56 protein-coding genes and 1 tRNA gene (2 of these 57 only partly in view) are annotated in these 57,671 nt (G+C 31.6%); 28 read left to right on the forward strand and 29 right to left on the reverse strand.

Annotated features, from left to right (window positions below; genetic code table 11):
- Nucleotides 1-450 carry the 5' end (the start) of a ribosome biogenesis GTPase Der gene (gene der, locus N534_RS0109940; RefSeq protein WP_038005898.1) on the reverse strand. It extends 858 nt beyond the left edge of the window, so the window shows 450 of its 1,308 coding nt (coding positions 1-450); it begins with the start codon at nt 448-450; its stop codon lies beyond the left edge, outside the window.
- A 106-nt stretch (nt 451-556) separates the two neighbouring features.
- Here der and N534_RS0109945 point away from each other — a divergent pair, with 106 nt between their 5' ends.
- Nucleotides 557-1,069: an ABC transporter ATP-binding protein gene (locus N534_RS0109945; RefSeq protein ID WP_028892346.1), complete on the forward strand. Its 513-nt coding sequence runs from the start codon at nt 557-559 to the stop codon at nt 1,067-1,069.
- Here the strand turns inward: N534_RS0109945 and era are convergent.
- A complete protein-coding gene (gene era / locus N534_RS0109950; protein WP_028892347.1) occupies nt 1,066-1,947 on the reverse strand; it encodes a GTPase Era in 882 nt (293 codons plus the stop codon). The two genes, N534_RS0109945 and era, sit on opposite strands and share 4 nt — an antisense overlap.
- A 140-nt stretch (nt 1,948-2,087) precedes the next feature.
- On the opposite strand from era, the gene N534_RS0109955 reads away from it, so the two are divergent.
- From N534_RS0109955 to N534_RS0110005, 11 genes are all read left to right on the forward strand, one after another.
- A tRNA-Met gene (locus N534_RS0109955) sits at nt 2,088-2,160 on the forward strand.
- A 127-nt stretch (nt 2,161-2,287) separates the two neighbouring features.
- Complete coding sequence (locus N534_RS0109960; protein ID WP_038005900.1) at nt 2,288-2,935, forward strand: hypothetical protein; 648 nt, start codon at nt 2,288-2,290, stop codon at nt 2,933-2,935.
- A 191-nt stretch (nt 2,936-3,126) separates the two neighbouring features.
- Complete coding sequence (locus N534_RS0109965) at nt 3,127-3,573, forward strand: protein-disulfide reductase DsbD domain-containing protein (RefSeq protein WP_028892349.1); 447 nt, start codon at nt 3,127-3,129, stop codon at nt 3,571-3,573.
- 21 nt (nt 3,574-3,594) lie between these two features.
- On the forward strand, nt 3,595-5,586 hold the full coding sequence (locus N534_RS0109970; protein ID WP_028892350.1) for a protein-disulfide reductase DsbD: 1,992 nt from the start codon (nt 3,595-3,597) through the stop codon (nt 5,584-5,586).
- Nucleotides 5,587-6,069: 483 nt separating this feature from the next.
- Nucleotides 6,070-6,507 carry a GNAT family N-acetyltransferase gene (locus N534_RS0109975; RefSeq protein WP_081728309.1) on the forward strand — a complete coding sequence of 146 codons (438 nt, stop codon included), beginning with the start codon at nt 6,070-6,072 and terminating at the stop codon, nt 6,505-6,507.
- A 1-nt stretch (nt 6,508) separates the two neighbouring features.
- Nucleotides 6,509-7,372: an RNA polymerase sigma factor RpoD/SigA gene (locus N534_RS0109980; RefSeq protein ID WP_028892352.1), complete on the forward strand. Its 864-nt coding sequence runs from the start codon at nt 6,509-6,511 to the stop codon at nt 7,370-7,372.
- A 33-nt stretch (nt 7,373-7,405) separates the two neighbouring features.
- The gene (rpsU, locus tag N534_RS0109985) at nt 7,406-7,600 is read left to right on the forward strand and encodes a 30S ribosomal protein S21 (protein WP_028892353.1); all 195 of its coding nucleotides are present in this window, start codon (nt 7,406-7,408) and stop codon (nt 7,598-7,600) included.
- A 3-nt stretch (nt 7,601-7,603) separates the two neighbouring features.
- On the forward strand, nt 7,604-9,025 hold the full coding sequence (locus N534_RS0109990; protein WP_028892354.1) for a sodium:solute symporter: 1,422 nt from the start codon (nt 7,604-7,606) through the stop codon (nt 9,023-9,025).
- Complete coding sequence (locus N534_RS0109995) at nt 9,025-10,164, forward strand: amidohydrolase (RefSeq protein WP_028892355.1); 1,140 nt, start codon at nt 9,025-9,027, stop codon at nt 10,162-10,164. Before N534_RS0109990 ends, N534_RS0109995 begins: the two co-directional genes overlap by 1 nt.
- The gene (gene alr, locus N534_RS0110000) at nt 10,161-11,315 is read left to right on the forward strand and encodes an alanine racemase (protein ID WP_028892356.1); all 1,155 of its coding nucleotides are present in this window, start codon (nt 10,161-10,163) and stop codon (nt 11,313-11,315) included. The genes N534_RS0109995 and alr overlap by 4 nt, the downstream gene beginning before the upstream one ends.
- A gap of 1 nt (nt 11,316) precedes the next feature.
- A complete protein-coding gene (locus N534_RS0110005; protein ID WP_028892357.1) occupies nt 11,317-12,423 on the forward strand; it encodes an alanine racemase in 1,107 nt (368 codons plus the stop codon).
- A 56-nt stretch (nt 12,424-12,479) separates the two neighbouring features.
- Here the strand turns inward: N534_RS0110005 and N534_RS0110010 are convergent, their stop codons facing one another.
- The 4 genes from N534_RS0110010 to N534_RS0110025 form a co-directional block, all read right to left on the reverse strand.
- Nucleotides 12,480-13,727: an FAD-binding oxidoreductase gene (locus N534_RS0110010; RefSeq protein WP_028892358.1), complete on the reverse strand. Its 1,248-nt coding sequence runs from the start codon at nt 13,725-13,727 to the stop codon at nt 12,480-12,482.
- Between the two features lie 50 nt (nt 13,728-13,777).
- Entirely contained in the window at nt 13,778-14,785 is a 1,008-nt protein-coding gene (locus N534_RS0110015; RefSeq protein WP_028892359.1) for a 4-hydroxyproline epimerase, read from the reverse strand.
- 158 nt (nt 14,786-14,943) lie between these two features.
- Nucleotides 14,944-16,530, reverse strand: coding sequence for an aldehyde dehydrogenase (NADP(+)) (locus tag N534_RS0110020; RefSeq protein ID WP_028892360.1), 1,587 nt, complete (start codon nt 16,528-16,530; stop codon nt 14,944-14,946).
- A gap of 23 nt (nt 16,531-16,553) precedes the next feature.
- Nucleotides 16,554-17,477: a dihydrodipicolinate synthase family protein gene (locus N534_RS0110025; RefSeq protein WP_028892361.1), complete on the reverse strand. Its 924-nt coding sequence runs from the start codon at nt 17,475-17,477 to the stop codon at nt 16,554-16,556.
- A 156-nt stretch (nt 17,478-17,633) separates the two neighbouring features.
- Here N534_RS0110025 and N534_RS0110030 point away from each other — a divergent pair, with 156 nt between their 5' ends.
- Nucleotides 17,634-18,476, forward strand: coding sequence for an AraC family transcriptional regulator (locus tag N534_RS0110030; protein WP_028892362.1), 843 nt, complete (start codon nt 17,634-17,636; stop codon nt 18,474-18,476).
- A 100-nt stretch (nt 18,477-18,576) separates the two neighbouring features.
- Nucleotides 18,577-19,563 (forward strand): type IX secretion system membrane protein PorP/SprF, encoded by a 987-nt coding sequence (locus N534_RS0110035; protein WP_028892363.1) that lies wholly within the window; start codon nt 18,577-18,579, stop codon nt 19,561-19,563.
- Here the strand turns inward: N534_RS0110035 and murI are convergent.
- The 8 genes from murI to N534_RS0110075 all read right to left on the reverse strand — a co-directional run bounded on the left by murI (nt 19,560) and on the right by N534_RS0110075 (nt 27,487).
- Nucleotides 19,560-20,351: a glutamate racemase gene (murI, locus tag N534_RS0110040; protein ID WP_028892364.1), complete on the reverse strand. Its 792-nt coding sequence runs from the start codon at nt 20,349-20,351 to the stop codon at nt 19,560-19,562. The genes N534_RS0110035 and murI overlap by 4 nt on opposite strands.
- 67 nt (nt 20,352-20,418) lie before the next feature.
- Entirely contained in the window at nt 20,419-20,928 is a 510-nt protein-coding gene (locus N534_RS0110045) for an OmpH family outer membrane protein (RefSeq protein WP_028892365.1), read from the reverse strand.
- Between the two features lie 37 nt (nt 20,929-20,965).
- Nucleotides 20,966-21,769 carry an OmpH family outer membrane protein gene (locus N534_RS0110050; RefSeq protein ID WP_028892366.1) on the reverse strand — a complete coding sequence of 268 codons (804 nt, stop codon included), beginning with the start codon at nt 21,767-21,769 and terminating at the stop codon, nt 20,966-20,968.
- 61 nt (nt 21,770-21,830) lie between these two features.
- Nucleotides 21,831-24,374, reverse strand: a complete 2,544-nt coding sequence (gene bamA / locus N534_RS0110055) for an outer membrane protein assembly factor BamA (RefSeq protein ID WP_028892367.1) — start codon at nt 24,372-24,374, stop codon at nt 21,831-21,833.
- Nucleotides 24,367-25,119: an isoprenyl transferase gene (locus N534_RS0110060; protein ID WP_028892368.1), complete on the reverse strand. Its 753-nt coding sequence runs from the start codon at nt 25,117-25,119 to the stop codon at nt 24,367-24,369. The genes bamA and N534_RS0110060 overlap by 8 nt, the downstream gene beginning before the upstream one ends.
- 4 nt (nt 25,120-25,123) lie before the next feature.
- Nucleotides 25,124-25,804 carry a DUF6089 family protein gene (locus tag N534_RS0110065; protein ID WP_051435898.1) on the reverse strand — a complete coding sequence of 227 codons (681 nt, stop codon included), beginning with the start codon at nt 25,802-25,804 and terminating at the stop codon, nt 25,124-25,126.
- Between the two features lie 104 nt (nt 25,805-25,908).
- Nucleotides 25,909-26,805 (reverse strand): NAD kinase, encoded by an 897-nt coding sequence (locus N534_RS0110070; protein ID WP_028892370.1) that lies wholly within the window; start codon nt 26,803-26,805, stop codon nt 25,909-25,911.
- Nucleotides 26,806-26,827: 22 nt separating this feature from the next.
- A complete protein-coding gene (locus N534_RS0110075; RefSeq protein ID WP_028892371.1) occupies nt 26,828-27,487 on the reverse strand; it encodes a CBS domain-containing protein in 660 nt (219 codons plus the stop codon).
- 59 nt (nt 27,488-27,546) lie between these two features.
- On the opposite strand from N534_RS0110075, the gene N534_RS0110080 reads away from it, so the two are divergent.
- Together N534_RS0110080 and N534_RS0110085 are read left to right on the forward strand one after the other, a co-directional pair.
- Nucleotides 27,547-28,260, forward strand: a complete 714-nt coding sequence (locus N534_RS0110080) for a pyridoxine 5'-phosphate synthase (protein ID WP_028892372.1) — start codon at nt 27,547-27,549, stop codon at nt 28,258-28,260.
- 2 nt (nt 28,261-28,262) lie between these two features.
- On the forward strand, nt 28,263-29,033 hold the full coding sequence (locus N534_RS0110085; protein WP_028892373.1) for an alpha/beta fold hydrolase: 771 nt from the start codon (nt 28,263-28,265) through the stop codon (nt 29,031-29,033).
- On the opposite strand, the gene N534_RS0110090 is transcribed toward N534_RS0110085, so the two are convergent.
- From N534_RS0110090 to N534_RS0110105, 4 genes are all read right to left on the reverse strand, one after another.
- Nucleotides 29,034-29,477 carry a redoxin domain-containing protein gene (locus N534_RS0110090; RefSeq protein ID WP_038005906.1) on the reverse strand — a complete coding sequence of 148 codons (444 nt, stop codon included), beginning with the start codon at nt 29,475-29,477 and terminating at the stop codon, nt 29,034-29,036.
- A gap of 82 nt (nt 29,478-29,559) precedes the next feature.
- Nucleotides 29,560-30,138 carry an NAD(P)H-dependent oxidoreductase gene (locus tag N534_RS0110095; RefSeq protein ID WP_028892375.1) on the reverse strand — a complete coding sequence of 193 codons (579 nt, stop codon included), beginning with the start codon at nt 30,136-30,138 and terminating at the stop codon, nt 29,560-29,562.
- A gap of 62 nt (nt 30,139-30,200) precedes the next feature.
- Nucleotides 30,201-30,785 (reverse strand): Crp/Fnr family transcriptional regulator, encoded by a 585-nt coding sequence (locus tag N534_RS0110100; protein WP_028892376.1) that lies wholly within the window; start codon nt 30,783-30,785, stop codon nt 30,201-30,203.
- Nucleotides 30,782-31,282: a hypothetical protein gene (locus tag N534_RS0110105; RefSeq protein ID WP_028892377.1), complete on the reverse strand. Its 501-nt coding sequence runs from the start codon at nt 31,280-31,282 to the stop codon at nt 30,782-30,784. Before N534_RS0110105 ends, N534_RS0110100 begins: the two co-directional genes overlap by 4 nt.
- A gap of 219 nt (nt 31,283-31,501) precedes the next feature.
- Here N534_RS0110105 and N534_RS0110110 point away from each other — a divergent pair, with 219 nt between their 5' ends.
- From N534_RS0110110 to clpX, 4 genes are all read left to right on the forward strand, one after another.
- On the forward strand, nt 31,502-31,849 hold the full coding sequence (locus N534_RS0110110) for a phage holin family protein (protein WP_028892378.1): 348 nt from the start codon (nt 31,502-31,504) through the stop codon (nt 31,847-31,849).
- A 131-nt stretch (nt 31,850-31,980) separates the two neighbouring features.
- Complete coding sequence (gene tig / locus N534_RS0110115) at nt 31,981-33,303, forward strand: trigger factor (RefSeq protein WP_028892379.1); 1,323 nt, start codon at nt 31,981-31,983, stop codon at nt 33,301-33,303.
- Nucleotides 33,304-33,429: 126 nt separating this feature from the next.
- Nucleotides 33,430-34,089 (forward strand): ATP-dependent Clp endopeptidase proteolytic subunit ClpP, encoded by a 660-nt coding sequence (gene clpP, locus N534_RS0110120; RefSeq protein ID WP_028892380.1) that lies wholly within the window; start codon nt 33,430-33,432, stop codon nt 34,087-34,089.
- 43 nt (nt 34,090-34,132) lie between these two features.
- Nucleotides 34,133-35,371, forward strand: coding sequence for an ATP-dependent Clp protease ATP-binding subunit ClpX (gene clpX, locus N534_RS0110125; RefSeq protein ID WP_028892381.1), 1,239 nt, complete (start codon nt 34,133-34,135; stop codon nt 35,369-35,371).
- A gap of 70 nt (nt 35,372-35,441) precedes the next feature.
- Here clpX and N534_RS0110130 read toward each other — a convergent pair whose 3' ends face one another.
- Entirely contained in the window at nt 35,442-36,344 is a 903-nt protein-coding gene (locus tag N534_RS0110130) for a leucine-rich repeat domain-containing protein (RefSeq protein WP_028892382.1), read from the reverse strand.
- 108 nt (nt 36,345-36,452) lie between these two features.
- Between N534_RS0110130 and dnaG the strand changes: the two genes are divergently transcribed.
- Nucleotides 36,453-38,462 carry a DNA primase gene (gene dnaG, locus N534_RS0110135; protein WP_028892383.1) on the forward strand — a complete coding sequence of 670 codons (2,010 nt, stop codon included), beginning with the start codon at nt 36,453-36,455 and terminating at the stop codon, nt 38,460-38,462.
- 212 nt (nt 38,463-38,674) lie between these two features.
- Here the strand turns inward: dnaG and nadE are convergent, their stop codons facing one another.
- The gene (gene nadE, locus N534_RS0110145; protein WP_028892384.1) at nt 38,675-39,463 is read right to left on the reverse strand and encodes an NAD(+) synthase; all 789 of its coding nucleotides are present in this window, start codon (nt 39,461-39,463) and stop codon (nt 38,675-38,677) included.
- A gap of 92 nt (nt 39,464-39,555) precedes the next feature.
- On the opposite strand from nadE, the gene gldB reads away from it, so the two are divergent.
- Entirely contained in the window at nt 39,556-40,518 is a 963-nt protein-coding gene (gene gldB, locus N534_RS0110150) for a gliding motility lipoprotein GldB (RefSeq protein ID WP_028892385.1), read from the forward strand.
- On the forward strand, nt 40,518-40,856 hold the full coding sequence (gldC, locus tag N534_RS0110155) for a gliding motility protein GldC (protein ID WP_028892386.1): 339 nt from the start codon (nt 40,518-40,520) through the stop codon (nt 40,854-40,856). The genes gldB and gldC overlap by 1 nt, the downstream gene beginning before the upstream one ends.
- A gap of 26 nt (nt 40,857-40,882) precedes the next feature.
- Here the strand turns inward: gldC and folK are convergent, their stop codons facing one another.
- From folK to N534_RS0110185, 6 genes are all read right to left on the reverse strand, one after another.
- Entirely contained in the window at nt 40,883-42,013 is a 1,131-nt protein-coding gene (gene folK, locus N534_RS0110160; protein WP_028892387.1) for a 2-amino-4-hydroxy-6-hydroxymethyldihydropteridine diphosphokinase, read from the reverse strand.
- A gap of 292 nt (nt 42,014-42,305) precedes the next feature.
- Nucleotides 42,306-44,546 carry a polyribonucleotide nucleotidyltransferase gene (locus N534_RS0110165; protein ID WP_028892388.1) on the reverse strand — a complete coding sequence of 747 codons (2,241 nt, stop codon included), beginning with the start codon at nt 44,544-44,546 and terminating at the stop codon, nt 42,306-42,308.
- Nucleotides 44,547-44,733: 187 nt separating this feature from the next.
- Entirely contained in the window at nt 44,734-45,003 is a 270-nt protein-coding gene (gene rpsO, locus N534_RS0110170; protein ID WP_028892389.1) for a 30S ribosomal protein S15, read from the reverse strand.
- Nucleotides 45,004-45,145: 142 nt separating this feature from the next.
- The gene (accD, locus tag N534_RS0110175; RefSeq protein ID WP_028892390.1) at nt 45,146-46,003 is read right to left on the reverse strand and encodes an acetyl-CoA carboxylase, carboxyltransferase subunit beta; all 858 of its coding nucleotides are present in this window, start codon (nt 46,001-46,003) and stop codon (nt 45,146-45,148) included.
- Between the two features lie 51 nt (nt 46,004-46,054).
- Nucleotides 46,055-47,113, reverse strand: coding sequence for a class II fructose-bisphosphate aldolase (fbaA, locus tag N534_RS0110180; protein ID WP_028892391.1), 1,059 nt, complete (start codon nt 47,111-47,113; stop codon nt 46,055-46,057).
- Between the two features lie 94 nt (nt 47,114-47,207).
- Entirely contained in the window at nt 47,208-49,661 is a 2,454-nt protein-coding gene (locus N534_RS0110185) for a BamA/TamA family outer membrane protein (RefSeq protein ID WP_028892392.1), read from the reverse strand.
- 71 nt (nt 49,662-49,732) lie between these two features.
- Here N534_RS0110185 and N534_RS0110190 point away from each other — a divergent pair, with 71 nt between their 5' ends.
- Entirely contained in the window at nt 49,733-50,467 is a 735-nt protein-coding gene (locus N534_RS0110190) for an RNA methyltransferase (RefSeq protein ID WP_028892393.1), read from the forward strand.
- Here the strand turns inward: N534_RS0110190 and N534_RS0110195 are convergent.
- The 3 genes from N534_RS0110195 to N534_RS0110205 form a co-directional block, all read right to left on the reverse strand.
- Nucleotides 50,459-51,073 (reverse strand): deoxynucleoside kinase, encoded by a 615-nt coding sequence (locus tag N534_RS0110195; RefSeq protein ID WP_028892394.1) that lies wholly within the window; start codon nt 51,071-51,073, stop codon nt 50,459-50,461. The two genes, N534_RS0110190 and N534_RS0110195, sit on opposite strands and share 9 nt — an antisense overlap.
- 91 nt (nt 51,074-51,164) lie before the next feature.
- The gene (locus N534_RS0110200) at nt 51,165-51,845 is read right to left on the reverse strand and encodes a response regulator transcription factor (protein ID WP_028892395.1); all 681 of its coding nucleotides are present in this window, start codon (nt 51,843-51,845) and stop codon (nt 51,165-51,167) included.
- Nucleotides 51,838-53,436, reverse strand: a complete 1,599-nt coding sequence (locus N534_RS0110205) for a sensor histidine kinase KdpD (RefSeq protein WP_028892396.1) — start codon at nt 53,434-53,436, stop codon at nt 51,838-51,840. Before N534_RS0110205 ends, N534_RS0110200 begins: the two co-directional genes overlap by 8 nt.
- Before the next feature lie 122 nt (nt 53,437-53,558).
- Here N534_RS0110205 and N534_RS0110210 point away from each other — a divergent pair, with 122 nt between their 5' ends.
- The 4 genes from N534_RS0110210 to N534_RS0110225 form a co-directional block, all read left to right on the forward strand.
- Complete coding sequence (locus tag N534_RS0110210) at nt 53,559-53,903, forward strand: hypothetical protein (RefSeq protein ID WP_028892397.1); 345 nt, start codon at nt 53,559-53,561, stop codon at nt 53,901-53,903.
- 12 nt (nt 53,904-53,915) lie between these two features.
- Nucleotides 53,916-54,752, forward strand: coding sequence for a GLPGLI family protein (locus N534_RS0110215; protein WP_028892398.1), 837 nt, complete (start codon nt 53,916-53,918; stop codon nt 54,750-54,752).
- Between the two features lie 80 nt (nt 54,753-54,832).
- On the forward strand, nt 54,833-55,693 hold the full coding sequence (locus tag N534_RS0110220) for a GLPGLI family protein (protein ID WP_028892399.1): 861 nt from the start codon (nt 54,833-54,835) through the stop codon (nt 55,691-55,693).
- Nucleotides 55,694-55,723: 30 nt separating this feature from the next.
- Nucleotides 55,724-57,671, forward strand: the 5' portion of a protein-coding gene (locus N534_RS0110225) for a TonB-dependent receptor (protein WP_028892400.1). Its footprint extends 839 nt past the window's final position; only the first 1,948 of its 2,787 coding nucleotides appear in the window; its start codon is at nt 55,724-55,726; its stop codon lies beyond the right edge, outside the window.

Below are 57,671 nucleotides of genomic sequence, written 5' to 3' on the forward strand. Positions count from 1 at the left end.
TCCACTTCCGTTAATAGAAGAAATCGTATAGTATTCACCTAATCCAAGATTGTAAAATTCTACAGCATCTGCATCACGCATCGCATTATCAACCTTGTTTACTGCCATGAATAGAGGTTTTTCAACCTGACGTAAAATTTTAGCAACTTCAGCATCCATAGGTGTAATTCCTTGTTCAACATCAACTACAAAAACAATAATATCAGCTTCGTCAATAGCTAACTGAACTTGTTTACGTATTTCTCCTTCAAAAATATCATCAGAACCAATTACATACCCACCAGTATCAATTACAGAAAATTCTTTTCCGTTCCATTCAGATTTTCCATAATGTCTATCTCTAGTAACTCCACTAACAGAATCAACAATAGCTTCACGACGCTTTACTAGTCGGTTAAATAAGGTAGACTTACCTACGTTTGGTCTCCCAACAATCGCAATAATACTCATTTTGCAAAAAAATTTGTGCAAAGATACAATTTAGCAAATGATTTATGATGAATTTTAGATAGTATATAGTTTTTGCTATATTGTTGGCATTTAATATTTTATTTTGATGGATGATAAATTATACAACCAGATTTTTTTAAAACCGAGATTTCAGTTGGAATTCGAGATGAATTCACAGGTTTTATTGGAAGAAATTAAGAAGCATTTAAACGATGTTTCTAAGTATAAAATGAAGGTTGTAGATAATCATGTTGTGGTTGATGTGCCTGAAAAGGAATCGCATTTATGGTCTCCACAACTACATATTGAAATAGAAGAAACTTCTGAAAGTACTTCACATATTAAAGGATTATTTGGTCCAAAGCCTCAAGTATGGACTTTTTTTATGTTTTTGCATTTTTTGGTGGGTACAGCATTTGTAATTTTTGGAATTGTTGCTTATAGCAATTGGTCATTAAAACAAATTAGTATGTTGCCCATAGTAATGTTGGTCGTATTACCTATTGTTTGGGTAGCACTTTATTTAGTTGGTAGCCTAGGAAAATCAACAGGAAAAAAACAAATGGATGAACTAAAAGAGTACACCAAGCAATTGTTGCGAACCATTAAAGAACATTAATCTTTGTAGCCAAATCGCTTTAATTGACGATCGTTAGAACGCCAATTTTTATTGATTTTTACATGCAGGTCTAAAAAGACCTTTTTGTCAAAAAATTGTTGAAGGTCTTTTCGAGCTTCAGTTCCAACACGTTTAATGGCGCTTCCTTTATGTCCAATAATAATTCCTTTTTGAGTTTCACGCTCTACCATAATAACAGAACGGATTTTTATGATATTATCTTCTTCAACAAAACTTTCAGTTTCTACTTCTACTGAGTAAGGAATTTCTTTTTTATAGTGTTGAAGAATTTTTTCACGAATTTTTTCATTCACAAAAAAACGTTCAGGTTTGTCAGTTAATTGATCTTTTGGGTAAAAAGCAGGGGACTCAGGTAAAAGCTCAATAATTTTATAAAAAACGCTCTCCACGTTAAAGTTTTCAAGAGCAGAAATAACATACACAAAAGAGTTAGGAACTTTCTTTTTCCAATAGTCAACTTTAGCCGCAACTTCTTCTTGAGTCGATTTGTCAACTTTATTCAATAATAAAATTACAGGAATTTTACTGTTGATGATTTTATTGAAAAACGCTTCATTTTTCAATTCTGTTTCGCCTACTTCTACCATGTAAATGAGTACATCGGCATCTTCAAAAGCCGATTTTACAAAATCCATCATAGATTCTTGCAGCTCATAAGCAGGTTTAATAATTCCAGGAGTATCAGAAAACACAATTTGATAATCTTCACCATTTACAATTCCCAAAATACGATGTCTTGTAGTTTGTGCTTTAGAAGTAATGATAGATAATTTTTCACCAACCAATGCGTTCATCAAGGTTGATTTCCCAACATTAGGGTTTCCGATAATATTTACAAATCCTGCTTTATGTGTCATAGGGCAAAGATAGGTTGTTTTGAGCAAGAATTGTTGATTTTTATGAGCTTGTTATAGAGGGGTTTAAAAAATATTTTAAAAATAAATGCTTTTTTATTTGGAGAAAAGAAAGAAAAGTACGTATCTTTGCAACCGCAAATCGCGGGATAGAGCAGTAGGCAGCTCGTCGGGCTCATAACCCGAAGGTCACAGGTTCGAGTCCTGTTCCCGCTACTAGATAAGAGCAATCAGAAATGGTTGCTCTTTTTTGTTATTAGATATTTTTAAGAAGTTAAAAGTGTCATTTTTGAAAAAGCATTTAATACTATTAAGGATTAGTTTAGATATGAATAAAAATTTTATGAAAAAAGTAACAGCTTTAAGTTTAATTGTTTTGAGTTTAGTTTTTCTGTCTTGCAATAGTGAAGATGAATTGGAGAATGAAAGAAAACCAAAATTAATAGTCAAAGTAAAAAATACTTGGATTGATAATACTGCACCAAGTGAAAAAGTAGCTAATGCCACAGTTTTGGTTTATGAGAGCCTATTAGATTTAAAAAATAATTTTAATGTAATAGCTGAAGGAATTACAGATGAAGAAGGTGAAGTAGAAATTACCAATAATGTAAGGTTTGATCAAAAATACTACATAGATGTAAGAAAAGAATGTAGTAATAATTATTTGAGTATAGATTTTGGGTTTGAAGAATTATATACTATTACCCCAAAAGATTCGGATGAGAGAGAATTAAGCACATTAAGAGTTAGTGTTTATGAGACGGGAACTATTAAAATACTCAACAAGAATATAGATAATTATTATGTTAAAATTTTAGGGCATAATGTAGGAGTAATTGAAAGTAATGAAACAAAAATTATAAACTATCTGCCTACAAGTGATGCTTTCAATAGTTCTTTTGTATTGATTAATGAATCAACAGGAGAAAAATATGATACTACAAGTTTTAAAGCAGTATGTGGTGAGGTTAAAGAATATGTTATAGAATAAGTTTTTTCAAGGAAATAAAGACTTAGTAAGGCACTTCTCTTTTTTGTCTAAGTATGAGCAATCAGAAACGAGTGCTCTTTTTTGTTTTGTACTATTTATCAATGAATGTTAAACTTTTTTTAATCTTTTGTGTTTTAGTAGATAAAGACATTACATTTACCAATCAAACATAATACAACTAATTAAAACCAATGAAAAAAATACTTTTTATCTTGTTGTTTGTTATCGGTAGTATTTCTTATGCTCAGGTTCATGATCCTGTAAAATGGAGTACTTCAGTAAAAAAGATCTCCGATAAAGAAGCAGAGTTAGTAGCTGTTGCTACAATTCAAAAAGATTGGCACTTGTACTCGCAAGAAATCCCAAAAGGCGGGCCAATTCCTACGTTATTTACTTTTGAAGGAGATTCTCGTTACTTGAAAAAAGGGAATACAACAGAGCCAGAAGGACATGTAGTTGACGATCCTATTTTTGAAATGAAAATTAAATACTTCGATACCAAAGCTGTTTTTACTCAAAAAATTCGTTTAAAATCTGCTGAAAAATTTACAGTTAAAGGAACTGTAGAATATATGGTTTGTACAGGTGAAAACTGCTTGCCTCCAAAAGAAGTAGAACTAGTTTTCAATGTAAATTAATCCCCTTACCCCATTAACATGATGAAAAAAATACTAGCATTTTTGCTTTGTTTTACTGTTGGGTTTTCAGCTATTGGTCAAATCCATGACCCTATTCAATGGAAAACAAGTGTCGAAAAAGTTTCAGAAACAACCTATAATTTAGTAAGTACAGCTGCTATTGAAGGCGATTGGCATTTGTATGCACAAGAAGTTCCGAAAGGAGGTCCAATTCCAACGACCTTTACTTATGACGATGAAGGAGGAAAAATTAAAATCGTAGGAAACACTTCTGAACCTGAAGGAGTAATTAAGTTTACTACCCTTTTTGGTGAAGAAGGAATGAATATTAAATCCTTTGCTAAGAAAGCAGTTTTTAAGCAAGAAATAGAGTTAGCTGATGCTAGTGTAAAACAAATTAACGCGTTTGTGGAGTTTATTGCTTGTACTGATGAAATGTGTCTGCCTCCAAAAGAAGTAGATTTAACGTTCGATTTAACGAAAGCTACAGCAGTAACAGCTTCTGCTGAAGCAACAAAAGAAACGAAAACAACAGACCAAGTAGCTTCAAAAGAAACCAAAAAAGAAGAGAAGAAAGGTTTATGGACTATTTTTTTATTAGGCTTGGGAGCTGGTTTTGTGGCGTTATTTACCCCCTGTGTATTTCCCCTTATACCAATGACGGTAAGTTTTTTTACGAAACAAAGTAAAAATAAGACACAAGGAATAAGGAATGCCTTAATTTATGGGGCTTCAATTATAATTATTTATGTTTTATTAGGAACAGCAGTAGTAGCTATTTTTGGAGCAAGTGCAATAAATGAGTTTTCAACAAGTGTAACTTTTAATCTTATATTTTTTGTTGTATTAGTAATATTTGCAGTATCCTTTTTAGGTGCTTTTGAAATAATGCTTCCAAATTCTTGGGCTAATAAGATAGACAGTAAGGCAGATAAAGGAGGTTATATAGGCATCTTTTTTATGGCATTAGCTTTAGCGATAGTGTCCTTTTCATGTACAGGACCATTTGTAGGGAATATCATTGTTTTATCGGCTTCAATTGGAGGTTTGGCTCCAGTTATAGGGATGTTAGGGTTCTCATCAGCTATTGCGTTGCCATTTGCTTTATTTGCAGCCTTCCCAGGATGGTTAAACTCATTACCAAAATCAGGAGGATGGTTAAATACTGTAAAAGTAGTGTTAGGGTTTTTAGAGTTAGCTTTAGCATTTAAATTCTTATCAAATGCTGATTTAGTATTACAATTACACTTATTAGAAAGAGAAGTGTTCATTGCTATTTGGATAGCTATTTTCGGAGCATTAGCTTTTTATCTCTTCGGAAAAATACAATTACCACACGATAGTCCAATCAGTCATATTTCCGTAGGAAGATTAAGTTTAGGATTGATCGTTTTATCCTTTACTATTTACATGATTCCAGGGCTTTGGGGAGCACCACTAAACTTAATTAGTGCGTTCCCTCCACCACAACATTATAGTGAATCACCTTACGGGGTTGGATTTACAAAAAAGGGAACAGCAAGTGTTCAGCAAGACAATCACGAAGCTTTACCTGAAGGAGCACATTTAATGCCTCCTCATGATATCATATCGTTTCACGATTATGACAAAGGATTAGCTTATGCAAAAAAAGTAGGCAAACCAGTGATGTTAGATTTTACAGGGCATGCTTGTGTAAACTGTAGGAAGATGGAACAAAACGTATGGGTAAAACCAAAGGTGTTGGATGTTTTAAAAAACAAGGTAGTATTAATTTCTTTGTATGTAGACGACAAACGTCCGTTAAAAGATGACGAAGTAGTAGAGTCGAAACTGAATCCAGGAAAGAAATTAAAGTACATCGGACAAAAGTGGAGTGAACTACAAACTATTAAGTATAAAGCCAACTCACAACCGTTTTATGTATTGATGAATCATGATGAATCAAACATATCAGATCCTGTAGGCTACATGCCAGATGCAGATGAATATTTCAACTGGCTTGAAGAAGGAATTACCAACTTCAACAAATAAATACAACTCAAAAGCACCTTAATTTTTAAGGTGCTTTTTTCTTTTGAAGAAAACTTGCTTAATGTAAAAAGCTCTTTTCTAGGCTCATTTTGAAATTTGCCGTATAATTCTTACCTTTGTACGATATGGTAGATACTACACACGAGAAAAAAAATCAACGAGTTTTTACATTCAACTTCCTTGTGTTCCGAAACCAGTCGGACAAGTTTATTCCACCAGGATTCTAATTTATTGCTTTTCTTAAAAAGGAAAAGATTTCAAACGTATTTGCATTATTTTAAGTTCTATCTAAATTGATAGAGCTGAAAAATATTCGGTTCTTACGAATAGCTATTTGGCATATTCGTACACTTTTCGCAAAAGTATATACTGCGCTAAAAAAAAATAAACCCCAAATAGGCTGTTACAACTCTTAAAAACTTCAATAAAAAGTGCTGAAGTTGTTTGTTGTTAAACTCAATACCTATTTATAAAAATCAAATTATGACAGTACACACTTACGATGCTTTTAATCGTATAACACCTCTTGAAATGGAAAGAGTAACGAATTTTTTATACACACATCTTGAAAACTATGGAGATGCTAAAACAGCCATTCGAAAGGCTATAGACTACGCCGCAAAAGAAAGAACTGGGTTAGGAGGTTATGTGTTTACAATAGAAGATAAAAATAAAATTGTAGGAGCAGTAGTGATTAATAAAACAGGAATGGATGAATATATACCTGAGAATATTTTGGTTTACATCGCTACTCATAAAGATTATAGAGGGAAAGGGCTTGGTAAAAAGATAATGAAGCATGCCATTGAAAATTGTAAGGGAGACATTGCTTTACACGTAGAAAAAGATAATCCAGCTAAGTTTTTATATGAAAAACTAGGGTTTACGACTCCGTACTTAGAAATGAGACTAAAACGATAATATGAGACAGTTAAAAATAACAAAACAAGTTACCAATAGAGAATCAAAATCTATTGAAAAATACTTACAAGAGATAGGGAAAATTGACTTGATTACTGCTGATGAAGAAGTTGAATTAGCTCAAAGAATCAAGACAGGAGACCAAAGAGCCTTAGAAACCTTGGTAAATGCAAATTTACGATTCGTTGTTTCGGTAGCTAAACAGTACCAAAATCAAGGGTTGCGTCTTTCTGACTTAATTAACGAAGGAAATATAGGTTTGGTAAAAGCAGCAAGACGATTTGATGAAACTCGTGGATTTAAGTTTATATCCTATGCAGTTTGGTGGATACGTCAATCAATTTTACAAGCCTTGGCAGAACAATCACGTGTGGTAAGATTACCACTTAACAAGATTGGAAGTATTAGCAAAATAAACAAAGCTGTATCTAAGTTAGAGCAAAGTAACGAGCGTATGCCAACTCCCGAAGAAATAGCTAAGGTGTTAGATATGACAGTTTCCGATGTGAAACAATCTATGAAAAACTCAGGAAGACATATTTCTATGGATGCACCTTTAAAGGAAGGAGAAACATCAAACTTATACGATGTTATAAGGGCTTCAGAAGCTCCTAAGCCAGATAAAGAGTTGATGCAAGAATCGTTACAGTTAGAGATTAGTAGAAGCTTAGAAACGCTATCTCCAAGAGAATCTGACATCATAAAACTATTTTATGGATTAGAGAATTACCGACCTATGAGTTTGACCGAAATAGGAGAAACATTTGATTTAACAAGAGAGCGTGTACGTCAAATTAAAGAAAAGGGAATCAGAAGGTTAAAACAAAGATCAAGAACTAAAGTATTGCAAACGTACTTAGGTTAATGAATCAAAATATGAATTAAAAAAACAATATATATGTTAATAATACAGGTAAGAGAAGGCGAGAATATTGATAGAGCCATTAAACGATATAGAAGAAAATACAGAAATACAAAAGTATTGCAAGAGATAAGAGAAAGAAAAGAATACACAAAACCATCAGCAAGTAAAAGAGAGCAGTTAAAAAAAGCTCAATACAAAGAACGGTTTTTGCTAGAACAAGAAAAATAATTTATGGATATACATTTTATTGATCTACTCATATTTATTACTTATTTAATTTTTATGCTTGGAGTAGGAGTGTACTTCATGAATAAAAACAAATCAAAAGACGATTACTATGTAGGAGGAAGAAACATGTCTGCGAGCCACATTGGGTTATCTGTTGTTGCAACAGATGTTGGTGGAGGTTTTTCTATCGGGTTAGGAGGTCTTGGTTTTTTAATGGGACTCTCCGGTAGTTGGATGCTTTTTACAGGATTGTTAGGTGCTTGGATAAGCGCCGTTTTTTTAATCCCAAAAGTATATCCAATAGCGAAAAAAAATCACTTTTTAACTTTTCCTCAATCGTTAGCACACCATTATAATGTAAAAGTGGCTTTAATTGCAGGAATCATTTCTCTTATAGGATATATAGGTTTTACAAGTTCACAAATATTAGCAGGAGCAAAACTAGCATCTGCTACATTTCCGTCAATTTCTATAACCGACGCAGTTTTAATTATGGGAGTTATAGCGGTGGTGTACACTGTTATTGGAGGAATTAAAGCAGTAATTTATACCGATACCATTCAATGGATAATTTTAATGGTAGGATTGATTGGTATAGGAATTCCAATTGGTTTTATCGAAATAGGAGGGTGGACTGCTATTAAAGAAACTTTACCAGCAAGTTTTTTATCGTTATCAAACATAACATTTATTGATATGTTTAACTGGATTATTACCATTGTGCCTATTTGGTTCGTGGGAATGACCTTGTATCAGCGAATTTATGCTTGTAAAGACGAAAAAACAGCCAAAAAAGCATGGAAAATAGCGGGGTTGTTTGAATATCCAATTATGGCTTTTATGGGAGTTGCTTTAGGGTTATTCTCCAGAGTTGCTTTTGAACAAGGAATGTTTTCGTCAATAGGGTACGCACCAGGTACTGAAATGGATGCAGAATTAGGATTACCATTGTTGTTAAGAAGTATTTTACCAGTAGGGTTAATGGGATTGATGATGTCAGCTTATTTTTCAGCAATTATGTCAACTGCAGATAGTTGTTTAATGGCAGCTTCAGGAAATTTAACAACGGATATTTTTGGATATTTTAAGAAAAGTATCAGTATAAAAAACTCGCAAATTATTACATTTTTTATAGGAGGTCTAGCTATTCTGTTGGCTACCATGATGCAAAATGTATTAGAGTTAATGCTGTATTCATATGCCTTTATGGTATCTGGTTTATTAGTGCCTGTTTTAGGTACATTAGTGCTAAAAAAACCATCATCAACAGCGGCTTTTTATGCGATGATTATAGGTGGACTTACTACTTTAATATTAATTATCTTAGAGGTGAAATTACCATTCGGTTTAGATGCTAACTTCTTCGGAATTACATTATCAGCTTTGGTATTTTCTATAATTCAATTTACTAGAAAAGAAAAGTAGTGGAAGCTTTACAAAAGAGTTTAGAAAAAGTTAGAAAAGAGTTACATCAACATCCAGAAATCTCTGGAGTAGAATATGAAACTCAAAAAAAGATAAAGGCATTTTTAACTAATAATGCCTCATGTACAATTGTTGAAGTTGCTCAAACAGGACTAGTAGCTGTTTTTGAAGGAAAAGAAAATGGTAAAACCATCATGTTACGTGCTGATATTGATGCGTTACCTATTCAAGAAGTAAATACGTTTCAACATCAATCAAAAAACAAAGGAGTTTCTCACAAATGTGGGCATGATGGACATACAGCTATATTACTTGGAGTTGCAAATAGGTTAACAAAATATCCAATTGAGAAGGGAAAAGTATTGCTACTTTTTCAACCTTCGGAAGAAAATGGTAATGGAGCAGAAATGGTTTTAAACGATCCTTTTTTCAAAAATACAAACATAGATTTTGCTTTTGCTTTACACAATTTACCAGGTTTCGAAAAGCATGAAATAGTGGTTAAAAGTGAAATATTTACCAGTAATGTAAAAAGTGTAGCAATTCAACTCAAAGGAAAAACAGCGCATGCTGCAGAACCTGAAAAAGGATACAATCCTGCTAATGCAATTGCTACAATATTAACTTTTGCTGAAAAAGAGAGTAAAAACTTACCAGACTCACCTGATTTTATTTTGATAACTCCAGTTTATGTAACTATGGGAGAAAAAGCATACGGAGTTTCAGCAGGATATGGAGAAGTTCATTTTACATTAAGAAGTTGGAATACGAAACTGATTGAAGAAAAAAGAAAAAAGTTAGAGAAATTCTTAGCTCAATTAGAGCAAAAATATTCACTTAAAATTGAAGCTTCGTGGTTTGAAGAGTTTTATTCAAATACAAATGATGATGAAGCTATTTCAATCATAAAAAAATCTGCAGAGAAACAAAATTTATCAATTAATGAAATTAAAACTCCATTTAAATGGGGAGAAGATTTCGGATTATTTACTCAAAAGTATAAAGGAGCAATGTTTGGTTTAGGTGCTGGAAAAAACTCACCTGCTTTACACAATCCTGATTATGATTTTCCTGATGATATTACGATGACAGGAGTTCACTTATTTTATAGCATAGCAAAGGAGGTATTAGATTCATGACACACACATCTTTTATAGAAATTTCCGAATCGGCAATTAAAAACAATATCGATTTTATTAAAAATCATCTAGGTAATGAAGTGACATTTTCTTCTGTAGTAAAAGGAAATGCTTATGGTCACGGAATTAGAACTTACTGTAGTTTAGCTTATAAATATGGAGTTCGACATTTTAGTGTTTCTGATGCTAATGAAGCTTATGAAGTAAAGAAAACATTGCTTCAAAAGGATGTTACCATAATGATTATGGGAATGATTCACAATAGTCAAATAGAATGGGCTGTTGAAAATAATATAGAGTTTTATGTTTTTGAAAATGATAGGTTACAAGTTGCTGTTGAAGCTGCTAAGAAACTTAAAACTTCAGCAAAAATTCATATAGAAATAGAAACAGGAATGAACCGTACAGGGTTTATTTTAAAAGATATAGCTAAGGTTTTGAAATATGTTCAAGAAAATATAGAACACCTTGTTGTGAAAGGAGTTTGTTCTCATTTGGCTGGAGCAGAAAGTATTTCAAACTACAAAAGAATTACCGATCAGCAAAAGAAGTTTAGGAAGACAATAAATAAAATAAATCAGCATGAATTTTTAAATCCTGATTTTCATTTGGCAAGTTCAGCCGCGAGTATTCGATATCCTAAAACTAGATATGACTTGGTGAGAATAGGGATTTTACAGTTTGGTTTTTTCCCTACAAAAGAAATCCTTGTCCATTATTTAAATAAGCATAGAATTTTTGAATCACCTCTACAAAGGGTTATCTCATGGAAAACCCAGGTAATGGATGTTAAGACTGTAAAATCGGGTCAATTTGTAGGTTACGGAACCTCATTTTTTACCAATCATGAAATAAAAATAGCAATTGTACCAGTAGGATACTCATCAGGATATAGTAGGTCGTTAAGTAATAGAGGTAAAGTTTTAATTAGAGGAAAAAGACATAATATTATTGGAACTGTTAATATGAATATGATGGCAGTTGATGTAACTTATGCAGACAATGTTGAAAAAGGAGATGAAGTTGTATTAATAGGAGATCAAGGAGACAGAGAAATTACAGTATCATCATTTAACGATTACATACAGATAATCAATTACGAGTTACTAACTAAATTACCAGATAATTTACCAAGAATTATAACAAAATAATATGGCAGAATTAATAATACATTCTGAAAGAATAAAACAGAATATAAAAGATTTAAGCGACTTTTTTAAATCAAATGATATAGAGTGGAGTTTAGTTACTAAAGTGTTTTCAGGAGATAAAACGTTTTTGAAAACTATATTAACTAAAGATGTAATTAAGAATATAAATTCGGTAGGAGATTCTAGGTTAACTAGTTTAAGAAACTTACGAGCAGTAAATCCAGATTTAAGAACCATTTATATAAAACCTCCTGCAGAAGTTTATGTTGATGAAGTAGTTGAATATGCAGATATATCTTTGAATAGTTCACTGTCTACCATAGAGGCTTTAAATCAAGCAGCTAAAAAGAAAAATAAAGTTCATCAAATCATTATTATGATTGAATTAGGTGAGTTAAGAGAAGGTGTAAGAAGAGATGATATTTTAGATTTTTATGAAAAGGTATTCAATTTATCAAATATTGATGTGATTGGTATTGGCTCAAATCTTGGTTGTATGTATGGTGTAGAACCTACGTATGATAAATTATTGCAGTTATCACTATATAAAGAACTGATTTCAGCAAAATTCAATAAAGAATTAAAATATGTTTCAGGAGGAACTTCGATTACTTTACCATTGATAGAAAATAAAATTGTTCCTAAAGAGATTAATCATTTTAGAATTGGGGAGGCTGCATTTTTTGGTTTAAGTCCGCTAGAAAACAAGCAGTTTAAAAACCTACACACCGAAACATTTGAGTTCTATGCTAATATTATAGAGTTGAAAGAAAAAAAATTAGTACCAGATGGTATTATAAACGATGCGAATATTGGGCATACAACTGATTATGATGAGAGCAATGTACAAGAAACATCTTATAAAGCAATTTTAGATGTTGGTCTGTTAGATGTAGATAAAGATGATATTGAAGTTGAAGATAAAGATATTTCTTTTGTTGGAATTACTTCTGATATGCTAGTAATTGATGTTGGAACTAATAAAGACAAATCAGGAAACGTAAAGTATAAAGTAGGTGATAAAATTAAATTTAGACCTAGTTATATGGGAGTTGCGAGATTATTAATCTCAAAATTTATAGATAAAGTTTATAAAGATGACATGTAAATGTCTGCTATTTTGTTGTTTTAAAAACTCAAGAGTTTAATTACTCTTGAGTTTTTTTATGCAAAACGTTCAACATTAAAAGGGGTAATATTTACACTTGTTTTTTTATCAGAAATAATTTCAGAAACTAATTTACCTGTTGCAGGTCCCAAACTCCACCCCATCATAGCATGACCAGCTGCTACGGTTACATTTTTAATTTTTGAAAGTTTACCAATGTAGGGCAAACCATCAGGAGAACATGGGCGTAGGCCACTTTCAACATTATCTATTTCTTTTTGATTAATGTTTAAATTGTTGTAATAACTTTTACTAGCGTTAACGATAGCATTTACTCTCTTCTTATTTATTTTGTTATTGATGCCAGCAATTTCCATCATACCTCCAAAACGTGTAAATCCATTCATTGGAGTTACTGCAACTTTAGCTTCCGTTAAAATGGCAGGAATTGTAATACCAGTATCGTTTTTTACATTAATCCGATAACCTTTACCAGCTTGCACAGGAATATTAATTCCTAATTTTTTTGCTAGCTTCTGTGTCCAAGATCCAGTGGTTAAAATAAATTCATCAGCAACAATCGTGTTGTTTTTTGTATTGATTGATTTTATTGTATTGTTAGAAACATGAAAATCTAGAACTTCTTCATTAGACAAAAAGGTAACATTATTTTGTTCTAAGTACAACTTAAGTTGTTTCATATATTCACTTGGAGTCATGTGAGCATCAGAATGATAATATACAGCTCCTTTAATATTCAATTGAATATTAGGTTCGAGTTTTTGAGTTTCTTCTTTAGTTAAATGTTCAACTTTCAACCCTTCTTTTATGCCAAGCTTTCCAACATTCCATTCTTCTTCTCCCATTTTATCAGTTTTATAATACATCATCAATCCTTTATGCTGATAATGAAAGTCAAAATCTTTAGAAGCCTTTATTTCTTCGTATAATTCTCTGCTGAATAAATTAATGTCTTTAATAACAGGAATAGAAGCAGCTACTTTTGTATGTGTTGCAGATTTTTTAAAAAACCAAGCCCATTGTAAGAAGTCATAATCTAAACGAGGTTTAATAGATAATGGACTAGTAGAACTAAGCATCCATTTTAACCCTTTGGAAATCATTCCTGGAGCTGCCAAAGAAACTATATGACTAGGAGTAATAATCCCAGCATTAGCAAATGAAGCTCCTGATGAAAAATCTGATTTTTCAATTACAGTTACTTTGTGTCCTTCTTTTTGAAGGTAATATGCGGAACTTAAACCTATAATTCCACCACCAATGATTATAATTTCTTTACTCATAAAAGATCCCTCGACTACGCTCGAGATGATAATTCGTTGCTTATAAAATATTAAATAACTTGAAAACCATGAGCATAAGAATCATCTTCATCATCGATAATGATGGTGTTGTACCCATATACTTTTGCCCATCCTTGAATACTAGGAACAATGGCTAACTTACCATCTAAAGTAGTTTCTTTTTCAACTCGACCAATAAATTTACTTCCTATAAAACTTTCGTGAATAAATTCCTCGCGAACTTCTAACTTTCCTTTAGCATATAACTGTGCTAAACGTGCTGAGGTTCCTGTACCACATGGACTTCTGTCAATTGCTTTATCACCATAAAAAACAGCATTTCTTCCTGATGAAGTAGGGTCAATAGGGCTACCTGTCCACAACATATGAGTTACATCTCTAATAGTATCATTTTCTGGATGAATAAATTGATCAGGATATTTTTCATTGATTCGTTCTCTAACAACTTGTGAGTATTGAATAATTTTAGAAGCAGTAAAATTGTGAACTCCTGAAAAGTTTTTTTGAGGGTCTACAATTGCGTAATAGTTTCCGCCATAAGCAACATCAAAAGTAATTTCTCCTAATTCAGGGCAATCTATAGTTAAACCTTCTGCTGCTAAGTAACTTTTTACATTGGTTAGTCGAACCCAATCTACCTTTTTACCAGTTTGTTGGTATTCAATTTCAACCAAACCAGCGGGAGCTTCCATTTTAATTTTTCCAGGAACTTTAGGAGTAACTAATCCTTCCTCAATAGCTATAGTGATTGTGCCAATAGTTCCATGCCCACACATGGGTAAACATCCAGAAGTTTCAATAAATAAAATAGCAAAATCGTTTTCGGGATTGTGAGGAGGGAATAAGATTGAACCACTCATCATATCATGTCCGCGAGGTTCAAACATTAAACCTTTGCGAATCCAGTCGTATTCTTTTAAAAAATGCTGACGTTTTTCGCTCATGTTGGTTCCTACTAAGTTAGGACCACCACCTGCAACAACTCTTACAGGATTTCCACAGGTGTGTGCATCAACGCAAAAATAAGTTTTTCTCATGCTAAATTGAATCGCCAGCTTGTATTCTTTGGTAGAAAAAACCCTTCAAATTTTTCTATTTAGGGAAACACAAAGCTGGCTTTTTTCAATTTCTTTAGCCAGTTTCAAAAATAAGTTTTTGAGGTCTGATATTTTCTAAAGAAATTATTAAAATTTTATTATTTCACTTGTTCTTTTGTAAGCGTACCGTTAACAGAACGTAAAATTTGCAAAGGATTCTCATTTTTTAGTTCATCTGGTAACAAATCGTTGGGCCAATCTTGATAACTAAATGGTCGTACCCAACGTTTAATAGAGTTTATTCCAACAGCTGTAAATCGACTGTCTGTAGATGCTGGATATGGACCTCCATGTACCATTGAAGGACAAACTTCAACACCTGTTGGAACTCCGTTAAAAATAATTCTTCCAACCCTGTTTTGTAAGGCAGCAATTACAGTAGGGTAGTTTACTACTTCATTATCATCTGAAATTACAGTTCCAGTAAGTTGTCCTTCTAAATTTGAAATAATTTCTTCTAATTGTTCTTCATTCTCACATTGCACAACCATAGAGTATGGTCCAAATACCTCCTGATGTAAGTTTGGATTATTTAAAAATGTTTTTCCTTCAACAGTTGTAACTACTTGTGCAGCATAGTTAGGTTGAGTACTTTCTTCATATGTAGCTACTAATGTTAAACCTTCCTGATTAAGAGCTTTAGTTTTATTATTCTCATATGCTCCAATAATATTAGGATGTAACATACAACTAGGGTTGATTTCTACAATCTTTTGAGCTAATGAGTTAATAAAGTTTGTTAAATTTTCTCCTTTTAACCCTAGAATTAAACCTGGGTTGGTACAAAATTGTCCAGTACCTAAAGTGATAGAATTAGCATAGGTATTAGCTAAACTATCAGTTCTATTTTGTAATGCTTTTGGAAGCATAATTACTGGGTTAATACTACCCATTTCTGCAAATACAGGAATTGGTTCTTCACGTTTTGCAGCTAAATCTAACAAAGCTCTACCACCTCTAATACTTCCTGTAAAACCAACAGCTTTTACTTTTGGGTGAGTAACTAATTGTTGTCCCACTTCTATACCACTCGAATTTAAGTTAGAAAATACACCGTTTGGCATTTCTGTTTTTTCTGCTGCTTTAATTATGGCAGAAGCTATAAGTTCACCAGTACCAGCATGCATAGGATGTGATTTCACTATAACAGGACAGCCAGCTGCTAAAGCAGCTGCTGTATCTCCACCTGCTGTAGAATAAGCAAGAGGGAAATTACTAGCACCAAAAACTACTACAGGACCTAACGGAATATTCATTTTACGTAAATCTGATTTAGGGTTTGGTTCTCTATTAGGTATAGCAGTATCAATAGTAGCTTCTACCCATGAACCATCTTTAACCAAATCAGCAAATGAACGTAATTGAAATACAGTTCTTCCTCGCTCTCCTTTTGCGCGTCCTTCTGGTAAACCAGATTCAGAACAATAAGTTTGTATTAATTCATTGTCTAAGGCTAAAATTTCATCAGCAATAGCATTCAAAAACTCAGCTTTTCTTTCACCTGAAATAGTTCTATACTTTTTAAACGCTTTTGAGGCTAAATTGACAGCTTCGTTAATTTCTTCAGAAGTAGCTTCAGTAAAAACGACTTCATTTTCCTGATTTAATTCGGGATTGAATGTTTTATATGTTGTACTTCCTAAAGAGGATAATTGATTTCCTATATAGTTTTTTCCTGTAATCATATTTTAATGAGGTAGAGAGTTAATTAGTAAGTAGCTAAAGCTTTATAATCAGGTAGTGTTGGTCTGTTTTTTAATCCAGTTTCTAATATATTTAAAACATGTTTACGTTCTTCACCTATTAAAGGTAATCGAGGAGCTCGTACATTTTCAGTTCCAATACCTGTAGCCACTTCAGCTAACTTAATATTTTGTACTAATTTAGGATTTATATCTAACTCTAACAATGGTAAAAACCAACGATAAATCTCTAATGCTTCTTGAATGCGACCTGCTTTTTGCAATTCATAAATTGCTACAGTTTCTTTTGGGAAAGCACAAACCAAACCAGCAATCCAACCATCAGCACCCATTAATAAGCTTTCCAAAGCTAAGGTATCAACACCTGTCATTATTTTTAATCGATTACCAAATCGATTTTTAATTCTTGTAACGTTTGAAATATCTCGGGTTGATTCTTTTACAGCTTCAATATTGTCACACTTCAAAAGCTCATCGAACATATCTAATGTAATTTCAATCTTATAATCTACAGGATTATTGTATACCATAATTGGTAGTGATGAATTGTTAGCTACTGCTTTAAAATATTCAACAGTTTCTCTATCTCCTGCTTTATAGCGCATAGGAGGAAGCATCATCAAACCTTTAGCACCATCTTCTTCCGCTTTTTGAGCAGCTTCAATAGCTCCTTTGGTAGTTTGTTCAGCAATATTTATTAAAACAGGAACTTGATTGTTAACTAAGTTAACGGTTGTTCTAGTTAGTGTTCTTTTTTCATCATCAGATAATGTACTGGCTTCCCCTAGAGTGCCTCCTAAAACAATTCCATGCACGCCTGCTTCCAATTGTGCTTTAATGTTTACTTCAAACATATTTAAGTCTAAAGTATCATCATTTGTAAACTTTGTAGTAACCGCTGGCATTACACCTTTCCAATTTATACTCATTGTGATATTGTTTTTTCATTACAAAGTTATGTGTAAGATAAAGAGAGTTTTAACTTGAAATTACCATATAATAATACTATATTAACCTATACAATGTATTTGTTTTATTATATTAATAGTATTTGCATATTTTTGAATAAGAATAGCAATTTATCAATGAAAGTTTTACCCTTTAAAATACCAAAAACTCAAAACATTGGACTAATTTATCAAGAAGATAGAGAGAAGTATTTTTATGATAAGTTCCATCAACATGAAGAAATTCAGTTATGTGTTATTGTAAAAGGAGAAGGAACGTTAATTGTAGGTGATACAATTAACAAATATTCATCGGGAGATGTTCTAGTTATAGGAAGTAACTTGCCACATGTTTTTAAAAGCGATGCTTCTGTTATAAAAGAATCTTTCATGATTTCATTATTCTTTACAAAGAGTTCTTTTGGGAAAGACTTTTTTTTATTGGATGACTTTAAAGAGTTAATCACTTTTTTTGAAAAATCAATATCAGGATTTAAACTTGTTGAAAATAGAAGTGAAGTGATGAAGATATTTTTAGGTTTACAAAAATCTACGAATCTTAATCGATTTATAGGGCTGCTTGAAGTTTTAAAAATAGTAGTAAACTCAAAAACAACTGAGCTAGCAAGTTTTGTATATCCAAGGAGATACACAGATAATGAAGGAAAGAGAATGCGTAATGTTATGGACTTTACAATGAATAATTTTGATAAAAATATTGATTTGTACGAGATTGCAGAAAAGGCTAACATGACTCCCAATGCTTTTTGTAGATATTTTAAACAACGAACAAATAAAACCTACTTTACTTTTTTAAATGAATTACGAATTGAAAATGCGTGTAAGCGATTGAGTTCGGATAAAAGTATTGGAATTAGTGAAATAGCTTATCAGTGTGGTTTCAATAATCTTTCTAATTTTAATAGGAAGTTTAAAGAGGTAAAAAACATGAATCCTTCAAAGTTTAGAAAGAATAATTGATAAAAATTGCCCTTTAACAATATATAATAATCTTAATTTTCAAAAATTAACACAAATTTTTAAATCTCTTAACTATATTTGAAATCTTTATTGTCAAGTTATGTTTATTAGAAAAAGAATTACTTATTTAACACTATTAGTATCATTTACTTATACTGGAGTTTTTGCACAAGAGACTTTACCTATTTATGCTGATTATTTATCAGATAATGTATATTTATTGCATCCTGCAGCTGCAGGAATTGGAGATTGCGGTAAAATACGATTAACAGCACGACAACAATGGTTAGGGGTAGATGATGCTCCTGCTTTGCAAACAGCGAGTTTTCACACAAAATTAGGTGAGTACTCAAATACTGGATTAGGAGTAATTCTCTTTAACGATAAAAATGGGTATCATTCACAAAAAGGAATTCAAGGTACCTATGCGTATCATATAGATATGGGGAATGAAAATCTTTTTAATCAGTTATCTTTTGGGTTATCTTTTTCTGTAGTTCAGAATGAGAGAGACCAAAGAACCTTTGTAAATGACCCTGCTGTAAGTCAGGTTATAGAAAGTGATTTCTATTTTAATGCTGATTTTGGTATGGCGTATCATAAAAATGGACTATCATCTTATTTCACTATAAAGAATATCTTTTTATCAGCAAAAAATAACTTAAACTCAAATTTTGAATCACCAAATCTTAGAAATTATATTTTAGGAGGAGGTTATTTTTTTGGCGATAGAGAAAAGTTACAATTTGAGCCATCTTTTATGTTTCAATTTAAAGAACAAACTCAAGAAAAAATAGGAGATATAAATTTTAAAGTATACAAAACATTAGATAATATGCAGTTGTGGGCGGCATTATCCTATAGAAGAAGTTTTGATAGTAGTGTTTTTGGAAATTCTCAATACATTACACCAATTGCAGGAGTAAATTATAAAAATTGGATGTTTGCTTATACGTATACTCAACAAACAGGAGATATAGTGTTTTCTAATGGAGGGTTTCACCAATTATCTTTAGGAGTAAATCTTTTCTGTACAAAAAGAAGGGCAGCAGCTTGTCCAAATATTAACGGAAGTTTTACCTACTAAAAATCTAAAAAATCAATTTTACAATTTTTATAATCTTTAAGAATGTTTTCTAAAACAGACTTATCCTTGTTTATATAGAATACATTTGATGATTTATTAGCGATATCATTAACAAGGTTTTGTTGTGATAGTACATTTTTAACCTGTTTAGCAACAGCTTCACCTGAATCTATAATTTGAACATTATCACCAGTTATTTTTCGTATTTGAGGAAGTAAATATGGATAATGTGTGCAACCTAAAACAATATAGTCACATTTTTTTTCTAACATAGGATGTATGTATTTCTTAAGCAAAGAAGTCATTTCTTCGGAATACATCTTGCCATTTTCAATTAATTCTACTAAACCTTCACCAACTTGTTCAACAATAGTAATTTCATCACTCAAATTAGACGTAGTTTTTTCAAATAAAGCACTGTTTAGTGTTCCTTTTGTGGCCAATATGCCAACAGTACCAGTTTTAGTTTTTAAAGAAGCAGGTTTTATAGCGGGCTCTATACCTATGAATGGAATATCATAATTAGCTCTCAATTGTTGAATAGCATTGGTTGTAGCAGTATTACAAGCAACTACAATAATTTTGGCACCTTTATCTATTAAGAATTTAGTGTTTTTTATAGATAAATCAACTATCTCTTGTGTTGATTTTTGGCCATAAGGAGCATTTTTACTATCAGATAGGTAAATAGTATCTTCATTGGGTAAAAGTTGGTGAATCTCTTTCCAAATAGAAGTTCCTCCTATACCAGAGTCAAAAATACCGATAGGGTGTTGTTTGCTTTTCATAAGTATAACAAAAATAAAAATCCTGCTGTTTTCAGCAGGATTTTTATATAAAATATTTTGTTATTTATTAGAAACCTAATTTAGCTTTTACTGCATCATAGATGTCTTCTCCTTTTTCGTAAACGATTAACCCTTTACCAGGAGCAGCATCAAAAACATAGATAATTCCTTTTTCAGCAGCTACAGCCTTAATAGCATCTTCAGCTTTTTGTAAGATAGGAATAGTTTTCTCTTGATATTTCTTTTGCATTTCTTGACCTGCAGTTTGCTCAGCTTGACTAATTTTTAATCTGTCTTGTTGAACTTCAACAGCTCTTTTTTGGTTTACTTCTTGAGTTTGACTCTTACCTTCAGCTTCGTATTTTTTCATCTTAGCCTCTAGCTTTTTGTACATAGATTCAATGTCGTCACGGTAAGTTTTATTTAGCTTTTCTAACTCTGCTTTCATAGCTTTTGTTGCAGGCATTTCAGCTAATAATTTATCTGTGTTAATATGTGCAGTTTTTTGCGCATTTGCCACACCACCTAATCCAACAGTAAAAATTGCAACTAATAATAACGTTTTTAAATGTTTCATCTTTGTTTTAATTTAATTAATGTTCTTTATTCTTGATTTATTTGTTTTCTTCAGCTTCTTGTTCTTTTTTCTTTTTTGCTTCTTCTTGAGCCTTTAATAAGGCAGCTCTTTTTTCTTGTAATAATTTTCTTTTATCTGCTCTTTCTTTTAAACGTTGTTGTCTTTTTTCTTCAATTAGTTTAATTTTAGCAAGTCTATCCTCTTCTTTCTTTTTACGAAGATCGTCCCTTTGTTGTATTTTTTCTTTTTGTTCATCACTTAAATTGTCATTTTTAAGTAATTCTTTTTTAGCTTCAATTTTATCTTTTTTAGCTTGTCTTTTCTGATCAATACTAATCATTTGTACAACAAGGTCGCTAATATCGTGTTTTTTGTTGGAATACAACATAACCAATTCACTTGATTTGTCGAAAACAAAATCATATTGTTTTCGTGAAGCTATTGTTTGTACTGCATTGTATACTTGATCTTGTACAGGTTTAACTAATTGTTTTCTTAAGTTGTACATATCTCCATTAGGACCAAAGTATAAAGACTCTAACCTTCTTAGAGATTCTTGTTTAATAGTTATATCTTCTTCACGTTCTTCAATTAATTCTTTTGTCAGAATTGCTTTTTCGTTAGAAAGATCTGTTTTTAAAACCTCAATAGCACGAGCTTCTTTGTCTAACTTTGTTTTCCATTTTTCAACTTTAGCATCTAATGCGTTTTGTGCATCTAAATATTCTGGAATATTTTGAAGAATATATTCCATGTCAATGTATGCAATACGTTGATTTTTTTGGGCAACAGTTATACTTGTAATAAGTAAAAGAACGAGTGATAAAATATTTTTTTTCATCTTGTATAATGTGTTTAGAAAAAACCGTGCCAAAACCCAGACACATTATAAATCTGCGGTTTTAGAACTGTCTTCCAATTATAAAATGCGTTTGCCAACCTGATTTTTCAGTTAAACCTGGTAACGGATCGAATCCATGTGCGAAATCGATACCTAATAAACCAAATGCAGGCATAAATATACGAACACCTACTCCAGCTGAACGTTTTAATTTAAACGGATTAAAAGTACTAAAATTGTCATAAGAATTACCAGCTTCTAAAAATCCTAAAGTATAAATAGATGCTGAGGGTTTGTCAGTTATAGAATAACGTAACTCTAATTGAAATTTATTGTAAATTGAACCTCCGTCTAAAGAAGAGATTCGGTTATTTTCATAGCCTCTTAAACCAATTGTTTCACGACCATCTAATTGACCTTGAGCAATACCATCTCCACCAACAAAATACCTCTCAACAGGAGTTAATCCTAATTCATTGTTATACTTTCCTAAGTATCCCATTTCAAAATTAGACATTAAAACTAATTTATTAGCTAGGGATGTATACCATTTTCCTTTAGCAGAAATCTTGTAGTATTCTAACCATTTATATTTATCTGCTAAATATGCTTGTCTTTGGTCTAATGTAGGGTTTTCTGGCTCGGTATAGTCTTTTTTATTAACTAAAGAGTAAGGAAAAGTAGCTTTAGCACGTAAAGTAAACTCTGAACCATAGGTAGGGAAAATTAAACTTGGACCAGCAGAGTTACGGCTTAATGCAACACTATAGGCTAAGTTGTTTAAATCTCCTTGACTAAGTATATCATTTGACGATCCTACACGATAACCATAATTTTGTAGTTCTATTCTTTGGTAACTAATGTTTTGAGAAAGAGAAAAGTAGTCATCAGGCCACTTTAAGCGCTTTCCTAAACCTATAGAGGCTCCTATAATACTTAAACTTTCATTTTTATTTACATCATATGTTGTGTAATCAAAACGATATTGGTTTGATAAATATACAGAGAAAGATAATGATTGAGGTGTTTTACCTCCTAACCAAGGCTCAGTAAAAGAGAAACTATAAGTGTTGTATGTTCTACTTGCTTGTAAACGTAAAGATAAACTTTGTCCATCTCCCATAGGTAATGGTTTGTAAGCTTCTTTATTAAATATGTTTCTAAAAGAGAAGTTGTTAAAAGAAAGGCCTAAAGTACCAATGAAAGATCCTCCACCATATCCTCCTTGAAGCTCAATTTGACTTCCTCCTTTTTCAACAACTGAAAATTCGATATCAGCAGTTTTATTTTGATAATCAGGCTTTACATCAGGACTTACGTTAGTGTCGAAGAACCCTAACTGTCCGATTTCTCGAATAGAACGAATAATATTTTCACGACTAAATAAATCTCCTGGTTTTACACGTAGTTCTCTAAAAATTACATGATCATTTGTTTTTTCATTACCACTAACAGTAACTCTTTTAATTGTTGCAGGATCATCTTCTCTAATACGAACCTCAACAGTAATTGAGTCATTTTTTACTTTAGTTTCAATGGCGTTAATTTGAGAAAATAAATACCCACTATTGTGATATAAAGTTTGAATATCTTGAGAGTTAGGAGTTCCATCACCAGAAATACGTTCTTTTAATACTTTTCCGTTGTAAATATCTCCTTTTTCAATTCGTAATAAATTACTTAATTGCTCGTCAGTGTATTTTTTGTTTCCTATGAAAAGAATTTCATCAAATCGGTATTGACGACCTTCTTCTAAATCAATTTCTATATTAATTGTATTATCATCATTCCACACAACTTTATCTGATAAGATACGAGCGTCTCTATATCCATTTTCACTATATTTTTCAAGAATGCTTTCTAAGTCAGTTTTATAGTCGTCTAGTATGTATTTTGAAGCTTTCCAGAAACGTCCTAAAAGTTTACGTTTCGTGTTTTTCATCGCTTTACGTAAAGTAGCATCGGACATGGCCTTATTTCCAGTAAAGTTGATGTTTTTAATTTTTACTCGGTCACCCTTGTCAATAAAAACAGCCATACTTACGGTATTTACATCAGAAGTGTCTCTTTTAGTATCTAAAGAAACTTTTGTTTTAAGAAAACCTTTGTCAGTGTATTTTTTCTTTATAAAATTTCGTGTGGTTACGATAAGGTTATCAGTAACCATAGTTCCTTTTTTAAGATCAGTTTCCTTTTTTAGTTCTTTAGCTTTGGAATTACTAATGCCAGAAAAGGTAACATCAGTTAATTGAGGTAATTCAGTTACATCGAATTGTAGGTAAACAGTTTCGCCGTCACGCTTAGATAAGTATACATCTACTTCACTAAATTGTTTACTTTCATATAGTTTTTTAATGGCACTTGTAAGTTTATCTCCAGGTAATTTAATAGTTTGCCCTTCTGTAAGTCCAGTATAAACTTTTACGGTTTGCTCACTAAATTTTTGTAAACCTGTTACAGTTATACCTCCTAAAATATACTCTTTTCCTTTTTCGTAGGATATAATATTGGTAGCAATGCTATCTTTTGGTGTTACGTCTTGTGCTTGTGTGCTCACCGTTAAAAAGGTGATAAAAAATACTAGTAAATACGAATATTTATTCATTGGTTTCAATCTGTTCACTGGTTTTTCCAAATCTTCTTTCTCTATTTTGATAATCAATTATTGCATCATAAAGATGTTCTTTTCTGTAGTCAGGCCATAATACATCTGTAAAATACAATTCAGCATAAGCCATTTGCCAAAGTAAATAATTGCTTATTCTTTGTTCCCCACTTGTACGTATCATTAAATCAACGTCGGGCAAATTAAACGTATATAAATGATTATTTATAATTTTATCGTTAATTTTTTCAATTTCTATCTCGTTATTAACAACTTTTTTGGTTATGTTTTTGATAGCGTTAACAATTTCCTCCCTTGAACCATAGCTTAAAGCAAAGGTTAATGTAATTTTGGTGTTGTTTTTTGTAGCGTCGATAACATTAGCTAATACTTTTTGAGCATTTTTAGGTAAACTGGTTAAATTACCAATAGCATTTATCTTTACATTTTTACGTTGAAATTCAGGAAGTTCTTTTTTTAAGGTAGTAACCAAGAGGCTCATTAAAGCATCTACTTCTAGTTTTGGTCGATTCCAGTTTTCAGTTGAAAAAGCATAAAGAGTTAAGTATTCTACTCCTAATTCTGAGGCAGTATCTGCAGTTTCTCTAATAGCTGTTAATGCATTTCGATGACCAAAAACACGTTGCATTCCTTTACTTTTAGCCCATCTACCATTGCCATCCATAATAATAGCAATGTGGTTAGGTACATTTTGTAAATCAATACGATGTAGTTTTTCTTTCATATAATTAGTCCGCTATTCCGCCAAAACAAGGTGGTCTTCCGAAGGTGTAAACAATAGAAATTCCTGAAAAAGTATACCAGTCATTTCCATTTCCACCAAAGTCTAGTGAGTTTATTTTATCTGTTGTGTAATCTAAATCATCTTCAAATGTAAAACGTATACCAGTTTCAAAAGCAATAGCAAAGTTATCTGCTAGTCTTCCTTTTAAACCAATACCCACAGGTAAAGTATATGAGAATTTATTTTTTAATGAAATAGTATTGTTTGAGATTTGAGAGTCTGGACTTTTATAGTTAAAAGCTGCGATTTCAGCTAAAATATAAGGGGTGAAAGTGGTTCTGTAATCACTAATATTATAATCGAAAAAGTTAAATTCTACACCAGCAGCAAATTCATGTATGTTATTTGAAAAGCTGTATCCTCTGTTTTGACGAGAAGGGTTGCTAGCGTCTGCATCATCACCAGAAACAGGAATATATGTATATGTACCTCTTAAAGCAATTCTAGGATTTAAATTGTACTTATAAATAATACCCCCCGCGAATTTATTTGGGTATATATAGTTTGTGCTTCCTATATCTCCCACATAATTAGAGCCACCGGCAAATATTCCGATTTCATGAATTTGTGATTGTAAAGGTGCAACTAAACAAACAAATAATATTGATAAAATAAGTCCTCTCATTGTAAAATAGCGTGCAAATATAGGGAATTGAATTTGCTTTAAAAAGTTAATAATCCGTCTTTTTGATTAACTTTTTTTTTGTGAATTTATTGTAATTGTATAAGTTATAAAGCTTCATTTCTTGTGTCTTCTCCCCATAAAAGTTTACCGCGTAAGGTTTTTAAATGGGATTGGTTTTTAGGTAAAATGCTTTTTATGGTAAATGGGGCTTTCTTAATTTTTATCTTGGTTTCTTGTGAAACCGTTGCAATACGTGAGTCTAAAGAGATTAAAAAATCTTTTTCACGGGCACTTACTTCAAGGTGTATTTCAGTGTCATCAGGGATAACCATCGGACGAGCATTCAAGTTATGTGGTGCAATAGGAGTAATAACAAAGCTTTTTGAGTTTGGTAAAATTACAGGGCCATCGCAACTTAATGAATATCCTGTTGAACCCGTTGGTGTTGCTATGATTAATCCATCTGCCCAATAATTGGTTAAATATTCTTGATTTAAAAAAGTTTTAATTCCTATCATCGAAGTAGTGTTTCTTCTTGCAATTGTTACTTCATTTAAAGCAAAGTTGAGTTCAGAAAAATCTTCGGTATTAGGAAATGTTTCTATTTGTAATAAAGAACGTTCTTGAAGTGTGTATTCTTTTTTAAGTACTAAATCAATAGCTTCTTCAATTTGATCTTTTTGAATGGTTGCTAAGAAACCTAAACGCCCAGTATTAATCCCCATAATAGGAATATTCAAATCACGTATGTAAGTAACGGCTCTTAAAATAGTACCATCTCCTCCAATAGTGAACATCACATCAAAAGTATTTGATAAATCATTAAAATGTGTATAGGTAGGGTACTTTTTGTTTAGTGAATCATTTTCAACAAATAAATCGTAAAACTGTTGCTCAAAAAAAGCAACGATGTTGTGTTTCTCTAAAACATCTAAAAGAATTTTAACTTCTTTTTCTGCTAGTGTAGTATAAGCTTGTCCGTAAATAGCTACTTTTTTCACTTGTAAAATATTTTTTTAGAAATTACATATCTAGATATTTTCTTAAATAGGCAGCTCTATGCTTAAGCTCTTCTAGATAAAAATCGTCTTCATGTTGTGTGATAACGTTGTAGTCGTATCGGCGAAACGTTTGAATAATTTCATTAATTTCTTCAGAAACAATTCTAAGGGTAACTTCTATATTGTCTATGTTTTCAGATGAAATATAAGCCCCTAAGAGTTTTCCGTTATTGGTTTCTACAATTTGAGTTATTTGACTCATAGAATAGTCACTCTTAGGTTTGTCTATTATTAAAGTTTGACTTTCATTATGTATAAAAGGGCTGTTGGCAAAAGCATCTAAAATATCACTTAGTTCATAATACCCAACATAGTTCAAGTTTTTATCTAAAACAGGGATTAAATTAGAGTCGTTATCCGCAAACAAAGCGATTAAATCAAGTAACGTAGCTTTTTCATTCGTGTAAAAGTGATCAAACATGTAAGTGTACTCGTTAAGTGTACGGTTTTTATTTTCAATAGTTTGAATATCACTTTCAGGTAAACAACCAATTAACTTACCATCTTCCACAACTGGAATATGTGTTATAGGTAAGTCTTTACATACTTGTTGAGCACTTTTTACAGAGCTGTTTAATGTAAGTGCTTTAATCTCTTTTAGTATAAAATCATTGATTTTCATTACTACGAATATAGTTTAAAATGTTGGAATGCGTTACCTTTGTGGTCTAATTTTACAACATGACAAAATTAAGTGTTAATATTAATAAAATAGCTACACTTCGTAATTCTAGAGGAGGAAATGTGCCAGATTTATTGAAAGTAGCAACCGATATTCAGGAGTTCGGAGCTGAAGGAATTACCATACACCCAAGACCCGATGAGCGTCATATTCGTTATCAAGATGCATACGATTTAAAACCGTTGGTTACTACTGAATATAATATCGAAGGAAACCCTATTGATAAGTTTATGCAAATGGTGTTAGAGATAAAGCCAACGCAAGTAACTTTGGTTCCTGATGGTGTAGATCAGCTTACATCAAATGCTGGCTGGGATACGATAGTACATCAATCTTATTTACAAGAAGTAATTGCTGAGTTTAAAAATGCTGGAATTCGCACATCTATTTTTATTGATACAGATTTAAAATTGATTGAAGCTGCAGCGAAAACAGGAGCCGATAGAGTTGAGTTATATACAGAGGAGTTTGCTGTTCAATATGAAAAAGGCAATACAAATGGTGTAAAACCATATACAGAAGCAGCAATTTTAGCACATGAATTAGGTTTAGGTGTTAATGCAGGACATGATTTAAGTTTAGATAATATCCAATTTTTTAAACAAAACATTCCTCATTTGGCTGAAGTGTCAATAGGACATGCGTTGATTTCAGAAAGCTTGTATTTAGGTTTACAAAATGTTGTAAATATGTATTTACACCGTTTGCAATAAGTATGGAGGTATTACATTCTAAAATAATTGGAGAAGGAAAACCGTTGTTGATTTTACACGGATACTTTGGTATGGGAGATAATTGGAAATCGCATGCCAATAAATTTGCAGAAGACGGTTATGAAGTACATTTGATAGATCAACGAAATCATGGACGAAGCTTTCATACAGACGCTTTTGACTACGAATTATTGGTAGGTGATTTATACAATTACATTCAGTATCATAATTTAGAAAAAGTAGATTTGTTAGGGCATTCTATGGGAGGAAAAACAGTAATGTTATTTGCTACGGAATATCCAGAATTGGTTAACAAATTAATTGTTGCCGATATTTCTCCGAGAATGTATCCACCACATCACCATGATATTTTAGCTGCATTAAACTCAATAGATTTTAATATTCAAAATTCTCGAACATTAGTTGATGAAAAATTAGCTGAATTGATTTCAGAAGTAGGAATTCGTCAATTTTTGTTGAAAAATGTTTATAGAAAAACAAAAGATAAACTAGCTTTTCGTTTCAATTTAAAATCATTAACAGAAAACAATAATGAGGTTGGTGTGGCATTGCCTTCATTCACGGTTTTTGAAGGTGAAACACTGTTTTTAAGAGGAGCAAACTCAGGATATATTTCGAAAGAAGATGAACCTTTAATACATGCGCACTTTCCAAATTCAGAAATTAAAACGATAGCAAATGCAGGGCATTGGTTGCATGCAGAAAACCCAACAGATTTTTATAAAGAAGCAATTCAGTTTCTTGTTAAATAATTATTGTTCAGTTAAGTTTTCTAAAGCATAATACAATCTGTTTTGCGCATTGTCTTGTGAACCAAAAATAGAACGATAAACTTCACCTTTTGAGGTTAGTAATATCCATTGTGGAGTTCCTTCCGAATTAAAAAAATCGTACATTTTATGATCTTTATCAATGTAAATAGGGAAAGGAAGCTCCTTGATGGTGAAAATACTTAGGATATCTTCTTTAGAAACATCGTTACTCGTAAAGTTGCTATGAATACCTATGATTTCAATGTTTTTGTAGTCTTGCTTAAACTGATAAGCAAGTGGTATGGCTCTACCAGTGCACCCTAAGCAAGCATTGTTATAAAACAAAAGAAGAATGGGTTTGTTAGGGTATTTCTCTAATAAATCGATTTCGTTGTTTTTAAAATCAGTAACTTTTATAGAAGTGATAATGTTGCTAGTATCCATGAGGTAAAGTTTTAGCAAAAATATTTAAAAAAGAGATAAGTTTAGACAAGACTACAAGCTAAAAATTTAGCTTGTAGTTTAGTTATTGTAAGTTTTTACCTAAAGTGTATGTTTTTTCTAGCCATTTATTTCGCTGCTCAGGAGTTGAGCTTTTAATTACGGATAAAAAAGTGGTTTTTACAGGTGTAATGCCGCAAAACTCCAGCGTTCCTTTTTTAAATTGTCTAATAGCGGGTCTCTTCATGAATAAGTAGTCATACCAGTTAGGAGTGTCAGAGGTTATGATAAGTCGAGAGGTTTTGCCTTTTAAAAGTTTTTCAGGAAATGGTTTTCCTTTAATGGGTTGAAAAGTAATTCCAGGTAAAAAAGTTCTGTCAATAAAACCTTTCATTATTGCGGGGTAACCTGCCCACCAAACAGGAAAAACCCAAACAATATGATCTGCTTTTTTAATTTTAGCTAAAGCTTCTTGCAAATCAGGTTCAAGTTCAGTTCTTTTTCGGTAACCGAATTTAAGATTCGGATTAAAGTTTAAGTCAGTAATAGTAATTTCTTCAATAGTAGCATCGGTTTCCAAAGCACCTTTTTTGTAGGAAGCTGCTAGTGCGTGGTTAAAACTTTCTTTATCTGGGTGTCCGTTTATTAATAAAATATGCTTCATAATATGTTTGTGATTATAAAGCAAAGTTCGGTTGGTTTTACAAGCTTAAAAAGGACAATTGTCTAATAAAAAACCGATTTTCTAATTCGGCTCAAATGTCGTTGAGTGATTCCTAAGTAAGAAGCAAGGTACTGTAGTGGTATGGTTTGTAAATAACTAGGGTGTGTTTCTAGTAGTTTTTTATAACGGTTTTCAGCACTTTCATTTTGTAACACAAAAATCCTATTCTCTAGATTTATATACTCTTGCTCAGCAAATATTTTAAAAAGACGTAACCAATTAGTACTTGAATTTTCTAGAGCAACAAATTGTTCTTTGGTAATGCTGTATAGCTCAGCATCGGTTAATGCTTGAATATTCTCGTTAGTTTTTGTTTGAGAGATAAACGATGAGTATGCAGTAACAAATGAGTTTTCTGATAACAAACAATAGGTAGCTTCTTTTTCGTCAGACGAATGATAAAACGACCTGAAAATACCTGAAGCTATAAAAGCAACTTCTTTACAAGTGTTTCCTTCTTGTATGAAAAAATCACCTTTGTTAAGTTTTTTATAACTGACTAACTTTATAAAATTGTCTATTTCTTCTTCAGTAAGAATATTATAGGAGGCTAAGTGTTTTTTGAGTGTTTTGAGCTGGTTTGTCATCTAGAAAAATTAGATTGTTTCATTTCGTTTTCTATATATTCTTTTAAAAAATCAGCTAATCTTTCAATTATGGTTAAGCTAATAGTTAAAGAGTCCTTTTCAAATGAATATCTGTAATCGATAAATGCATTTTTAATATCAAATAGGTCTTGTCTGAAGTTAGAGTTATATTTTTCTAAATATAAACTAGTTAGATTGTTTTGATCTTTAGGTTTTAATCTGTTAAATATCAAGTCAAGTTCATGTCCCTTGGTTGTTTCAAGTTTTCTTTCAAGAATTGGTGTGTCAAAATCAGTACTGCCTTTTTTTGAGATTGTAGTTTTAGTATTCAATGACTTTAGATATAACTCTATAGAGAAAGATAAGTTCATGATTTTAGGTTCAATGAAGCTATGATGAACTATTTTTGATGTCTCGTAAAATTTGTTTGCGGTTAAATATATTAGAGGGTCAACCCCTTCAATAATTTGATCTCCTTGCCATTCTAATTTTTCCATACTTATAAGTAATGTGATAAATGAAGTTTGAAAGTATCCTTAGCTAACGAATTTAAAGTAAATCTCTCAAAAACTAAAACAAAGTTTTTAAATCTGCCAAAACTGCAGGTTTTTGCTTTTGGTATGGTTGTGGTAAAGTGTAGGAAGTGTTACGAATTAATAGTTTCAGTTAAAAATGAGTAAATTTATAATTCATAACCAATTAAATTAAAAAGAAAAATGAAAACATTTTTAAAAGTATTGTTAACAGCATTGGTGGTAATTGTATTGGCAAATATTTTACCAGGAGTAACCGTAGCAAGCTATACAACTGCAGTAATTGTAGCGGTAGTAATTGCGTTGTTAAATTTATTTGTGCGTCCGTTACTAGTGTTTTTTACACTGCCAGCAACCATCGTTACATTAGGGTTATTCTTGTTTGTAATTAATGCAGTAATTATATTATTGGCAGATAAACTAGTGTCAGGATTTGCAGTTAGCGGATTTTTTACAGCGCTCTTGTTCAGTGTATTGCTGTCAATTTTTAGATCGTTAATGTTTTCGCTATTAAAAGAAGGAGACGAATAAGTAACCTAACACAGTAAAAACTAGAAAATAAGGGTGATGAAAAAGTAGATATTTTTATGTTTAAAAGTATTGGTTATCAATAAATAAAGTAGTAATTTTGCACCCGATTTTTTAAGAAACAGATTTTTAAGATGAATATAACAAAAGAAAACGTAGATGCATTAAATGCAGTTGTAAAAGTTGATATTGTTGCAGAAGATTATCAAGATAAAGTAACAAAAGTATTAAACGATTACCGTAAAACAGCTAACATTCCTGGATTCAGAAAAGGTAATGTACCAATGGGAATGGTAAAGAAGCAATACGGAAAATCAGTAATGATTGATGAGGTAAACAAGCTTTTACAAGAGTCGTTAAACAAATTCTTAGTTGAAGAGAAGTTAGATATCTTAGGTAACCCATTACCAAGAGTTCAAGAAGATTTCAATTGGGATGCTGATAAATTCTCTTTTGAATTCGAATTAGGATTAGCTCCAGAGTTCGACGTAAACTTACAACCAAAAGACAAAGTAACTCAATATAACATCGTTGCTACAGACGAGTTAATCGAAAAAGAAGTTGAAAACATTCAAACTCGTTACGGTAAAATGTCTGCTAAAGACGAAGCTACAGAAGAAACTAACGTTACTGGTACTTTCGTAAACGAAGAGAAAGAAATCAACAAAAAATCTACAATTTCTGTAAAAGATATTAAAGGAAAAACAAACTTAAAAAAGTTTGTAGGTGCTAAAGTTGGAGACGTTTTAGAATTAAAAACTAAAAATTTGTTTGAAGATGAGCACAAGTTACAAGGAGCTTTAGGTGTATCTCACGATGAGGTTCACGATTTAGATATTCCTGTAACATTTACTATTGAAGAAATTACTGAAATAGAGCCAGCAGAATTAGATCAAGAGTTATTTGATAAGTTATTCGCTGACGGAAGCGTAAAAACTGTAACTGATTTAAAAGATAAAATTAAAGAAGACGCAGAAAAGCAATTCCAACAACAAGCAGATCAACAATTGTTAAATGCAATTACTGAGAACTTAGTAGAGAATACTAAATTTGATTTACCAGTTGAATTCTTACAAAAGTGGTTACAAACTGCTGGAGAAAAAGAATTAACTGCTGAAGAAGCTGTTGAAGAATACAATAAGTCTGAAAAAGGATTACGTTACCAATTAATCGAAGGAAAGATTATGAAAGATAACGATATCAAGTTAGACTATGCTGAGTTAGTAGATTATGCTAAAGGGTTTATTAGAGCTCAAATGGCACAGTTTGGTAACATGAATCCAGAAGAAAAGGAATTAGAGGATATCGCAGGAAGAATCTTACAAAATCAAGACGAAGCTCGTCGTTTACAAGAGCAATTAATTTCTCAGAAATTATTAGCTTTTTATAAAGAAAACATGAGTTTTGATACTAAAGAAGTTTCTTTTGAAGATTTCATTAAAGAAGTATACAAATAACAGTTTATAACTGATGTAATAAGAAAAACCTGAATCTACATTCAGGTTTTTTTAGCCATAAACTGTAACAAAATACTAACGAAATTGTTCTTATATTTACATCATTATAACCTAAAAACATTTTAAATGGATTACGGAAAAGAGTTCGAAAAATACGCAACTAAGCACCACGGAATAAATAGTAACTACTACGGAAAAATAACAAGTAGCTTAACTCCATACATTATGGAAGAGCGTCAGATGAACATCACGCAAATGGATGTTTTCTCTCGTTTAATGATGGATAGAATTATCTTCTTAGGTACAGGAATTAACGATCAAGTAGCTAATGTAATTCAAGCACAATTGTTATTCTTAGAAAGTGTAGATGCTAATAAAGATATTTCAATTTATATTAATTCACCAGGTGGTGGAGTGTATGCAGGTTTAGGTATTTACGATACAATGCAATTTATTAAGCCAGATGTAGCTACAATTTGTACAGGTATGGCCGCTTCTATGGGAGCTGTGTTAATGTGTGCAGGAGAAAAAGGAAAGCGTTCAGCATTACCACATTCTCGTATCATGATTCACCAACCATTAGGAGGTGCGCAAGGACAAGCATCTGATATTGAAATTACAGCTCGTGAAATTTTAAAATTAAAAGATGAGTTGTATGAAATTATTGCAAAACACTCAGGTCAAACTGTAGAAAAAGTAAACCAAGATTCTGATAGAGATTATTGGATGAAAGCCGATGAAGCGAAAGCTTACGGTATGGTTGACGAAATTTTAACTAGAAAATAAATTAACAACTAATAGCTTTGGCTATTAGCAATAAGCTGATAAGATGTCGAAAGAAGAAAATTTACAATGTTCCTTTTGTGGTCGTAAAAAACCTGAAACCGATTTATTAATTGCAGGTTTAGATGCTCATATATGTGATAAATGTATAGAGCAGGCTCACGGAATTGTAGAAGAGGAAATAGCAGAACTTAAAACAAGTGATTTATCAAAAGACTTAACTTTAAAAAAGCCTAAAGAAATTAAAGCTTTTTTAGATGAGTATATTATTGGTCAAGATGAAACCAAAAAAGCAATGTCTGTAGCAGTATACAATCACTACAAAAGATTATTGCAAACTAGAGGAGATGAAGACGAAGTAGAAATTGAAAAGTCTAATATTGTTTTAGTTGGTGAAACGGGTACAGGTAAAACATTAGTAGCACGTACTATTGCAAAAATGTTAAACGTGCCGTTTTCTATTGTAGATGCTACTGTTTTAACACAAGCAGGTTATGTAGGGGAAGATGTAGAGAGTATTTTGAGTCGTTTGTTACAAGCAGCTGATTATGATGTTGAAAAAGCAGAAAGAGGTATTGTGTTTATTGATGAAATAGACAAGATTGCTCGTAAGGGCGATAATCCGTCTATTACACGTGATGTTTCTGGTGAAGGAGTGCAACAAGCATTATTGAAGTTGTTAGAAGGAGCGGTGGTAAATGTAGCTCCTAAAGGAGGAAGAAAACATCCAGAACAAAAGTTTATTGAAGTAAATACCAAAGATATTTTATTTATTGCAGGAGGAGCTTTTTCTGGAATTGATAGAATTATAAGCAAGCGTTTAAACATGCAAGCTGTAGGATATAGTGCTTCGGTTGAAGAGGATAAAATAGATCAAGACAACTTGTTACAATACATTACTCCTTTAGATTTAAAATCTTTCGGTTTAATACCTGAAATCATTGGTCGTTTACCTGTATTAAGTTACATGAATCCGTTAGATGCTCAAACATTAAGAGCTATTTTAACTGAGCCTAAAAATTCAATAGTAAAGCAATACACTAAATTGTTTGCTATGGATGAGGTTGAGTTTGCAATGACCGAAGAAGCATTACAGTTTATTGTTAATAAGGCAGTAGAGTATAAGTTAGGGGCACGCGGTTTACGTTCTTTATGTGAAGCAATTTTAACTGACGCAATGTTCGAGATACCAAGTTCTGATGAAAAAGAATTTAGTGTAACTAAAGAATATGCTGAAGCGAAATTAACTAAATCAGCATTAAAAAAATTAAAAGCAGCTTCATAAGTAAAAAACATATTCATAAAAAAAGCCATCAAGAATTTGATGGCTTTTTTTATGCTTTTTAATGAATTAACTATTCTGTTTTGTGAAGTTTACTATGTTGTTGTATCCACTTGGTAATTTCTTCACCTTTAATGTCGTATTTATACATTAAATCTTCTTTAACCTTTTTAAGGTGAGCTTTATCTAATACATTTTTTTCATATTCAGAAACAACCAATTGTATAAAGCTTTCTGCGTATTTTTTTACAGGTTTTTCAGCTGTTTTAGGTTTTTCTTCAACTTTTTTAGTAGTTTTTTTCTGTTCTATAACCATAGTGTCTGTATCTGCCACTTTACCATTGCTAGTAGCATAGGTTGTTTTGTCGTCTTTATACCAACCTGCAGGAATATTAGCTAATTGAGCTTCACTAACAACAATAGTTTTAATATTGTTACCAGTAACGTCCATATTTATAAGATTAGGACAGCTAGATACATCTAACGTAGTTAATTTGTTATAACTAGCATATAAGCTTTCAAGATTAGAATTTTCACCAAGAATTAACGAACTCATGTTGTTGCTATCACAACTTATATAGGTCAAATTAGGATTGTTACTAACATCTAAACGCTCAATTTTATTCTGAGTACAGTTTAAAAAACTTATAGAAGAACTTCGAGATAAGTCTATTTTAGTAATTTCGTTATCGTAACAATCTAAACGTTTTAAGTTAGGGAAGCTCTCTAAACCAGTTAAGTTTTTAATTTTTGAATATACATTAGGTAAATCCTTGTTTGTAACAGGATTGTCAATGTTTAAGTTAGTAACATACTCAGCATCACTAATGGTAATACTTCCGTTTAAACCGTTAGAGTCAATTTTTAAATCAACCAAACATTCTTCTAAACCGATGTCAGGAATTCGAATAGTTTCTTGTGAAAATGTATTGTAAGATAAAAGTAATGCTAAACTAAAGGGGATAATTGTTTTCATTAATAAGGGGGAATTTTTTGTCAAAATTATATATTTATATGTTTTTAGCAAATTTAATTTAAGAAGAGTTGTCTTATCTATATATTTGTTTGCTCTATTTTATAGTGTATGATAACCCAACAAACCATTGATAAAGTTTTTGAAACCGCCCGAGTAGAAGAGGTGATAGGAGAGTTTGTGCAGTTAAAAAAAGCAGGAAGTAACTTTAAAGGGTTAAGTCCGTTTACTGATGAACGCACCCCATCTTTTATGGTGTCGCCTGTAAAACAAATTTGGAAAGACTTTAGTACAGGTAAAGGAGGGAATGCCATTTCTTTTTTAATGGAACATGAGCATTATACCTATCCTGAAGCTATACGTTGGTTGGCAAATAAATACAATATTGAAATTGAAGAAACCGAGCAATCTGATGAACAAAAAGAGCAGATGAACGAACGAGAAAGTATGTTTTTGGTATCAAAATTTGCCAAAGATTACTTTCACGATGTGTTAATGAATACACAAAATGGTAGAGCTATAGGGCTGTCGTATTTTAAAGAACGTGGTTTTAGAGAAGATACCATAGAAAAATTCGACTTAGGATATTGTAAAGATGAGTGGGATAACTTTACCAAAGCTGCTTTAGATAAAGGTTTCGATTTAAAATATTTAAAATCTACTGGATTAACTATTGTTAAAGAAGGTGGAGCAGAAGATAGAAAATTTGACCGATTTAAAGGACGTGTGATGTTCCCAATCCATAGTATGTCGGGACGAATTTTAGGTTTTGGAGGAAGGATTCTTACGAACGATAAAAAAGCAGCAAAATACCTGAATTCACCAGAGAGTGAAATTTATCATAAGAGTAAAATTCTTTACGGATTATATCAAGCTAAAAAAGAAATTGCTAAAGAAGATAATTGTTTTTTAGTGGAAGGATATACCGATGTAATTTCATTCCACCAATCAGGAATAGAAAATGTAGTAGCTTCATCAGGTACAGCATTAACTCCCGATCAAATTCGATTGGTAAACCGATTAACTAAAAATATTACAGTACTTTTTGATGGAGATGCAGCGGGAATCAGAGCATCACTTCGTGGAATTGATTTAATTTTAGAGCAAGGAATGAATGTGAAAGTGGTTACTTTTCCGGAAGGAGAAGATCCTGATAGCTTTGCAAAAGCACATTCTAATGCTGAATTAAAAGAGTATTTAACACAAAAGTCTCAAGATTTTATAGAGTTCAAAGTTTCTTTATTAATGAAAGAAGCGGCGAATGATCCTGTAAAAAAAGCAGGTTTAATTCGCGATATTGTAACGAGTATTTCTAAGATTCCAGACGGAATTCAAAGAGAGGTTTATGTACAAGAGTGTGCTCGTATTATGGATATTTCTGAACAGGTTTTATTTAGTGAATTGGCTCAATTATTAAAAAAAGGAGCTGCAGCTGCTCAAAAAAGTAGTTTAAGGTCAGATTCAAATCAGCCGCCTCCAGAGTATATGTATGAACAAGATCAACCTGTAATGGGGCTTGTAAAAGGAGGTAAAGGAAAGTTACAGCAAAGTATCGATCAGCTAAATATTCTAGAAAAAGAAATTATAAGAATTTTGCTGTTATATGGGAATGAAATTGTTGATTTTGTCAACTGGGTAGATGCAGTAGATGAAAGAGGGCGACCTGTACTGGAAAAAGAAGAATATCAAAATACTGTTTCTAACGAGTTGTATTTGAATTTGCAAGAAGACGAAATAGAATTTACCAATGAAATTTTTAGATTAACTTATTTTGAATTAATTCATCAATTAAATCAAGATGAAAAAATAAGTGTAGATTATTTGGTTATGCATGAAAATCCTCAAATATCAAGTTTGGTAACCAATATTTTGATGGATGAGGAAAAATATAACTTAAGTGATTGGGAGCGTAAAGAGGTTTTTGTAACTGAAACGATAAAAATCCTTCCTAAACTAGTTACAGATGCAGTTTTAAATTTACGTAGGGTTTTAATTGAAGAAAAAATAAAGGAGATAATGCATGAAAGTAAAGAGCAAAGTGTAACTCCTGATCTGGAAGAAATAGCTAATTATACAGGGTTAAAAAAACGACTTTTCGAAAAATTAAACCGCGTTATTTAAGATTAAGAAATTGCTAAAAAATTAGAATTTTAAGGTTCTTAACATTTTTTTTGTAAATTTACTTGCGAAAAGAACAAGAAATAAAAAAAATGAGAAAGTTACTGCAAATTCTAGAGTTGCTAAGGTTGCTTATTATACTGCCTTTCAATATATCAAATGGACAAAAAAAACACGCTTATCAAAAGATTAAGCGACAAATGATGTCTGTTAATCTACTTTAATTCTTCAGGGATTTCACAAATAGGAATAGGAACCATTTTATGCTGATTAATTCGGTTAAGACGCGTGTATATTTTATATACTTCTAACTCTCTATCGGAAAAATCATTAACTGTTTTTCCTGCGTCTTGCATTTTCATGGCCCATTCTAACTCATCATAAGAAGCTCCAATTTGATCTTCATCAGTTCTGCTGTCGCCAAATAAACCATCAGTTGGTTGTGCTTTTTGAATAGAAGCAGGTACACCTAAATAAGCTGCCAATTCATATACTTCTGATTTTACCAAATCAGCAATTGGACTTAAATCAACCCCACCGTCACCGTATTTAGTAAAAAATCCTACACCAAAATCTTCTACTTTATTTCCTGTTCCAGCTACTAAAAAACCGTGTAAACCAGCGAAATAATATAGAGTGGTCATTCGTAAACGAGCACGAGTATTGGCTAAAGCTAAATCAACTTTAGGGGAAGATTCAATTTGAGGAACTACAGTCTTAAAATCTTCAAATGTAGAGGTTAGGTTTACCTCCACTTCACTCACGTTTGTGTAACGTTCACGTAATTGCTTAATGTGTTCATTTCCTCTGCTTACTTGACTTTCAGCTTGGTGAATTGGTAATTCTACACATAAAGTAGGTAAGCCAGTTTTAGCACATAAAGTTGAGGTAACAGCACTATCAATTCCACCAGAAATGCCAACAACAAAGCCATTCACTTTAGCATTTGTAGCATATTCTTTCAACCAGTTTATGATGTGTTCTGCAACTTTAGGAGTGTTCATTTTTGAGATATTTTAAGAGTTTATCAGTAACGGATAAAAACTAATTTAGTAATTTCGACGTTATAATTTAGAACGTAAATATACTAAAGTTCATGAGAAAAATTTTAGCGTTGGTTACCTTAATTCTGATAGGGTTTTCATGTAAAAATGAAGAAAGTAATAAATTAAGTGTTGATGTGTCGAATATTGAAGCTAATGTAGAAATAGAGCGTTTCGATATCGATTTTTACAATACAAAACCTAGTGAACTTTCTAAGACAAAAGAAAAATATCCGATGTTTTTTCCTCCACAACCTGATAGTGTTTGGGTGAACAAGATTAATAATAAAGACGAACGAGAGTTATTTGCTGAAACTCAAAAGGTTTTTCCTGATATAGAAGAAGAAAAAGGGCAATTAATATCTCTTTTTAAGCATGTTAAATATTACAATCCAAGATTTGTAAGTCCTAAAGTGATTACTATGCTAACAAATATTGATTACAACAATCGAATAGTATATACTGATAGTTTATTGTTGATTTCTTTAGATTCTTACTTAGGAAAAGAACATGAGTTTTATAATGATTATCCAGCTTATGTAAAACAAAATAATACGAAAGAACACATCGTAGTAGATGTAGCTAAAGCTATTGTAGGTAAGCAAATGTTACCTAGTATGGCTAGGAGTTTTATTGATAAAATGATTTATAGAGGAAAGAAAATGTATTTGCTTGATGCTTATTTACCAAATACATTAGATGCCTTAAAAATTGGTTACTCACAAATAAAATTAGATTGGGCAGAGAGGAATGAAGAACAAATATGGATGTATTTTGTAGAAAAAGATTTGTTGTACAGTACAAGTAAAGATGTTGATAAACGCTTTTTAGATTTAGCTCCTTTTTCTAAGTTTTATATGGAAGAAGATAGTCAATCACCAGGAAGAATAGGAGAGTGGATTGGTTGGCAAATCGTACGTTCGTATATGCAAAAGAATGATGTATCTTTGCATCAATTATTACAAACAAGTGAAGATGAAATCTTCAAAAAATCAGGATACAAACCAAAGAGATAATGGCGGTTAAACATACATCAAAAATAACATTTAAAGTAGGATTAGACGATAATAGAATTCCAGAAGAAATTACTTGGAACGCAGAAGATGGAGGTATTAAAGACGAAGCTTCAAAAGCAATTATGCTATCTGTTTGGGATCATAAACAAAAAGATACGTTACGTATGGATTTATGGACCAAAGATATGCCTGTAGATGAAATGAAGCAGTTTTTTCATCAAACCTTAGTGTCTATGGCAAATTCATTTGAAAGAGCTACAAACGACGAAAAAATGAGTGCTACTATGCGCGATTTTTGCGATTACTTTGCTGAAAAGTTAGAGTTAATTAAGAAATAAAAAAGCAGCTTTAAAAGCTGCTTTTTTTATGCATTGTAATTTTTTATTTTATTGATGATAGTTTCATAATCATCAAAATTATTTACAAAATTTAATTCAGAAACATCAATGATTAAAATATTTAAATCAGGCTGTGTTTTGATGAAATTGCTATAACCGTCATGAATTTTTTGTAAGTAACTTGCTTCTATGTTTTGTTCGTAATCACGTCCACGCTTTTTAATGTTTTCTAATAAACGCTCAGTATTTTGATATAAGTACACATATAAATCGGGCTTAGTGATTTCTTTGTACATTAAATCGAACATTTTTCTATACAATTTATATTCATCACTATGCAAAGTAACCTGTGCAAAAATGAGCGATTTAAAAATATAATAATCAGAAACAATAAAGTTTTTAAACAAATCAAATTGCGCTAAATCATCAGAAAGTTGTTGGTATCTATCTGCTAAAAAACTCATTTCTAAAGGGAAGGCAAAACGTTCATTATCATTGTAAAACTTTGGTAGAAAAGGATTGTCTGCAAAACGTTCTAACACAATTTTAGCGTTAAATTCATCAGACATCATGTTGGCTAATGATGTTTTACCAGCACCAATGTTTCCTTCTATAGCAATGTAGTTATACTTTTCAGTAATAGGAATTGGTCGCTCAAGCTTCACGTCTAGCTTTGTGATTTCCGAAGTGTCAGAACAATTTTCTAAACAGATATATAAATGTTTTTTCTCTATTGGGTGAATGACATTACGAGCAATTTCAACCAAAGGAACTAAGGCAAATTTACGCTCTAACATTCTAGGATGCGGAACTATTAAAGTTTTTGAAAAGATAATTTCATCATCAAATAATAAAATATCTAAATCAATCAATCTATCAGAATATCCATCAGTGTCTTTTCTTGTTCTCCCTAATTCTTTTTCAATAGAAAGAAGTCTTAAAATTAATTGTTCAGGTGGTAAATACGTTGAAACCTTTATACAAGTATTATAAAAATTGTTACTGTTAAAACCCCAAGAAGCTGTTTCGTATACAGAAGCTACTTTTAAAACTGCACCAATTTTATCCGCAATTAAATTAATTGCTTGTTGAATGTTTGTAAGCTTGTCCCCTTGATTGGTTCCTATAGAAATGTATGTGATTCGTTGTATTTTCATGAGTAGAATGCAAAGAAAAATAAAACTTAAATAAGAAGTGCTAAAAAAATGGCTTTTTATTTAAATATTTTTTTCAAAAAAAGGTAGGGTGTTTTTGTGTTTAACTGTTTTATTATTGGATTTCTTTATAGAGTAAGATTTTTATATGATTATTGGGGAATGATCTAGAACAACTCTAAGTTAAAAGGCTGCCGTTATGGTAGCCTTTTTTTATTGGAAACTTTAATAGAGGTGTATTAAAACAAAAAGGTAACCAATTTGGTTACCTTTTTGTTTTATATAGAAAAGAATATTATGATTCTTTTTTCTCTTCTCTAGGTCTTCTATCATCACGACGGTTATCGCGGTTGCGATTGTCACGACCTCCTCTGTTATCTTTGTTATTGTCTCTAGGTGGTCTAGCAACGTAACCTTCTGGTTTAGGTAATATCGCTTTACGAGATACTTTCTCCTTGCGAGTTTTAGGATCAATTCCAAAGTATTTTACATCAATAATATCACCAATGTTTACTACATCAGTTACATTGTTTGTACGTTCCCAAGCTAACTCACTAACGTGTAATAATACTTCGTTTCCTGGAGCTTCAGTATATTCAACTACCGCACCAAAATCTAAGATTTTAATCACTTTTACTTCGTAAATAGAACCTTTTTCAGGTTTAAACATCATAGACTCAATACGAGCTATAACTTTATCTATACCTTCTTGGTTTGTTCCTAAAATTTCAACGATTCCTTCTTCAGTAACAGGATCTTCATTAATTACAATTGTAGTTTCTGTTTCTTTTTGTAACTCTTGAATGTGTTTTCCTTGTGGTCCGATAAACGCACCAATTAAATCGTTAGGAATAACTCTGTTCACCATTTTAGGAGCATGCGGCTTCACATCTGCATTTGGAGTGGCAATAGTATCAGTTAATTTCTCTAAAATATGTAAACGACCATCACGAGCTTGTTTTAATGCTTTTACTAAGATTTCATAAGATAATCCTTTAATCTTAATATCCATTTGACAAGCAGTAATACCATCAGCAGTACCAGTTACTTTAAAGTCCATATCACCTAAGTGATCTTCATCACCTAAAATATCAGATAATACAGCATAACGATCACCATCAGAAATTAATCCCATTGCAATACCTGAAACTGGTTTTTTCATTTGAACACCAGCATCCATTAATGCCATAGTACCAGAACAAACAGTAGCCATTGAAGAAGAACCGTTAGATTCTAATACTTCAGAAACCACACGTACTGTGTAAGGACAATCTGCAGGAATCATTCCTTTTAAAGCTCTTTGAGCTAAGTTTCCGTGACCAATTTCACGACGAGAAGTTCCTCTTAAAGGACGTGCTTCACCAGTTGAAAAAGGAGGGAAGTTATAGTGTAAGTAGAATTTTTCTTCACCTTGTAATGTTGGAGAATCTACCATATTAGCATCTCTAGAGGTACCTAAAGTAACAGTAGCTAATGCCTGAGTTTCTCCACGTGTAAAGATTGATGAACCGTGAGTTCTTGGTAAATAATCAACCTCACACCAAATTGGTCTAATATCAGTAGTTGTACGTCCGTCTAAACGTAAACCTTCATTTAAAGTTAAGTCTCTAACAGCTGCTTTATGTGCTTTACCAAAGTATTTTCCTACTAAATCTCCATACTCCTCTAATTCTTCTTCGGTAAACATTGCGATAACTTCATCTTTTACTTCAGAAAAAGCTAAACCTCTTTCTTGTTTAGAAGTTCCTTTTTTAGCAATATCGTAACATTTTTGGTAAGTAGCTTCGTGAATTTTAGCAGCTAACTCTTCATTTTCAGCTTCTCCTTCATACTCACGAGTTTCTTTTTTACCAAATGCTTCAGCTAAAGCTACCTGAGCATCACACTGCACTTTAATAGCTTCGTGTGCTACACGGATTGCTTCTGCCATTTCTTCTTCAGAAACTTCATCCATTTCACCTTCAACCATGGCAACAAAGTCGTTAGAAGCTCCAACCATTAGGTCGATGTCAGCTTCTGCTAATTGAGTAGCACTTGGATTGATAATGAACTCACCGTTAATACGTGCAACACGTACTTCAGAAATAGGAGCTTCAAAAGGAATGTCTGATAACTGAATCGCTGCTGATGCTGCTAAACCAGCTAAGGCATCTGGCATAACTTCTTCGTCATGAGACATTAATTGAATCATCACTTGGGTTTCTGCATGATAATCTTTTGGGAATAGTGGACGTAATACACGGTCTACTAAACGCATTGTTAAAATTTCTTCGTTTGAAGGGCGTGCCTCACGCTTCATAAATCCACCAGGGTAACGACCCGCAGCGGCAAATTTTTCACGGTAATCTACCGTTAATGGTAAAAAGTCAATACCTGGGTTTGCAGTTCTTGCTGATACAACTGTTGCTAATAACATTGTATCTCCCATTCTTACAACAACAGAACCATCTGCTTGTTTTGCTAATTTTCCTGTTTCTAATGTGATGGTTCTTCCATCTCCAAGCTCTATTACTTGGTTAAATACTTTTGGAATCATAAATTAATTCTTCTAAATTTTAATTCGTTTTTGTTTGTTGTTGTGTTGTTGTTGTTCCAATGGAAAATCAAAATTGTTGTTAATAATTTTGAACTTTTTATATATAAATTTCTGTTTGTTAGTCAGAAATACTTTTTGATGTAAAATAAAAAAGAGGCACGTTTATAGAGCCTCTTTTTTTGTAGAATTATTTTCTAATTCCTAATTCTTTAATAATCGCACGATATCTGTTAATCTCTTTTTTCTTTAGATAATCTAACAAACTTCTACGCTTACCTACCATTTTAACTAATGAACGCTCAGTGTTAAAATCTTTACGATTTCTTTTTAAGTGCTCAGTTAAGTGGTTAATTCTGTGCGTAAATAACGCGATTTGTCCTTCTGCAGTACCAGTATCATTTGCTCCTTTACCGTGTTTTGCGAAGATTTGTTCTTTAACTTCTTTTGTTAAATACATGCCAATATTATTTAAATGATTATTATGTACTCAATGCTATTACATTGAAGTTGCAAATGTACAATTATTTTTTGAATGAAAACTATTCATGTATATTGAAAATGACAGAAAACAAAAAAGCTAGCAAACGCTAGCTTTTTTGTTATGCTCTTACAGGTTGGTTTTGTATTAAATCTAAATATAAATTTACCTGTTTTTTTAAGTCTTTTCTTTCGTAGATAGCGTCTAAGAAACCGTGTTCTAATAAAAATTCTGAACGTTGGAAGCCTTCAGGTAAATCTTTACCCGTAGTATCTTTTACTACACGAGGTCCTGCAAATCCAATTAAGGCATTTGGTTCAGCAATATTGATGTCTCCCAACATTGCAAAAGAAGCTGTTGTTCCTCCTGTAGTAGGATCTGTACATAATGAAATGTACGGGATCTTAGCTTCTGCTAATTGAGCTAGCTTTACAGAAGTTTTTGCTAATTGCATTAAAGAAATTAATGCTTCTTGCATACGTGCTCCTCCTGATTTTGAAATCATTAAGAAAGGAATTTTGTGTTCAAGTGAATAATCAATAGCGCGTGCTATTTTTTCACCTACAACACTACCCATTGAACCACCAATGAAAGAGAAGTCCATTGCAGCAATTACTAAGTCTTTCCCGTTTGATTTACCAACAGCAGCACGTGCAGCATCTTTTAAACCTGTTTTCTTCTGAGCTGCTTTTAATTTTTCAGGATACTTTTTAGTGTCCTCGAATTTTAAAGGATCTTTAGCTGATAATTTTGGTGCTATTTCTGTGAACTCATTATCATCAAAAAATATTTCAAAATATTCTTTACTTCCTACACGTACATGGTATCCATCTTCTGGACTTACATATAGGTTCTTTTTAAGTTCATCTGTGTCAATTATCTTTCCACTTGGGGTTTTATACCACAAACCCTTTGGTGTGTCTTTCTTTTCTTCTGTTGGGGTTTGAATCCCTTTGTCTGTACGTTTAAACCAAGCCATAATTTAGTTTTTTAATCTTTAGTTGTTTGGTTTTTCTTTTTCCAAAGAATTTTATAATGTATTTACATTATTTAAATCTTCAAAAGCCTGCTTTAATCTAGCTTTAAAAGTTTGTTCTCCTTCACGTAACCATTTACGAGGGTCGTAATGTTTTTTGTTAGGAACATCATCTCCTTCAGGGTTACCGATTTGAGACTGCAAATATGCAGATTTTTCTTTCATATAATCACGAACACCTTCGGTGAACGCATATTGTAAATCAGTATCGATATTCATTTTTATAACTCCATATCCGATAGCTTCACGAATTTCTTCTAAAGTAGAACCTGATCCTCCGTGGAATACAAAGTCGATTGTATTGTGAGGAACGTTATACTTTTCTGAAATATACTCTTGAGAGTTCTTTAAGATTTTTGGAGTTAGTTTTACGTTTCCTGGTTTGTAAACTCCGTGCACATTTCCAAAAGCAGCAGCAATAGTAAATTGTGGGCTTACTTTCATTAATTCTTCATAAGCGTAAGCTACTTCTTCAGGTTGTGTGTATAATTTAGATACATCTACATCAGAATTATCAACTCCGTCTTCTTCACCACCAGTAATTCCTAATTCAATTTCTAAAGTCATTCCCATTTTACTCATTCGTGCAAGGTACTCTTTACAAATTTCGATGTTTTCTTCTAAAGGTTCTTCACTTAAATCAATCATGTGAGAACTGTATAAAGGTTTTCCTGTTTCTTTATAAAATTGCTCACTAGCATCTAATAAACCATCAATCCAAGGTAATAATTTTTTAGCAGCGTGATCGGTATGTAAAATAACAGGAATTCCGTATGCTTCTGCTAATAAATGTATATGTTTTGCACCTGCTACAGCACCTGCAATAGCAGCTTTTTCGTTTTCGTTTGATAAGCCTTTACCTGCATTGAATTGAGCACCTCCGTTAGAGAACTGAATGATTACAGGTGAGTTAAGTTCTTTAGCTGTTTCTAAAACAGTATTAATTGTGTTAGATCCTACAACATTAACAGCTGGTAGCGCAAAGTTTTTTTTCTTTGCTAATTCAAAAATTTCTTGAACTTCTTTTCCGGTGGCAACCCCAGGTTTAATCATCTTTTGTTTTTTATTAGTTGTGTGTTACAAAATTAGGGAACAAATCTACACTTTTTTTATAAGTTGCGATAAATTTTTGATAGAAAGTAGTTTGTTAAAAAGGGTAATTGATACCGATATTTAGTACTGAGTTAGTGAAATTAAAGTTTCTAAACCATCTATTACCAGTTAGGTAAGGTTCGTGTGCTTTGAAGCCTAAATCTAATCTAGCAATTAAAAATTTAAAGTCATAACGAAGCCCAAAACCAGCACCTACTGCAATATCTTCTATCGATTTAATTCCTTTAAATTTAGAAGGATCATCAACAAAACTAGAATTAGTAATGTCCCAAATATTTCCAGCATCAACAAACAAAGCTGATTTAAGAGAACCAAAGACATTAAAGCGGTATTCGAAACTAGTTAAAAACTTTAAACTTCCAATGTTATATTCTAACACAGGGCTTCTTGTACCAGGACCTAAATCATAGGTTCTCCAAGCTCTGATGTCATTAGAACCTCCAGCAAAGTAACTACGAGAGAAAGGAATGTCTGAATTGTCGTAAGTAAAAATAGCTCCAAGAAAAGTTCTGTGAGCAAGTACATTATTGTCTCCTAAATCCCAGTATTTTTTATATTCAATATCCGTTTTAAAATATTGTGCGATTGGAATTTTAAATACTGTTTTTTGATCCAAACTATTTTTACTTTTAGATAAAAGCCCCATAAAATTCCCAGAGTTAGCAATTCTAATTTTTAGGAATGAAAAGCTAGCATCTTTAACACTTTCTTGATTGTTATATGTATATCCATAAGCAATTTCAGGAATCAAAAAGTCAGAGGTTACAATATTATATCTGTTTGCAAGATTTAAAACGTTTTGAAATTCAATAGGGTTTGAAGCAGCAAAATTAGCATCTGTAATAACATCTGATACGAAACTTATTATTTCGTTAGAGTTGCTAGGTGTATTGTCAGGAAAAGTATATGAAGGGTTATAAATTTGAGCAACTTCAGCTAGTTTTTGATATTCTGAAACATAGATAGAAAAATAATTGTCTACATTTAAATTTCTAATGTATTGCGTGTTTAGTATTTCTAGTTGAATAGATTTTTTAGCATCATAATCCCACTTGTAATCTATTCCAACAGAGATGTTTTGTTTGTCTAAACCAATGTTTTTTTGAATCGCTATACCTGAATAGAATTTAGTTCTAGGAAACATTTTTTTAGGAACTAGTTTATGTAATCCGAAAGGAGCCATAAAACGAGGGACTTCTAAAGAAATGTCAGAACCTATTTCCCAACCAGGACCATTGTTTGAGTTAAAATAAGAACCAAAAGTTGAAAATTTAAAGATTTCTGCACCTTTAAAAGTATTCCTATTAGTTAAAGAGAATTTTAAAGAAACATCAAAATTACGAATATTTGAACGAGATAATTCAGATTCAAACCCTAAGGTATATTTTTCAATAGGAGTTAAAAAAATGTTAGCTTCTAGTTCATTTTCACTCAATTCATCATATCTAATAGAAGTAGCTTTAAAGTTTTTTAAACCTCTTAAATGTAATCGAGTTAAATTTCTGAGAGAATCACTATAAACAGTATTCGGTTTTATAAAGATAGATTGAGATAAATATTTAGGATTGTATTTTAATTTGCGAAGAGCATAAAAATCAATTCCGTGATAGTTTGTAGTATCTCTGTGTTTAGAATTACGTTTATTATAAGAGAAATCTGTATAAACATTAACTTTTTTAATTTTTTGAATTTGAAAAGGAATGGCTCTATCAGAGATGTTAATATCTACGTCTGCTTTTTCATAGTTTTTGAGCGTATCAACATCAAAGGAAATGTAATTTTCATTAAAATGGTAAATACCTTTGTTTCTAAATAGTTTAACTAATCGATTAGCTTCTTTTATAAAGTTGTTATCTTTATAATGATCTCCTGATTTTAAGTAGCTTTTATCTTTAGTCGATAGATATAGAGAGTCTAAAACAGGGGAAGTGATAAAAGTTTTAAGAGTATCTATAAGCGAAGGGTTTCCTTTGGTAATATGATAGCTAATTTCTCCTTTCTTTTTACCAATACTATCTTTTTTAGATGTAACTTTTGCTCTGAAATACCCCTCAGTTTGATAGTATGTTTTTAAGTTGTCTACTGTTCTTCGCGTTTTTTTATCGTCTATAATAACAGGAGCTTGCCCGCTAGTTAAAAACCAATTGTTGAAACCTATAAAAGTTTTAGCAACAGAAATACTTTGCTTTTCAGAAAAAACATCACTAATAAAATTATAGGTTTTTTGATGTTTTTTTCCCCATTCACTTGGTGTTTTTGGTGCTTCAGGATTTCCAAGATTGTAAAAATGTAACGATAAAGGCATTCCTAAAGCCTTAGCATTAGGACGTTGTATAAGTAATTCAGAAATGTTTTCACTCGAAGTTTTTACACTGTCAATATACACTGTGTTTTTTGCCAGTAATAATTCATTTTCTTTAACATATTTAATCGTGCTACACGAACTGAATAAGACTACTAATAAAAAGAAGAAAGAAAGTTTTTTCATTAACTTTACGCCTCGTATTAAGAATCAAAAATACTATTTTTTAGTGGTTTTAGAGTGTTAAAAATAATTTAATGAGCTTATCTAAAAACAACATAAAGTTAATAACTAGTTTACAACAAAAAAAGTATAGACAAAAGCACCAATTATTTGTGGCAGAAGGAGTGAAAGTGGTAAATGAGTTGTTAGCATCTTCATTAGAAGTTGAACACTTATTTTCTGTAGATACATCTTTTGAACCATTAAAAAAATGTGGTGTAACGTTAATTTCTGAAAACGAATTAAAAAAAATAAGTACACTTAAAAGCCCTAATAAAGTTTTAGGATTGTTTAAAATTCCAAAGGAAAAAAAAATCAATCAAGATAAATTTATGGTTGCTCTTGATGGAATTAATGATCCTGGAAATTTAGGAACCATTATTCGTTTATGTGATTGGTTTGGAATAACTGAATTAGTTTGTTCAAAAAATACAGCTGATTGTTACAATCAAAAAGTGGTGCAATCTACTATGGGATCTTTAACACGAGTGAATATTTCGTATGTAGATTTAGAAGATTTTCTGACAAACAGTAAACTTCCAGTTTTTACTGCTGATATGGACGGAGAAAATGTGTACACATCATCATTACCAGAAAAAGCAGTGTTGGTTATGGGGAACGAAGCTAACGGAATTTCACCTGAAATTGCTCAAATAGTAAAACACGCGTTAACCATTCCAAGATTTGGTGATTTGCAACAAACAGAGAGCCTAAATGTAGCCACAGCTACAGCAATTTTACTGAGTGAGTTTAAAAGAGGATTAAAATAATCCGTTTATCTGAGCATCGATTCTGTCGATTACATATCCTAAATCTTCTTGATTATCAACAAAATCTAAATTATCAACATCTATAATTAATAGTTTTCCTTTGTTGTATTGGCTAATCCAAGCTTCATAACGTTCATTTAATCTACTTAAATAGTCAATGCTAATAGAGTTTTCATATTCTCTACCTCGTTTATGTATTTGACCGACTAAGGTAGAAATATCTGCACGTAAATAAATTAACAAATCAGGAGGAGTTACCAAGTTCTCCATTAACTCAAATAACGAAGAATAGTTACTAAAATCTCTATTGGTCATAAGCCCCATTGCATGTAAGTTTGGAGCAAAAATATGAGCATCTTCGTAAATAGTTCTATCCTGAATTATTTTCTTACCTGACTTGCGTAGCTCTAAAACTTGACGAAAACGGCTATTTAAAAAGTATACTTGCAGGTTAAAAGACCAACGCTCCATTTCACCGTAGAAATCATCTAAGTAAGGGTTTTCATCAACTGATTCAAAATGAGGTTCCCAATTGTAGTGTTTTGCTAATAATTTGGTTAATGTGGTTTTTCCTGCGCCTATGTTTCCGGCAATTGCTACGTGCATAACTATTTGTGTAATAATGATTTTAATATTACTGGCAATGCCAGTTCAGGGGGAGGTAAAAGTACATAAAAAAAGGAATTAAGAAACAAGATTAACAAATCAATTTATAACCATAACCTCTTACGTTTATAATCTGAATGTTTTCGTCATGTTTTAACTTCTTTCGTAATTTAGAAATAAACACATCCATGCTACGTGCATTAAAAAAATCATCATCACCCCACAACTTTTTTAAAATAAAGGCTCTGTCTAAAATTTCATTTTTATTTTGAGATAGATGAAAAAGTAGTTCAGATTCTCTATGTGTGAGGTTTTTTATGTCGTTATTAAGTATTAATGTTTGTTTAGTGTGATTAAAGATATAGTTGCCAATATTTATGTTATTATGACTTTTTTTTAACTCAACTCTATTTAGTAAAGCATGAATGCGAACAATAAGCTCTTCCATAGAGAAAGGTTTTTTTAAATAATCATTGCCGCCGTGTTCAAAACCTTCTACAACATCTTTAGCTTGCGATTTTGCTGTTAAAAAAATAATGGGAATTTGCTTATTTTCTTGTCGGATTTCTTTGGCTAAGGTAAAACCATCTTTTCTAGGCATCATTACGTCCAAAACCAATATTTCAGGTGAATTGTTTTTGTATACCTCGTAAGCCTGCTCACCATTAAGTACATGAAAAACCTCAAAATTCCTGGTTTCTAAACTTTCTTTAACTATTTGTCCTAAACTTGGCTCGTCTTCGGCTAATAAAATTTTGATGATTTTATTCATAATTCAAAACAATTTTAAATAACGTATTAGTTAGTTTTGAGGCTAATGAAATTGTACCTCCATGTTTTTCAACAATCTTTTTGGTGTAGTACAAGCCAATCCCAAAACCTTTTACATCGTGAGTGTTTCCTTTAGGAATACGATAGAATTTGTCGAATATTTTTTCTTGTTGATGTTTGTCGATCCCTTTGCCGTTATCAGCTACTGCAATTTCAATAATGTTTAATACTTGATTTATATGTACTTCGATGATGTCTCCTCCATATTTAATGGCATTATCGAGCAGGTTTGAAATAGCATTTTCAAAATGAAAAGAATCTACATTGGTAATAATTTGAGACTTATTTGTAGAAAATTGAATTGTTTTTTCTGAATTGGTAAACTGATGTTTTTTAACGTTATTTTCTATCAGCTCCACCAAATTGATAGGCTCTTTTTTTAGAAGTAATTTTTCGCTGTTAAGGGTTGCTGTTTCTAATAATTTTTCAACCATTAAGTTTAGTTTTTCAACCTGAACAGATGAAATAGTGAGATATTTTTTCGTTTTTTCTATATCATTAATAGCGTTAAAATTACTAATGGCTTCTAGTGCAGTTGAAACTGTTGTTATAGGGGTTTTAAATTCGTGTGTAATATTGCTAATTAAGTCGTTTTTTATCTCTGCTAATTCTTTTTGTTGATTGATGATTTTTAGTAAATAAAACAAACTAGAGATTACTGCTAACGCTAATAATAATGATAGCAAAATACCAGTAGAACTCCTTTTTAAGGCAACATGAGTAGGGTTTTCATATTGTAATGATAATTTTTCTTCACTTTTCACATAGGTAGATTTAGCATTCATTTTTAAAGCAAGAACAGGCGAATTTTCCTTTTTTGATGAGTAAAAGAGTGTATCATGTTTAAAGTGATTGATATAAAACGGAGTAGAAATTCCCTTAATAAAGAGTTGTTTTTTTATAAGTGAATCTAATTTGTTATGATTTAAAGAATTGTCTTGAACAGAAATAAAAATGGTTTGTAATCCTTTAATTAATTTTAAGCTATCAGCAATTTTATCTTCGTTAGAATTAAAAACTTTTATTTCTTTAATATGGTTGGGAGAATTAAAATTAAGACTTGATTTTATATCTAGGTTAGATTGGGTTATCTGTTTGATTTTAAATTCAAGTTTTGAAGAGTCTATTTTTTTGTGATGTTTTTTTATACCATTAGTAATTTGTTGAGTAAAAATAGAATCCATTTCTTTAAATTCCTGATTACTATCGGTGCTAAAACTCAACGAAGTTATATTGACTTTTGATTTATGGTTAGAGGAATCCCTGTTGTTATTTAAATTAGAAAAAATAGAACTCCAAGCATTTGTTTTTTTTGGTAAACTATCTGAAGAGGAAAAAGTAAAAAACCTTTTCTTAGTTAAATCTGTATAATAAATTTCAATGGCATCATCTAAACTTTGCTGAATTTCATTTACAATCCGTTGTTTGTTTTCTCGGTAGTTCTTATAGTTCCAATAAAACTGAATAGTAATAGTAGCAACAATGGTAATACTGATTAAGTATAAAATCCAATGATGTTTTTTCGTGTTCATACTTCAAAGATATAATCTAATGTTGAATAAAAAATACCGGTTAACACTCGTTAACACTCATTAACTCAAAAAGATGTTAGAGCAAACCATATTTGTAGTGTTGAACGAAAAAAAATATAAAAATGAAAAAAATTAGTACAATTCTGTTTTTACTTATTAGTGGTTTGCTTTATTCACAAAGTGAGGCTCCTACAACTACAATAAAAGAAAGTAAAATTACTTCACTGGTTTATTCAGTTGATTCTGTAGAGGAATTAAAAACTATTAATTGGGATGATGTTAAAGAGATTTTTAATAGAAATGAAAATAAGGATGAAAGCATAGTTCTTGGGTTTAAAGTGAAAAGTGACACAAATGATTCAGAGCCAAAATTCAAACATAGTGTTGAGGTTAAAGGTAAAATGTCTGATTTGGACGGAACAATCAAAATCACAAGAAAAATGATTAAAGTAATTGAAAAACTATAAAACGTTAAAAAAATGAAAAGTACAATAATATTATTAACATTCTTATTTAGTGTTGGAGGGTATACACAAAATTTTACAGGAAAAGCAACTTATAAAACGCATCGAAAAATGGATTTTAAGATAGATGATGGTAAAGGGGCTCCGAATGCTGATATGCAAAAGCAATTACAAGCTCAGTTAATGAAACAGTTTCAAAAAACGTATACGTTAAACTTTAACAAATCAGAATCTGTTTATACACAAAACGAAGAGTTGTCTTCGCCACAAGTTCAAACAGGAGGGATGCAAATCCAAATCATGGGAAGTGGTGGAGGAACCGATGTTTTATATAAAAATATAGTAGATAGACGCTATGTAAATAAAACAGAAATAAGTGGGAAACGTTTTTTAATTAAAGATGTTTTACAAGATTATGGGTGGGAAACTACAGGAGAAACCAAAAATATTAGCGATTATACTTGTTATAAAGCAACAAGAAAGAGAGAAGAAGAAAGAACGTCTTTTTCGATGACTGATGGAGAAAAAGAAGAGAAAAAAGAAACCGTAACAATTGAAACGGTTGCTTGGTATACACCACAAGTTCCTATAAGTAATGGTCCAGAAGAGTTTTGGGGATTGCCTGGATTAATTTTAGAAGTACAAGATGGAAACCTTACTATAGTTTGTTCAGAAATTGTGTTAAATCCGTCAGATAAAATTGAAATAGAAGAACCTAAAAAAGGAAAAAAAGTAACTCAAGAAGAGTTTGATAAGATTATGGATGATCATTCAAAAGAAATAATGGAACGTTTTAAAAACAAACGAAAAAGTAAGGATGGGAATTCTTTCAGTATAGAAATCAGAGGATAATACAGGTGTTTTAAACTTTTATGTTTTTTAAGAGTCTAACTGTTATCTGTTAATGAGTTATAACTTAAAAAATTGAAGTAATGAAACGTATAATAACCAGCTTTTTTTTATGTATTTCTGTAGCTGTTTTTTCTCAAGCAAATTTTCAAGGAAAAGCTATTTATCAATCTAAAACTACGGTAGATACTGATTTTGGTGGAAGACAAATGTCTGAAGAACAAAAAAAACGAATTTTAGAGCGTATGAAAAATATGTTAGAGAAAACATACATTCTAAATTTTACGAAAAAGGAATCAATATATAAAGAGGAAGAAAAACTAGAAGCTCCAGGATCAGGGAGAGGTTTTAGATTTGGAGGATTCGCAGGCGGAGGAACTACCTATAAAAATGTAAAAGAGGGTAAGTTGTTAGAGTCTACGGAGTTTTTTGGAAAGAATTTTTTAATTACTGAAAAAGCAGAACAACCAAAATGGGAATTAGGAAGTGAAACTAAACAAATAGGAAATTACACTTGTTTTAAAGCAACTTTGGTTAAAAAAACTAGTGCTTTCGATTGGAGAAATATGCGAAGAAGAAACCGTGATAATGAAGAGAAAAAAGATACTTCAAACGTAAAAAAAGTAACTGACGAGGTTGAAATACCGAAGGAAATTGTTGTTACAGCTTGGTACACACCACAAATACCTGTTAGTAATGGTCCAGGTGAGTATTGGGGATTACCAGGGTTGATTTTAGAAATTAATGAAGGAAGAACAACAATTTTATGTTCAGAAATAACAATGAATCCTTCTGATAAAATAGACATAAAAGAACCAGCAAAAGGAAAAGAAATCACAAGAGAAGAATACAATAAGGTTGTAAAAGAAAAGATGGAGGAAATGAGGGAGCGATTCAGGAGTAGACGAGGAGGGAATGATAGAGGCGGAAGAGGCTTTCACTAACATACAACTTACTTAACAAGAAACTACACAATGAAACAATTAGTATTCATAGTCATTTGTATGACTACATGGGCTATAAATGCTCAAATTACACTTAAAGGAGTTGTAAAAGATAGTATAGGAAATCCGTTAGAAATGGCAAATGTTATAGCTATTAATAAAACGACAAAAAAGTTAGACTCTTATGGGTTTACAGATGCTAAAGGGAATTATAAATTGAATCTTAACGTAAACTCACCATATAAGATTCAAGTAAGTTACATAGGCTTAAAAACAGCAGAAATAGGTATTGAAACAAAAGAAATAGATTTACTAAAAGATATTACTTTAGAAGGAGATAATAGTTTAGATGAGGTAAACATTACTTATAAAATGCCTGTAACAGTTAAAGGGGATACCATTGTGTATGATGCTGATAGCTTTAAAAATGGTACAGAGAAAAAACTTGGAGATGTACTTCAAAAATTACCAGGGGTTGAAGTAAATGATGATGGAGAAATTGAAGTGGAAGGAAAAACCGTAAAAAAGGTAATGGTAGAAGGAAAAGATTTTTTTGATGGAGATTCTAAAATAGCAACAAAAAACATTCCTGCCAATGCGATTGATAAAATTCAAGTGCTTAAAAACCATAGTGAAGTGGGCCAGATGAGTCGTGTAACTGATAATGAAGATAACGTAGTTATCAATATAAAATTAAAAGAGGGAAAGAAAAATTTTTGGTTTGGTGAAGTTTCAGTAGGTTTAGGGTTGGTGATGGAAGATAGTCGATATATAGCGCATCCAAAATTGTTTTATTACAGTCCGAAATACAGTGTAAATATTATTACCGATGTGAATAATATTGGCGAAGTTCCGTTTACTATGCGCGATTATTTTAAGTTTACTGGCGGATTCAGATCGTTCGGTGAAAGCAACGGAACAAATTTTAACGTGGGGTCAAATGATATTTCTTTTTTAACCTTACGAAACAATAGAGCGAAAGAAATTGAATCAAAATTTGGAGCCTTAAACTTTAGCTATTCTCCCAAAAAAACTTGGGATATTAGTGGGTTTGCCATTTACTCTGGAAACAAGACAGATATGGAAGAAACCACGCAACGTGTATACGCTAACACAGGAATTAACACAAATAATTTGCCTCCATACGACGAAAACGATCCATCTTCAGCAAAATATATTGATACAGAGCAAACACAAGATTTAACCACTCAAAAAAGTGATTTAGGTTTATTTAAACTAAGTTCAAGCTATAAGCCTAATACAAATAATCAATTGGATTATGACATTTTTGCAAAGGTGTCTAAGCAAGAGCAATTACAATCAACATTATCAACTAGAGCCTATTTTAATGCAGATAATGAGGTAGTACCAATTAACCAGTTGTCAGACCAAAGTCCGTTTTCAATCAATCAAAATTTAAATTATTATTACACTTTAAACGATAAAAATATTTTTGCTTTTGAAGCGCAACATTTATGGCAAAATGAAGATCCGTTTTACAATGCGGAATTAGAAAAATTATCATTTTATAATCTATTATCACTAACGAATGTAAATCCAAATCCTGGAGATCATAATTTATTTGATGTAAGCCAGAATAAAAAGATAAGAACAAATAAGCTCGATACAAAACTAGATTACTATTATGTAATAAACTCAAAAAGTAATTTAAATGTAACCTTAGGTGCTACGTTGAGTAATCAACAATTTAATTCTAATATTTTTGAAATTTTAGCAGGAAATAAAAATGAAATTACTCAGTCTTCTACAATTAACGACGTCGATTTTTCTTTTAATGATTTATATGTAGGCTTGCATTATAAATTTATAACGGGGATTTTCACCTTCAATCAAGGTTTTACTCTGCATAATTATGTGTCAAAAAATACTCAGTTAGGGTCAGTTTATGAGAATAATTTCATGAAATTGTTGCCAGATGCTTCGGTAAAAGTAAATCTTAAAAAATCGGAAACTTTAC

It is taken from the genome of Tenacibaculum sp. 47A_GOM-205m, assembly GCF_000518405.1.
Taxonomy (GTDB): Bacteria; Bacteroidota; Bacteroidia; order Flavobacteriales; family Flavobacteriaceae; genus Polaribacter; species Polaribacter lutimaris.

Bases quoted from the DNA above. Each gene is read 5' to 3' on its own strand.
- N534_RS0110195 (WP_028892394.1), bottom strand. From the start codon at position 51,073: ATGCACGTAGCAATTGCCGGAAACATAGGCGCAGGAAAAACCACATTA.
- N534_RS0110045 (WP_028892365.1), bottom strand. From the start codon at position 20,928: ATGAAACATTTAAAAACGTTATTATTAGTTGCAATTTTTACTGTTGGA.
- dnaG (WP_028892383.1), top strand. From the start codon at position 36,453: ATGATAACCCAACAAACCATTGATAAAGTTTTTGAAACCGCCCGAGTA.
- folK (WP_028892387.1), bottom strand. From the start codon at position 42,013: ATGAAAATACAACGAATCACATACATTTCTATAGGAACCAATCAAGGG.
- N534_RS0110130 (WP_028892382.1), bottom strand. From the start codon at position 36,344: ATGAAAACAATTATCCCCTTTAGTTTAGCATTACTTTTATCTTACAAT.
- N534_RS0110075 (WP_028892371.1), bottom strand. From the start codon at position 27,487: ATGAAAATCAATGATTTTATACTAAAAGAGATTAAAGCACTTACATTA.
- alr (WP_028892356.1), top strand. From the start codon at position 10,161: ATGACACACACATCTTTTATAGAAATTTCCGAATCGGCAATTAAAAAC.
- N534_RS0110110 (WP_028892378.1), top strand. From the start codon at position 31,502: ATGAAAACATTTTTAAAAGTATTGTTAACAGCATTGGTGGTAATTGTA.
- N534_RS0110060 (WP_028892368.1), bottom strand. From the start codon at position 25,119: ATGAAAGAAAAACTACATCGTATTGATTTACAAAATGTACCTAACCAC.
- N534_RS0109970 (WP_028892350.1), top strand. From the start codon at position 3,595: ATGAAAAAAATACTAGCATTTTTGCTTTGTTTTACTGTTGGGTTTTCA.
- N534_RS0110080 (WP_028892372.1), top strand. From the start codon at position 27,547: ATGACAAAATTAAGTGTTAATATTAATAAAATAGCTACACTTCGTAAT.
- N534_RS0110210 (WP_028892397.1), top strand. From the start codon at position 53,559: ATGAAAAAAATTAGTACAATTCTGTTTTTACTTATTAGTGGTTTGCTT.
- N534_RS0110205 (WP_028892396.1), bottom strand. From the start codon at position 53,436: ATGAACACGAAAAAACATCATTGGATTTTATACTTAATCAGTATTACC.
- N534_RS0110185 (WP_028892392.1), bottom strand. From the start codon at position 49,661: ATGAAAAAACTTTCTTTCTTCTTTTTATTAGTAGTCTTATTCAGTTCG.
- N534_RS0110010 (WP_028892358.1), bottom strand. From the start codon at position 13,727: ATGAGTAAAGAAATTATAATCATTGGTGGTGGAATTATAGGTTTAAGT.
- N534_RS0110165 (WP_028892388.1), bottom strand. From the start codon at position 44,546: ATGATTCCAAAAGTATTTAACCAAGTAATAGAGCTTGGAGATGGAAGA.
- bamA (WP_028892367.1), bottom strand. From the start codon at position 24,374: ATGAATAAATATTCGTATTTACTAGTATTTTTTATCACCTTTTTAACG.
- N534_RS0110220 (WP_028892399.1), top strand. From the start codon at position 54,833: ATGAAACGTATAATAACCAGCTTTTTTTTATGTATTTCTGTAGCTGTT.
- rpsO (WP_028892389.1), bottom strand. From the start codon at position 45,003: ATGTATTTAACAAAAGAAGTTAAAGAACAAATCTTCGCAAAACACGGT.
- N534_RS0109945 (WP_028892346.1), top strand. From the start codon at position 557: ATGGATGATAAATTATACAACCAGATTTTTTTAAAACCGAGATTTCAG.
- N534_RS0110105 (WP_028892377.1), bottom strand. From the start codon at position 31,282: ATGGAAAAATTAGAATGGCAAGGAGATCAAATTATTGAAGGGGTTGAC.
- N534_RS0110065 (WP_051435898.1), bottom strand. From the start codon at position 25,804: ATGAGAGGACTTATTTTATCAATATTATTTGTTTGTTTAGTTGCACCT.
- nadE (WP_028892384.1), bottom strand. From the start codon at position 39,463: ATGAACACTCCTAAAGTTGCAGAACACATCATAAACTGGTTGAAAGAA.
- fbaA (WP_028892391.1), bottom strand. From the start codon at position 47,113: ATGATTAAACCTGGGGTTGCCACCGGAAAAGAAGTTCAAGAAATTTTT.
- N534_RS0109980 (WP_028892352.1), top strand. From the start codon at position 6,509: ATGAGACAGTTAAAAATAACAAAACAAGTTACCAATAGAGAATCAAAA.
- N534_RS0110030 (WP_028892362.1), top strand. From the start codon at position 17,634: ATGAAAGTTTTACCCTTTAAAATACCAAAAACTCAAAACATTGGACTA.
- N534_RS0109975 (WP_081728309.1), top strand. From the start codon at position 6,070: ATGACAGTACACACTTACGATGCTTTTAATCGTATAACACCTCTTGAA.
- N534_RS0109990 (WP_028892354.1), top strand. From the start codon at position 7,604: ATGGATATACATTTTATTGATCTACTCATATTTATTACTTATTTAATT.
- N534_RS0110095 (WP_028892375.1), bottom strand. From the start codon at position 30,138: ATGAAGCATATTTTATTAATAAACGGACACCCAGATAAAGAAAGTTTT.
- gldB (WP_028892385.1), top strand. From the start codon at position 39,556: ATGAGAAAAATTTTAGCGTTGGTTACCTTAATTCTGATAGGGTTTTCA.
- N534_RS0109960 (WP_038005900.1), top strand. From the start codon at position 2,288: ATGAAAAAAGTAACAGCTTTAAGTTTAATTGTTTTGAGTTTAGTTTTT.
- clpX (WP_028892381.1), top strand. From the start codon at position 34,133: ATGTCGAAAGAAGAAAATTTACAATGTTCCTTTTGTGGTCGTAAAAAA.
- gldC (WP_028892386.1), top strand. From the start codon at position 40,518: ATGGCGGTTAAACATACATCAAAAATAACATTTAAAGTAGGATTAGAC.
- tig (WP_028892379.1), top strand. From the start codon at position 31,981: ATGAATATAACAAAAGAAAACGTAGATGCATTAAATGCAGTTGTAAAA.
- N534_RS0110085 (WP_028892373.1), top strand. From the start codon at position 28,263: ATGGAGGTATTACATTCTAAAATAATTGGAGAAGGAAAACCGTTGTTG.
- N534_RS0109965 (WP_028892349.1), top strand. From the start codon at position 3,127: ATGAAAAAAATACTTTTTATCTTGTTGTTTGTTATCGGTAGTATTTCT.
- clpP (WP_028892380.1), top strand. From the start codon at position 33,430: ATGGATTACGGAAAAGAGTTCGAAAAATACGCAACTAAGCACCACGGA.
- N534_RS0110025 (WP_028892361.1), bottom strand. From the start codon at position 17,477: ATGAGTATAAATTGGAAAGGTGTAATGCCAGCGGTTACTACAAAGTTT.
- N534_RS0110190 (WP_028892393.1), top strand. From the start codon at position 49,733: ATGAGCTTATCTAAAAACAACATAAAGTTAATAACTAGTTTACAACAA.
- rpsU (WP_028892353.1), top strand. From the start codon at position 7,406: ATGTTAATAATACAGGTAAGAGAAGGCGAGAATATTGATAGAGCCATT.
- N534_RS0110050 (WP_028892366.1), bottom strand. From the start codon at position 21,769: ATGAAAAAAAATATTTTATCACTCGTTCTTTTACTTATTACAAGTATA.
- N534_RS0110005 (WP_028892357.1), top strand. From the start codon at position 11,317: ATGGCAGAATTAATAATACATTCTGAAAGAATAAAACAGAATATAAAA.
- murI (WP_028892364.1), bottom strand. From the start codon at position 20,351: ATGAAAAGCAAACAACACCCTATCGGTATTTTTGACTCTGGTATAGGA.
- accD (WP_028892390.1), bottom strand. From the start codon at position 46,003: ATGGCTTGGTTTAAACGTACAGACAAAGGGATTCAAACCCCAACAGAA.
- N534_RS0110035 (WP_028892363.1), top strand. From the start codon at position 18,577: ATGTTTATTAGAAAAAGAATTACTTATTTAACACTATTAGTATCATTT.
- N534_RS0110100 (WP_028892376.1), bottom strand. From the start codon at position 30,785: ATGACAAACCAGCTCAAAACACTCAAAAAACACTTAGCCTCCTATAAT.
- N534_RS0110200 (WP_028892395.1), bottom strand. From the start codon at position 51,845: ATGAATAAAATCATCAAAATTTTATTAGCCGAAGACGAGCCAAGTTTA.
- era (WP_028892347.1), bottom strand. From the start codon at position 1,947: ATGACACATAAAGCAGGATTTGTAAATATTATCGGAAACCCTAATGTT.
- N534_RS0110215 (WP_028892398.1), top strand. From the start codon at position 53,916: ATGAAAAGTACAATAATATTATTAACATTCTTATTTAGTGTTGGAGGG.
- N534_RS0110020 (WP_028892360.1), bottom strand. From the start codon at position 16,530: ATGATTACAGGAAAAAACTATATAGGAAATCAATTATCCTCTTTAGGA.
- N534_RS0110090 (WP_038005906.1), bottom strand. From the start codon at position 29,477: ATGGATACTAGCAACATTATCACTTCTATAAAAGTTACTGATTTTAAA.
- N534_RS0110015 (WP_028892359.1), bottom strand. From the start codon at position 14,785: ATGAGAAAAACTTATTTTTGCGTTGATGCACACACCTGTGGAAATCCT.